The following is a 57,671-nucleotide window of genomic DNA, read 5'->3' on the forward strand; positions in this document are numbered from 1 at the left end:
ATTCATACTAAGAGATAATAAAATAGCAGCTACATAGATAAAAAAAATATTTAAGATCATTTTGATACTTCCTTTTTTGATTTTTTAATTAAAAAGTATGAACCAATTGCAAATGTAAAAGAACAAAATATAAAAAATAAATCAAAATAGTTATAGATTGAATCTCTTAATAAAATACTACGTTTATACATTAATATATTTATAATAGGAATTGAAATATACAAAATTGAGATTACAATAAATTGTTCAACCCATGCTTTTTTACTATTTGTTATAAAAGCATGGATATAAGATAACAGCCATACAATAAAAAATACTTTTATTTCTATATGTTCACGATTTAAAGTATCAATGCTAATTATTCTATTTGCAATAAAATAAGCACTAATTGCCATAAATAATCCTGCAATAGTACCAATATTTAATTTATCAACTAAATAAAAACCATAACTTTTTTTCTTTGAATACTTTTTCTTTCTTTTTTCAATCCACAAAATTAAACCTGTCGCTGCTAGAACTATTCCACTTACTCCTGCTATAAAGAAAATAAATCTAATAATAGAATCAGCAAATCTTGCTCTGTGAAGTGCTTCTAAACTTGCATGTGTATTTGATACAATACTAGTTGATTTAAGTGCATTGTTTTTTTCAATTAATTTTGTTGTTTTTGCATCAAAAACTAAAGAGTCTTTATCAAATCTAAGGTTAAATATTGAGTTTACTTTTTTTGGTCTTATTTCTACTATTGTTTCTTTTTCATTATTTATAAAAAAGCTTCCTATATTATTTGGATATATTTTATTTGCTTTATTTAAAATTGAATCAAGATTTTGTTTCGCTATTGTTATTTGTTTTTCTTTTTTATTTGGCATATGCATTTCAACTTGTTTTAGTTTTGCATAATCACTAAAAAATGCTCTAAAATCATTTTGATATATACTATTTAATCCCCAAGGCATTAAAAGTCGCATAAGTAAAACTAATCCAGAATATGTAATCATTATATGAAAAGGAAGTGCTGCAACTGCTGGTAAAATATGTGCATCCATCCATCCTCTTGGATTTGCTTTGTTTCTAAAAGTAAAAATATCTTTGAATATTCTTGTATGAATAATAATTCCAGTTATAATTGCAACAAGCATTGACATTGTAGCAATTCCTACAATCCATCTTCCTACAAATTTTGGCATACTATATAATTCAAAATGAAATCTATATAAAAAATTACCACCTGCTGTTTGTCTAGGATTTAATTCTTTTCCTGTTGTTGCATCGAAGTACTTAACAAATCTTTTATCTCTTTTTGCTTTTTTTTGTTTTTCAGACCATCTTACAGTAATAGTATTTGATCTGCTATTTGGTAGAGTAATTGACAAGTTATCTTTATTTTTTGATAATTCTATTGCCTTTTTTTTGGCTATATCAAAACTTTTATTAGATTCTTTAGAGTATTGAAGTTCAGGTTGCATCCATGTTGTAATTTCATTTCTATAAAATGAAGTTGTTCCCGTTACAAAAATTGCAAATAAAAGCCAACCTACAATTAATCCACTATATGTGTGTAGCCATCTCATTGATTCTTTAAAGCTTTTTTCCATTATTAACCTTTTATTTTTAATACAAAATTATTAATAAAAGCCAAAACTATACAAATACTAATCAATAATAAGGTTGATTTTTTTGCACTTTTACTTCCATATGAATATAAAATTATCGTAAGCCATATAAAAAAAGACAACATTGTTGCAAATAATACAGACTCTGCTTTATTATAAAAAGGAAGAGTCAAACTAATTGTTATTGTAAAAAGTGATGTGATTAAGTACCCAATAAATGTGGCATTAATAAATCTAATGATTTTCATAAAAATTTTCCAAGAATTGAATTTTACTAATTATAATAGTAAAAAATGATTTTAAAATGATATTTTGATAATTAGTATTAAAATTATAATTGAGCGAATTTTAGCACAATAAAATTATAAAAATCTAAAAAAATACATTTTAAATTACTTTTTATACAATATTGAGTATGATTATCATAAATAATTTAATCAAGAGGTATTAATTGTCAAATAACTTAATAACAAATAAAGACTTTAATATTATGATAGTTGAAGATGAGCCAATACTAGCTATGGCAATGGAATTAAATTTGAAAAAAATGGGAATAAATGTAAGTGGAATTATAAATACTCCTGATAATGCAATTATTCATGCACAAAATAATTATCCAGATATTGCAATAATTGATATAAATTTAAATTCAAAAAAAACTGGTATTGATGTAGCTAATTATCTATGGAAGAGTTTTAATATGCCAATTATTTTTTTAACTTCTTATTACAATGATAATATTTTAAATCAAGCAATGGATTGTGAACCATATGCATATTTGATAAAGCCTTGCAGAAATGAAGAATTAAAAGTAGCTATAAACACAGCACTTCATAAACATCAATATTTTTTTAAAAATAAAGAACATCTAATATCTAAAGATAATAATTTTATATATTTAGAAAATAATATGAAATATAATAAAGTTTTGAGTGAGCTTTTTATTGATGATAAATCTTTTAAACTAACAAAAAATGAAAAAAAACTATTTGATGTTCTTACTAAAGATGCAGGAAAAATTGTAAGTTTTAATACAATATTCAATTATATTTGGAGAGAAGATGTATATGATTTGTCAAAGCTTAGATCTTTAATCTATAGACTTAAAAATAAACTTAAATGTAATCCTTTTGAAAGTTTTTATGAAGAGGGATATAAAGTTAAGGTTTTAAAAGAAGATGAGTAATGTATTTAAGTTAAAAACATACTCTTTTGCTACAAAGGTTATTTTCTCTTTTTTATTTATTATTATGATTTTTCTAGCAGCAAGAGCTGTTCTTACAATACCAAAAATACAAGAACAAAATGAAAAAGAGATATTAAATAATATCTCAAAAACTCTAGGTTTGATAAAAAAGCAGTTTAATGTAATAGGTCAATCTTTAAAAATGCAATCAAACTTAGAGATTAATTTATATAAAGAAAAGATAATAAATGAGATAAAAAACATTGAGTTAACTAGTAGTTTAAATAAAAAAGATTTAGTATCTAAAATAGATAAAAGCAAAATTTTCAGTATGTGTTCTTATATAATAACTTTAAAAAATTTAAAGTCTGAAAAAATCAAAAATCAAAACTATTTTTCCTATAACAATATAGAAAATTTTGATTTTTGGATAAATAAAAAAATTGATGAAAATACTTTTTTTTATGCTAAAAAAATAGTATATTTTTATAATCATAAATTTAAAAATACTAACATCATTTTGTCTTTGTCTTGTACTAAAAGAGATTTAAATATAAATCATGGAAATTTTGAGAAAAGTCTAAAAAATAATATATATGCAAATTTATTAGATGATGAAAATTTAGAAAGTGAAAGAACAGCTCTATTTTGGTTAAATCCCAAAGCTTTAGATAAAAAAGATGAGGTTCTTTATGATGTAAAAAAAGATAAATATACTATAAGTAATTTATCAAATGTAAAAAATATACCAACTGGAAAGTTAACACTAAATGATCTTTTAGAAGCAAATGAAAAGACTCCAATTTTACATAAGTTAGATAATAAAGAGGTTTTTACATGGGTTATAAAATTAAGTGAGCGAAAAAATAGATATTTTTTCCTTGTACATACAGTAAACAAAGATGAAATAGACAATAAAAAAGATGCAGGGTTGTCTTTTTTATTAAAAGAGACATTGCTTGCTATTGTTATAAGTCTTTTTATGATTTTATTTTTTTTTAGAAAAGCGTTATTAAATATAAATACAATAACAAAAACAGCTATAAAAGTAAATCAAGGTTATAAAAATATAAGAAGTGGCGTTAAAGGTGAAGATGATATTGGGAATTTAGGTCAAGCTTTTGATTCAATGCTAAACTTTTTTGAAAATAGTATTAAAACTTTAGATATAAAAGTAAAAGAGAAAACAAAAGAGATAAGTAAATCACTAGAAGAAAAAGATTTACTTTTAAAAGAGATACATCATCGAGTAAAAAATAATTTAGCATTAACTATTGGATTAATAGAACTTCAAGAAGAAGAAGTTCAAGATGACAAGACAAAAAAAGCTTTAGTTGATATAAAAGAGAGAATTTTTACTATGGAGTTATTACATAGAAAATTGTATGAATCTCAAAATATTAATTTTGTATCTTTAAAAAATTATGTTGAAGATTTGGTTAATATAATTTCACGCTCTTATAGTAATAACTCTAATAGTGTAGATATAAGTTTACAAGTAGAAGAACTTGAACTAAATATAGAAAAAGCAATGCCTTATGCAATAATATTAAATGAGTTAATTACAAACTCTTTTAAGTATGCATTTAAAGATAATAAAAATCCAAAGTTAAATATAAAAATATCAAAAAACAAAACAAATCTTACAATGATTGTAAAAGATAATGGAGTAGGATTAAATGATGATTTTGAAAATATATCTGATAAAACATTGGGATTAAAACTTATTAATACAATTGTTAGATTTCAACTTTTTGGAGAAGTAAAATATAAGTATGAAGATGGTGCAAAATTTTTAATTACATCAACTTTAGAAGATACATAAGTAAAATAGCTTTTAACCTATATATCTTCTTCTTTGATTCTCTTTTATTTTATCAATTTTTACTAATATAAAACCATCAACACAATCACTAAAATCTGGGTCTATATTAAATCCTAAAAATTCAACACCTCCATCTTCACAAATTTCTGCATATTGTTTGAATAAAGTAGGTACTGCAACACCCATTGTATTAAGAGAAGATTTTAATATCTTAAAATCTTTTTTTCTATCATTCATAAAAAATATCTCTTTTAAGTCTTGAACGTTTGAAGAGTACTGATATGGAATTCTAGATTCAATCATATTCTTTCCTAAAAAATAATGTGAATAATAAAAAATTAACATATCTTTTGCAACTTTTGGAAAAGAACCTGATATTGTAACTGGTCCAAACATATATTTTATATGCGGATTTTTTCTTAAGTATGCACCAATTCCATACCATAAGTAATCCAAGGCTCTTGTTCCCCAATATTTTGGTTGAACAAAACTTCTACCAAGTTCAATGGAGTTTTTTAAATAAAAAGAAAAATCGTTATGATATTTAAATAAACTATTTGAATAAAAGCCTTTTATTCCAATATTTTTATTAATAAAATCACCATCTCCAATTCTATATGCACCAACTATTTCTAAATCATTATCATCCCAAAGAATTATATGTCTATAATAAATATCATATTTATCCGTATCTCTTTTTTTATTTATTCCTTCACCTACTTTTCTAAAGCTAAGTTCTCTTAACCGTCCTAACTCTTTTAAAACAGTTGAATCATCATGATAATCATAAAGATATATCTTTTTACCATCCTTTGTTTCTCCAATTTGTTCTGAGTTTTTTAATTCAGAAATTAATTCTTTTCTATTTTGCGGATGTGCAATTGCTTTTTGTGTAATAAAAAATGATTTTTTGCCTTTTTTTAAAGCATATAAATGTTTTTTATATAAATTTATAAGATATTTTTTATTTATACCTTTTGGTTTTATATGTTCATTTGAAATTATTTCACCAATTTTTATATTTATATTTTTAGATTTATTTTTAAACATTTCATGTGATAAAAGTAGAGTTGAAAATGTTTTATTTATTACTGACATTGTATAAAAAGTTTTTGAGTTTTTTCCATCTATTAATATGGGTAAAATAGGAGCATTTGAGTTTATTGCAAAGTTTAAAAAACCTTTATTCCATATTGGATCTATTATACCTTTTGCACTTGCACGACTTACTTCACCAGCTGGAAATATAATAATTGCCTCTTCATTATTTAGTGCTTTATATACAGCTTTTATGTCATTTTTTGATTGTCTCATTTTATAATTATCTATTGGAATCATAAGTGGTTTTAGTGCATCAATTCCAACTAAAAAATCATTTGCAACTATTTTTACATCATGTCTTATACTGCCAATTAATCTTAATAAACAAAGTGCATCTAGCCCACCTAAAGGATGGTTTGCAATGATTACAACTTTTCCTGTTGTAGGAATGTTTTGCATATTATTACTTGAAACCGTATAATCAAAATCAAAATAGTCTAACACAGCATCAACAAATTCAAAACCTGTTAAGTGAGCATTTTTTTCTAAAAAGTCATTTATGTGTTCTTCATGTACAATTTTTTTTGCAATTGCTAAAATTGATTTATTTAAAAAGTTACCGTTTTTAGTGATTTTGGGAAACTTTTTTATAATTTCTTCTTCTACATTTACCATTACAATCCTTTGAAGAAAGTTTAATTAATCACAGTTACATTTAAGTTACAAAAGGTTACTTTTCTTTTTTTTGATGAAAAATATGCTAAAATCTCGCAAAATATAAGAAAGGTCATAAATGAATAAATCAATAATTTCAAATTTTTTAACTTTTATATTAATTATTATTGGTTATTTGATTGATAATAATGTTGTATTAATGGTTGGACTATTTGCATTTAGTGGAGCAATAACGAATGCTATTGCTGTGCATATGTTATTTGAGAAGGTACCTTTTTTATATGGAAGTGGTGTTGTTGAAAGTAGATTTGAAGATTTTAAATCTGCAATACATTCACTTATGATGAATGAGTTTTTTACAAAAGATAATTTAAATAAATTCTTTGAAGAGGAAGTTAGTAGTGATAAATCAAATTTTGATTTATCACTAATATTGCAAAAGACTGATTTTACACCTGCATTTGATTCTTTAAAAGAAGCAGTTATGAACTCTTCTTTTGGTGGAATGTTAGGAATGTTTGGTGGAGAGCAGGCTTTAGAACCTCTAAAAGAACCTTTTGTTGAAAAACTTCAAGGTGCAATTATAAATATCTCAAAAAATGAGACTTTTCAAAATGCATTACATCAAAGTTTAAAAAACAAAGATGTAACTGATGATATTTATGAGAAAGTAAGTAATATAGTTAATAAACGATTAGATGAACTAACTCCTAAGATGGTTAAACAAATAGTTCAAAAAATGATAAAAGAACATTTAGGCTGGTTAGTAGTCTGGGGTGCTGTCTTTGGTGGTGCTATAGGATTTATTACAACTATAATAGTAGGATAAAATATAATGGAAGAACAAGAAGAATTAGAAGTATTAGTGGTATTAGAACTTGAAGGACTAAAAGACCAAGAAGTTTTTGAAAAACATGTTATAAAAGAGGGATTCAAAATCGTTGAAGGTGAAAAATATGCATACTCAGGAAAAAGTACAACTGGTACATTTGGTACAAAAGCATTTATTTTAGAAATCTTCAGAAAAGGATTGTTAAAATCTGGTTTTGATGATTGTGGTATGATTTTCCAAATAGGTGATTTACCATGGCAAGCTTATAAGTTTGATAAAAATACAAATGACTTTGAAAAAGTACAATAATTAATGAAAAACATCTTCGATTTTTTTTCAAAAAAGAATGACTGCCAATTACTAATCGTAAATGATGATAAACAAGCACAAGTAGCTTCAGACATAGTTTCATACTATGGGTATGAAGCTTTTGTGTTAGCAGATTTTAGAGCAAATTTTGGTGATGATTTATTATCCTTTAGTGAAGAGTTACAAGATATAACAAAATCATTAAATAATTTTTATAACTATAAAAAACAAAATAAGATATTAATCTCACCAATTAGAACAATCTCATACTCTATGCCAAAAGCAAAGTGCTTTGATACATTTACTGTAAACTTTGCAGATAGATTAAATATAGAAGAATTTAAATCAAAACTTTACAATTGGGGATATTACTTTGTAGATATTGTAACATCTCAATCAGAAGTATCCTTTAGAGGGGATATTATTGATATTTGCCCATTAGGAAGTGATTTTGGATATAGAATTTCACTTTTTGATGATGAAGTTGAAAGTATTCGAAAATTTGATATTGAAGATCAAAAATCTTTTAAAGAAGAGATTGAAAGTTTTGATATAAGTCCTGCTTTTTTAGCACTTGATGAAGCAACTTTTGAAGAGTTAAATGAAGAGGTTCAACATGTAGAATCTGATGCTTTTATAAAAGATATTCACTCTTTAGGATTTTGGTATTTAAATGATTTAGGTGAGTATCTTCCTTCAAATATGAATAGTTATATAACATATGAAGCTTTAGATGAATTAAATGAAGTTTATGTTTTTGAAGAGAAAAGATTAGAAAAACAGAAGTTTTTACAAACACCAATTATTCCTAAATCAAAAAATTACAAAGAGGTTGATGTTGCAAATGTTCGTGATTTTTTAACATTTCATGAAGATAAAAAAATAACAATAATTTCTACAAGCGAAGCTAAAATAAAAGGTTTTGATTTAGATTTAAATAATGAAAAAATCAACTATATAATAAAACCATATATTATAAATTTAGTTAGCGATAAAGAGGTTATAATCTCTTTAAATAAAGAGGTTAAAAAAAGAAGAAAAAAAAGAGTAAAACTAGTTCTTGATGAATTACAAGAGGGTGATTTTGTAGTTCATGAAAAACATGGTATTGGTAAATATAATGGAATAGAACCAGTAACTGTAATGGGCGCAAAAAGAGATTTTGTTGTTGTTTTATATGCTGGTGATGATAAATTACTAATTCCTGTTGAAAACCTTGACTTAATTGATAGGTATGTTGCAGATGGGAGCTCTTATGCTGTTGTTGATAAGTTAGGAAAAGGAAGTTTTGCCAAATTAAAGCAAAAAGTAAAAGATAAGCTTTTTGCAATTGCAAATGATATTATAAAAATTGCAGCAGCAAGAGAGTTAATCAATGGTATAAAAATTAATACTGATAAACAACTTTTAATAGATTTCCAGAAAAAATCAGGGTTTGAATATACAAAAGATCAAACTAGAAGTATTAGAGAAATCTTTAATGATTTAAGTAGCGGAAAAGTAATGGATAGACTACTTTCTGGTGATGTTGGTTTTGGTAAAACTGAAGTTGCTATGAATGCTTTATTAGCAACACTTTTAGATGGATATCAAGCTATTTTTGTATGTCCTACTACACTTCTTTCAACACAACATTATCACAGTATGGAAAAACGATTTAAAGATTACGGTATAAAAATGGCTAGGCTTGATGGAAAATCTACTACAAAAGAGAAAAACCATACTAAAAAAGGCCTAGAAAGTGGAGAGATTCAATTAGTGGTTGGAACACACTCTTTACTTGGAGTAAAAACAAATAATCTTGCATTAGTTGTAATTGATGAAGAACATAAATTTGGTGTAAAACAAAAAGAAAAATTAAAAGCATTAAGAGAAGATGTACATATATTCTCAATGAGTGCAACACCAATTCCAAGAACTTTAAATCTTGCACTTAGTAAATTAAAAGGAATGAGTAGTTTACTTACTCCTCCCCATGAAAGACTTGGAGTTAGAACTTATGTAAAAGAGTTTAGTGAAAAACTTATTAAAGAGATTATTTTAAGAGAAAAAAGAAGGGGTGGACAACTTTTTTATGTTCATAACAATATTGCTTCAATTGAAGCTAAAAAGAGTGATATTGAGCAAATTGTTCCAAATATAAAAGTAGAAGTAATTCACTCAAAAATAAAACCTGCTGATGCAGAAAAAATAATTGATGCTTTTGAAAATAAAGAGTTTGATGTTCTTTTAGCTACTTCAATTGTAGAATCTGGTCTTCACTTACCAAATGCAAACTCAATAATTATTGATGGTGCAGATAGATTTGGTATTGCAGATTTACATCAATTAAGAGGAAGAGTAGGGCGAAGTGACAAAGAAGGTTTTTGTTATTATGTTGTGGAAGATAAAAAGACAATTACAAGTGATGCTATAAAAAGATTAGTTGCTTTAGAATCAAACTCATATTTAGGAAGTGGAACAGCATTAGCTCATCAAGACTTAGAAATAAGAGGTGGTGGAAATATTGTTGGTGAAGCTCAAAGTGGTCATATTAAACAAATAGGTTATGGACTATACTTAAAAATGCTAGAAGATGCATTAGCAACTTTAAGTGGTGAAACAAAAGAAGAGAATAAAAATGTAGATATTAAACTTGCTATTAGTGCATTTATTTCAAGTGATTATATAAGTGAAGATAGAGTAAGACTTGAATTATATAGAAGATTGAGTAAATCAACTAGCAAAGAAGAAGTTTATACTATTGAAGAAGAGATGGAAGATAGATTTGGTAAACCAGATATTCCAACAAAACAGTTCTTAGAGTTAATTCTTATCAAAATTTATGCAATAAGTAAAAATATTAGACAAATAAGTTCTTATGAAATGAATATAACATTTATTAAAAATGATGATTCAAAACAGAGTATAAAATCACCAAGCAAAGATGATGATGATATTATTGCAGCAACATTGAAATATTTGAGAAAATAAAATAAATAATAAAAGAGAAAGAGGGAGAACTTTCTCTTTTAAAGGAAGAAAACATTGAGTCCTAATATGTTTTTCAGCCGTAATTATAAATAACACAAGTGTATAAAAAGTGGGTTTAATTACTTTTTTTATTTAAATTTCCAAAATTTCATTAATCATTCCAAAATACCATGCTTTTGCAGCATCTGCAACATCTTTTGAAATATCAGAAATCTCATAATTTGCAATAAAAGTATTAGTATATTCGTAGCTATGAGTAATACTTACAGCTTCATTTTTATTTACCATTGAATAACAAACATTTCCAGGCATATTATTTTTGTAATCAAATTTTTGTTTTTTTAATCTACTTATTATCTCTTCTGCAACTATATATCCACAAGAGTTTGCCATTTGTGCAGATTTGGCAAAAGCATATTCGCCTTGTGCATCACCTAGTATATAAACTCTATCATCACTTATTGATCTAAAAGTTGGTTTCTTAAGTCTTGCCCAACCTGATTCATTGACAGCAAAACCTGAGTTTTTAATAAGGCTGTTAGCTTCATTTGGAGGAATTATATTAGCTTGTTCAAATGATATTTTTTTATCAAGGTATTCTAACTCTTTTTCATCAAAATTTTTATATATAATCTCTTTTTTTTCAAAATCTATATCTTTAAAACTACTGTATGGTTTATAAATAATAGTATTTTTATAAAACTGTTTAAATGCTTTTAAAAATTTATAAGGTTTTGCTGCTGGTTTATCCCTTGGATCAAGAATAATTACTTTTGCATCAATTTTATGAGTTTGAAAATAGTTTGCAATCATACAAGCTCTTTCATAAGGTCCAGGTGGGCATCTATAAGCTCCATTTGGAATTGAAATGATAAAGTTACCACTATTGAAATTTTTAACTATTCTTTTTAAAGCTAAGTGTTCATTTCCTGGAATTAGTGCTGCTGGAGTTTGAACTTTACACTTTTTAATTTTATTTTCATCTTTTAAAATTTTTTTGTAATTGTATTGTATTCCCAATGCTAAAATTAAGTAATCATATTTAATTATATTTTCTGTAGTGTATACTAATTTTTTATCTTTATCTATTTTAATAATTGTTTCATTTATAAAGTTGAATCTGTTTTTTTCTACTGTTTTATAATAATCATAATTTAAATCTTCATAACTTATGTTTTTTACATCACCTATCCACAAATTTGAAAAAGGGCAAGAAGAAAAGTTTTCATTTTTCTCAATTAATGTAACATCTAAATTTTTGTCTAATTGCTTTAGCCTTTTAGCACAAGTAAGCCCAGAAAAACCACCTCCACAGATAACTATTTTACTTTTTTTAATATTTTCATTAATTAAATAAGCATTTATTTTTGTAGTTGTTAATATTGAAGCTGCAAATAGTGAGTATTTAAAAAAGTCTCTTCTTATCATAATCTCTCCAATTGTTTTTTTTATTTTAACTAAAATTTATATTTATAATAATAAAAATTAATAAATCTTTTTAATATTATTTTAAACTCATTAATATTTGTTAATAATGAGTTTATATGTTGTTAAAGACTCTACTTTATAATTTTCATATATAAAAATTAGGAGTTAAAATGAAAACAAAATTATTATCAGGGGTATTAGCAACTGCACTTTTAACAACAGGTTTATTTGCATATCAAAATAATGGTGATAGAAATTGTCAATTTTCAAATGATAAAAAGATGTATAAAAAGCATATGATGAGAAAATCAAATTACAAAAAATTTGGAATTATGAGTGTTGTTAAACAGTTAAATTTAACAGCAGATCAAAAAATGAAAATTGCAAAAGTAGTAAGAACAAATAAGGGTAAAATGCAAACGATTAATGATGCTTTTACAAAAAAAGAGTTTGATAAAAATAAATTTATAGAAATTCTTTCTTCTAAAAGAGAGAATATGATAAAATTGAAAGCACAAATGGTTGCAGATATTTATGATGTATTAACTAATGAGCAAAAAGAACAATTTAAAGTATTGTTGGATTTAAAAACTAGTAAATTTAAAGGATAATCTTTGATAAAAATTGCGATGGTTGAAGATGATATTCAACTAGCTGAATTATTAATTCAATATCTTAAAAAGTTCAATATAGAAGTTGTAAATTTTGAAGAGCCTTTTTTGGCTCTTTCAAGTTTAAGAATTCATAAATTTGACTTATTGATATTAGACTTAACACTTCCTGGTATGGATGGACTTGATGTATGTAAAGAAGTTGTTGAAAAATATAATATTCCAATTATAATTTCTAGTGCAAGAAGTGATATTACTGATAAAGTAACAGCATTGCAAATTGGAGCAGATGATTATCTGCCAAAACCTTATGACCCAAGAGAATTAGAAGTAAGAATAAAAACTATTTTAAGAAGATATAATAAAAATACAGAAGATACAGAAGATACTAAAAAGAAAATATTTAATTTAGACAAAGAAAAAAGAGAGATTACAAAAAAAGGTCAATATATTAAATTAACAGCAGCTGAGTATGAAGTTTTATCTTTATTAATAAAAAGAGAAGGATTTATTGTTACAAGAGAGGAGATTTTTGATAATTCTGATTTATTAAATCATGATTATGAGAATTCAGGCTCATTGGCAGTTATCATAAATAGAATAAGACAAAAAATTGAAGATAATTCAAAAGATCCAAAGTATCTTCAAACAATTAGAGGGATGGGATATAAATTTATACAATGAATAGACAATCAATATTTTTTACAATAACAGTAAGCTTTATAATTTCAATTATTTTAGTAATTGCAAGTTTTACAATTTTAATGACACATAATTATAAAAATATAGAAGAACAACTAATAGAAAAGTATGTTCCTATTATTAAAATGGTAATAAGACAACACCATAGAGGTGGAATAAATGAGGACTTTTTAAAAACATTAGAAGAGATTAATTATAGTCTTGTATCTAAAAAAAGAATGAATGCAATTACATATAATCCTAAAACTAAAGTTTTAGTTGAAAGAAAAAATCCTTCTGGTCAAAATATTTTAAGAATATTAAAACTAAAAGATAAAAATTACATATATATGAAAAAAAAGCATGAAATGCTACTTATTAAAGATAAAGCTACACATAATAATTTCACGCATATATATATAATCTTAGTTTTTTTAATCGTTATTATTACAACAATATTAATGTATTTAATTACACTTAGAAAACTTATGCCTCTTAAAATATTAAAAGATAAAGTTAAAACATTAGGTGATGAAAATTTTGATTTTGAGTGTTGTAATACAAATAGAAAAGATGAAGTTTCTCTTCTTGCTTTGGAATTCAAAAACACTGCAAAAAAATTGAAAAATATAAAAGAAGCAAGAAATGTTTTTATTAGAAATATTATGCATGAATTAAAAACACCAATTACAAAAGGTAAGTTTTTAGTAGAAATTGAAAATAATGAACAAAATGATGAAAAACTAAGAGAAGTATTTAATAGATTAGAGTCTTTAATAAATGAATTTGCATCAATCGAAGAATTGATATCTTCAAGTAAAAATATTGAAAAAAACTACTATTATATCGATGACATTGTAGATAATGCAAAAGATATTCTTATGATTGAAGATGAAAAAGTAGAACATAAATATGAAAATAAAAAAGTGCATATTAATTATAAACTTTTTTCAATTGCAGTTAAAAATTTAATTGATAATGCAATTAAATATTCATCAGATAAAAAAGTAATAATAAAATCTGATCAAGAAGATATTATTTTTGAAAACAAAGGTGAAAAACTCAAATATGATTTAACTTCATATTATGAGCCATTTTTTGCATCAGAAGATACACCAACTGATTCTTTTGGTTTAGGTTTATATATTATTCATAATATTCTAAAAGCAAATAATTATATCTTACAGTATTCTTATAGCAATGGAATAAATACATTTAGATGTAAAAAGGAAATAACATCTACGAAATAGCAATTATTGGTGCTGGAGCTAGTGGTCTTATGCTTGCAAGCCAACTAAAAAATAAAGATGTTTGTTTAATTGAGACAAATAGTAAAATAGGACAAAAAATAAAAGTTAGTGGTGGAGCTAAATGTAATATTACGAATAATTTAGTAACTTGTGATAATTATTTAGGGAATAAAGAATTTGTTAAAAAAGTTTTAAAAAACTTTACAAATGAACAGTTACTTGCTTTTTTAAATAAAAATGGTGTTTATCCTAAAATAAACCCGAAATTAGTAAAAGGAACATATTTTTGTAATAGCTCTTCTGATGTTATTGAAATGTTTACAAAACTTACAACTCATATAAAAAAATATTTGAATACAAAAGTAATTGATGTTGATTATGATGAGGTATTTACTATAAAAACTGATACAAAAAGTATAAAAGCGAAAAAACTTGTTGTTGCAAGTGGCGCTTTATCTTATGCTAGTTTAGGTGCTAGTTCTATTGCTTTTGATATTGCTTCAAAATTTGGACATACTGTTACAATCTTAAATCCAGCACTTGTAGGTTTTACTGTTCAAAAAGATCAATTTTGGTTCAAAAAACTTAGCGGTTTATCAATTATGGCAAAAGCGAAGGTTGAAGGAAAATCTTTTTACGGATCTTTGTTATTTGCACATAAAGGATGCTCTGGACCTATTATTTTAAATAGTTCTTTATATTGGAAAAAAGGAAAAATGAGTTTTGATTTTTTACCAGGTAAAAAAGTAAAAAAGCTTTTGAGTGGAAATGCATTAATTAGTTCAAGATTACCTTTACCAAAAAGATTTGTTCAAGAGTTTTTAACTTCAATAGAACTTGAAGATAAACCTTGTAACAAGCTAAATAAAGATGAAATTGAAAAGTTAGAAACTATACATAACTATGAATTTGCACCAGCTGGTAATTTTGGTTTTACAAAAGCTGAAGTTACAAAAGGTGGAATTAGTACAGATGAAATAGATGTTGATTCTATGCAGAGTTTAAAAGTTAAGAATCTATATTTTTTAGGTGAATGCTTAGATGTTACAGGTGAACTTGGAGGATATAATTTTCAGTTTGCTTTTTCTAGTGCTATGAGTTGTGCTAAAAAAATATAATATTAAGTTAGTAACTTTTGTTACTAACTTAATAAATGAATAAAATGCATATGTTTTTGGTAGTGATCAACAATATCATTTCTGATGCCATCTTTTGACCATCCCATAATATCATAGTCTTGACCACCTTCAATTAAGTGAATTACGGCACAATAATATAATTCATCTTCTGTTCTTTCGTCATCGGCTTTTTCTTCAACTGCAAAACTAGGTTTTACTCTAGCTACTATTTTTATTTTATAAATAAAGTTTTTATTTTCGCCAAAGTTACCTTCTTCTCCTAAATTAACTGTAAGAGATACGCCTTCTTGTGTTTCTGTAACAGCAACATCAAGTTCATGTTTTTTTAACTCATCTGCAACATCAGTTAATGCAGGTTTAGCAACTTTTTGAATAAACCTTTTAACATTACTTTTTGATGGATAATCAATAATATTACTAAGTCTTGTATCCCAATCTGCATTATTATTTGTTGTTGTCATTTGAGTTCCAGTATATTGAAGACTCTCTTTTTTTGCTATATCAACTCTTAATGCTTTAATTAATCCATAACAAGCTACTAATAATACAATAGAAAATGGTAAGGCACTAGCAATTGTCATGGTTTGTAATGCACTAAGACCACCTGCTAAAATTAGAATTGAAGCAATAACACCTTCACCCACAGCCCAATAAACTCTTTGCCATATTGGTGTATCATCATTACCATTTGAACAAAGCATATCAATAACCATTGAACCAGAGTCTGAAGATGTAACAAAAAATACAATAACCATTACAGTTGCAACAATTGAAGTTAATCCACTAAAACTAAAGTGTTCTAAAAAGGCGAATATTGCAATAGGAACATTATTTTTTACTACTTCTCCAAATGCAGTAAATCCATCATTTAAAATTAAACTAATTGCAGAGTTACCAAAGAAAGTCATCCACATTAAAGTAAAACCTGTTGGAACTAATAATACTCCAAGTGTAAATTCTCTAATTGTTCTACCTCTACTAATTCTTGCAATGAATAGTCCAACAAATGGTGACCAAGAAATCCACCAAGCCCAATATAAAATAGTCCATCCCCCAAGCCAATCGGTCTTTTGATAGGCAAATAGATTAAATGTACTTTTTAATAAATTTGAAGCATAATCTCCAACATTTTGAACATAAGCTTGAAGTAAGAAAATAGTATTCCCTGCAACTAGAACAAAGAGTAAAAGAAGTACTGCTAAAACAAGATTTATTTCTGATAATATCTTGATACCTTTATCAAGTCCTGTTGTAACAGAAAGAGTTGCAAGTCCTGTTACTGCTATAATTAATATAACTTGAGATGTTGTATTAACAGGGACATCCCATAAGTAATTTAATCCTGTGTTTACTTGTAAAACACCATATCCAAGTGAAGTTGCAACACCAAATAAAGTACCAATAACTGCAAAAATATCAACTGCATGACCAATTGGACCATAAATTTTGTCTCCAATTAAAGGATACAGTGCTGATCTTAAAGTTAATGGTAAATTGTGTCTATAACTAAAAAAAGCAAGGATAATTGCAACAATTGCATAAATTGCCCATGCGTGTAAACCCCAGTGAAAGAATGTAATTCTTAAAGCTTCTTTTGCTGATTCAATAGTACTTCCATCTCCAATAGGTGGATTTAAAAAGTGCATTACTGGTTCTGCTACACCAAAAAACATTAAACCAATACCCATACCAGCAGAAAATAACATAGCAAACCAAGATAAATAAGAATAATCAGCTGTAGAGTGATCAGGTCCTAATTTAATATCTCCATATTTTGATAAAGCTAGATAGAAAACAGTAATTAAAATAATTGCCACCGTTAATACATAAAACCAGCTACCATTTTGTACAATTACATCTTGTAATTTTTTAAAAAAATCATCAGCAACTTTTGGTAATATCGCTGCAAAAAGAGATAATACGATAATGATTGCTGATGAGATAAAAAAAACATGTTTGTTAAGTTTTGAACTCATCTTTATCCTTTAATTAATTTTACATAATGTAAATTAAACTGCAGTAATTTTACACTTTTTTTCTTAATCTTAAATTCAATCAATTTTTTTAGAACTAATATAGGATAAATAATAATTACAATACAATTTTACAAAAACAAAAGTGAAATAATATGAGAATAGCTTTTATTGGTGATATTGTAGGAAGACCTGGTCGAAAGATAATTAAAGAGAATCTAAAAAGAATAATTGAAGATTACAGTATAGATTATGTTATTGCAAATGCAGAGAATGCATCCCATGGATTTGGACTTACAATTAAAAATTGTGATGAATTATTAAAAAGTGGCATAAATATAATTACAGGTGGTAATCACTCTTTTGATAAGAAAAAAGAGATGATAGCTTTACTTGAAACAAAACCTGTGTTAAGACCTGATAATTATCCTGAAGGTTTAGTTGGAAGTGGAGTTAAAATTGTTGATGTAAAAGGTGAAAAACTTGCAGTTATAAATTTAATGGGACAATTTTCTATGCCAACAGTTGAAAATCCTTTTAATTGGGCAAAAAAGCTTGTTTCTTCTTTGCATGAGCAGGGTATAAAAAATATTTTTATAGATTTTCACGGTGAAGCAACTAGTGAAAAAAGAGTTATTTTTATGATGTTAAAAAATCAAGTAAGTGCTATTTGTGGAACTCATACTCATGTAGGTACAGACGATTTACAAATTATGGATAATACAGCATATTTAACTGATATTGGATTAACAGGTTGCAGAGATAATGTAATTGGAATGGATAGTAAAGTTCCTATTGAAAAAGCAACTACTGGATTAGGTGGACATTTTCAAATACCAAATAGTTGTAAAAGTGTATTTCAATTAATGGTAATAGATATTGATGATGGAAAAGCTATTAATGCTTTTAAAATAAAGAAATTTTGTGATAAAAAAGAGTTGATAATAACAGATGCAATCATTAACTAATTCATATGAACTATTAAAATTCTTAAAAAATCAAGAGTTAATTTCAAAAGAACCAGAACTTTGGTGGCCAAGCGATGATGATTTTGAGATTTTAGTTGGAGCTATATTAACTCAAAATACAAAATGGATAAATGTTGAAAAATCACTTGAAAATTTAAAAAAACTAAATTATCTAACTTTAGAAAATTTAGCAATGAGTGATATTGTGTTATTAACAAATGCAATTGCACCAAGTGGTTTTAAAAATCAAAAATCAAAAAGATTAAAACAAATATGTAAAAATATAATAGAAGAGTTTTTTTCTTTTGATAATTTTAAACAAAATGTTACTTCTAATTGGTTATTGAGTCAAAAAGGAATAGGAGAAGAGACAAGAGATGCAATTTTGTGTTATTCTTGTCATAAAGAGTATATGGTTGTTGATAAATATACAGCAAGACTATTAAAAAGGTTTAATTATGAATTTGACTCATATGATGATATACAAACATGGCTAGTATATGGAATTAATGAAAATTACGATAAAATAAAAAAACTTTATGGTTATGAAATAACATTAAATGAAATTTATTGTAGGTTTCATGGCAAAATTGTCGAATTTATGAAACGAAATCCAAAGGATTAACTGATGATTATAATTCCACAAACAAAAGGTGGAGTAGGAAAATCTACTGTTGCAATGCAAGTTATTGCACCTTATCTTTATAAAAAACACGGTAAAAAAATAAGATATATTGAAATTGATGATGAAAATAATGATAGTAGGTCTTTTACTAGAACAGAAATAGTTGATAAACAAATGTTAGGTACTAATAAATTATCTAACTTAGACGAACTAATGTTAATGGATGATAACCATGAAATAATAGTTGATGTGGGTGGAAATAAAACATCATCTTTAGTTTTAGAAGAGATTAAAAAAGTAGGTTCATTTGGAAATGTAAAATGGATTATTCCTTTAGGTGATGGTGAGCTTGATGGGAAAAATGCTATTGCTACAATGAAAAAGATTAGAAAAATTGAAGAAAATCCAGAAAAAAACATGTTATTTGCTTTAAATAGAGCTATTTCTATGGAACCAGATTATATAGAAGAGCAGTTTATTAATTTTTTTGGACATAAATATTTAGAGAGCAATTCTGCACTACATGATTTTATAAAAAATCCAAAATATTTTCCTGTAAAAAATGATAAAATTATTACTATGAGTAGATATTTGGGAAGTACTGTTTGGGAAATGGCATATAATAATACTGATTTTGCAGCAAAAGCAATCCATGCAAAAGAGCTTGGGGATGTTGAAAGTGCAAGAAAGTATCTATTCTTTAGAAGAATTCAAACTGAAGCAAAAGATTATGTTTTAGGAACATTAAATAGAATTTTTCATGATCTAGATAGATGGATTGAAATTAAAAAATGAGTGAAATGAGCTTTAAACAAGCCAAAGAAATAGTTGAAAGGCTTGAATTTTCAGAACTTGCACTTCGAAAATCTTTTAAAGATATAAATACATCAACAAAAACATTAAAAGACTCTTCAGCTGTATTTGAAAAGTCTTTAGAAAAACAAAAACAAATTATATCTCAAATACCAAAAATGAATAAGAAAATAAGTTTCTTAAGATCATTAATTATGATTAATATTGGTTTTATTTTAGGATTATTTGTAGGAAAATTTTTATTATAATTTAGGAAAATTAATGGGTAAACAAGAAAAAATCGTATCAATGTTTAATGATATATCAGGAAAATATGATATTGCAAATAGAGTACTTAGTATGGGAATTGATAAAAGTTGGAGAAATAAAGCTTGTAAATTAGCATTTGATTTTTATGATCATAAAAGTGTAGAAAAAATTGTAGATGTTGCTTGTGGAACAGGTGATATGATTACTTTTTGGAAAAAGATTGCAAAAGATAATAATATAGAATTAAAAAATATTATTGGAGTTGATCCAAGTGTTGGAATGATGGATGTTGCAAAGAAAAAATTGCCAGAAGTAGAGTTTATTGAAGCAGGTGCAGCTAGTATGCCTTTAGATGATTCAAGTGCAGACATTATCTCTATTTCATATGGTATTAGAAATGTTGTTCAAAGACAAGAAGCTTTTCATGAGTTTGCAAGAGTTTTAAAACAAAATGGTTTAGTAGTTATTAGTGAGTTTACTAAAAATGAAAAAAATTCTCCAATTGATTATTTAACTGATTTTTATATTAATAAAATTTTACCAACTTTAGGTGGAATGATTACAAAAAATAAAGAAGCATATACATATCTTCCAAACTCAATTGATGAGTTTTTAACTACTGATAATTTATGTAAAGAGTTAAAAGAAGCTGGATTAGAGCCAATTTATACAAAAGCTTTTTCTATGAATATCTCAACTTTAATAATCGCAAGAAAAATCTAAATAAAAAAGGAGTTTTCTCCTTTTTAAAGAGGTCTTATGAACGCACCAATTACAGTTACAGCACTTAGTACACAGATAAAATCATTACTTGAAACAACTTTTATGAATATTTATGTAGAAGGTGAAATCTCAAATTTAACATACCATAGTTCTGGTCATATATATTTTTCTATTAAAGATAAAAATTCTACTATTTCTTGCGTTATGTTTAGAGGAAATACAAAATATTTAAAGTTTCAATTAGAAGTTGGGCTAAAAATAAATATTAGAGGAAGTCTTACTGTATATACTCCAAGAGGAAGTTATCAATTAATATGCAATAGAATTGAACCTTCGGGGCAAGGTGCTTTAGCTTTGGCATATGAACAATTAAAAGAGAAACTAAAAGCAAAAGGATATTTTGAACAATCTATAAAAAAAACTTTACCTAAATATCCTAAAAAAATAGCATTAGTTACTTCTCCTACAGGTGCAGCAATACAAGATATGCTAAAAGTTGCACATCATAGATGGAATTTAGTTGAGTTTATTTTAGTTCCAACTTTAGTTCAAGGTGAAACTGCAAAAGAAGATATTGTATCTTCTATTAATTATGCTGATAATTTAAATTGCGATATTATGATTGTAGGTAGAGGAGGGGGAAGTCTTGAAGATTTATGGGCTTTCAATGAAGAAATAGTTGCAGATGCAATTTATAATGCTAAGACACCTATAATATCTTCAGTTGGACATGAAGTTGATTTTTTGATTTCAGATTTTGTTGCAGATGTAAGGGCTGCAACACCCTCAAATGCAATAGAAATAGCACTACCTGATATGAATGAACATAGAATATATTTAGATACTTTACAACAAGATTTTGAAAATAGATTGAAAAATATTTTATATACAAAAGAACAAAATATTATACATTTGAAAAGAATGTATGAACAAAACTCAATAGAAACAAAGTTCAATCTAATTGCTTCTGAAATTAAGATGTTAAAACTTAGCTTTGAAAATAGATTTTCAAATATTTTAAATAATTGCCAAAACAGTGTCAATTTACTTAAGAATTCTTTTGAAATTAGTAATCCAAAAAATAGAGATAAAAAGGGATTTGTTCAAATCAGTAAAGATGATAAATTAATAGAGTTAAATAGTGTAAAAAGTGGTGATGCAATATCATTACAAACCCCAGAATATATTGCAACAGCCAAAATTGAGAGTATAGAAAAACAATAAAATATTAAGTTTATTATAGATAAAATATAAAAACTTCTTAAAAGGTGCTTTATGTTTTGTTCCTTAACAAAAAAAGACTCTGTTTTTAATTTTAGATTTTATGATATAATTATCTATAATGAAACATTTGTTTTTAATATAAAGCAAGCAATTCCTAAATTTAAACAATCAGTTTTAAAGATAAATTTTGTAGAATAATGTAAGTGTAAATAAAAGGAGAACCACCTTATGGAAAAGAAATTAAACAATGAAGACGATATAATTGATTATGTTAATACTAGTGAGTATATGACATTTGAACTTGGGGCAATGAAATATGCAATTGAATTACCAAAAATTAGGGAAATCTTGACTTATCCTGATATTATTACTCATTTGCCAAATACTGAAAATTGGGTAAAAGGTCTTATTAATTTAAGAGGTGAAGTTGTTCCAATCTTAGATGTAAGAATTAAATTTAATACTGGTGAACCAATTTATGATTCAAATACTGCAGTAATTGCAGTAATTACTCAAGATAAAAGAATGATTGGAATTGTTGTTGATAAAGTTGATGATGTTCAAAGATTAGATACATCTTCTTTGGCTCCAGTTTCTGATATGGGTTCTGCAATTCCTTCAAAATATCTAAAAGGTTTCGTAAGATTAGAAAATAATCAAATGCTTGTAGTTATGGATATTGAATCAGTTGTACATAAAGATGAATTAAAAGACTCTTAATGAATGCAAAAATTGAGGAACTTAAAAAGATTAAACTTCTTTTTGTTGAAGATGAGTATGACTTAATAAAGATAATAAGTGATACTTTAACTAAATTAGAAGCAAACTTTTTGACTGCTCAAAATGGTAAAGAAGCATTAGATTTAATAGATAAAAATGATGATATTGATATTGTCATAACAGATATTAATATGCCAATTATAAATGGCTTAGAAATGATAGAAAAAATAAGAGAGACTAATCCTACTTTGCCTATTATAATAATGACAGCACATACTGAAAGTGAATATAGACAAAAAGCAAAAATGTATGGAGTTGAAAATTATTTATTAAAACCTTTTGATTTTATTAAGTTTATTGATTTAATATATTCAATGAAATTAGGTAAAAATGACGATAAATAAAGAGAATTTAAAAAAACTTAATGCTTTATATGTAGAAGACGATGATAGTATAAGAAAAGAGTTATCAGGTATGTTATCTAATTTTTTTGGAAAAACATACACAGCTTGTGATGGTAAAGATGGATTAGAACAATATCTCAAAAATCAAAATGAAATAAATGTAATTATATCTGATATAAATATGCCATATTTAAATGGTACAGAAATGGTTAAAAAAATCAGAGAAGTAAATAAAACTGTGCCTGTAATTTTTACAACTGCATATTCAGATACACAATTTTTATCAGATGCAATAAAACTCAAAGTTTATGAATATATTATAAAACCAATTGATATTAGAGCTTTACTTGTAGTTTTAGATGAATTGGCAACTATTTTGTATCAAAATGAGTTAATTAATAATCAAAATTCTGAATTAGAAAAATATAAAGATGTAATTGATACAAATAATATAGTAATTAAAACAGATGAAAATTTAAAAATTGTATATGTAAATGAACTGTTTTGTCATACAACTGAATTTTCTAAAGATGAATTAATTGGCAAAGACTTAAAATATTTAAGACACAAAGATACTGATTCAAAAATTTATGATGATATATATGAATCAATAAATTTAAATAAGCCTTGGAAAGGTAGAATTAAAAATATTACAAAAGAGGGTGGTTCATATATATCTGACACTTATATAATTACAACTTTAAATGATAATCAAGAAGTAACAGGTACATTATGTGTACAAAATGATATAACAGAAGAGTTGAATAAAAAAAGAGAGATACAAAAAGCACTTATAAAAGATAAAGGTGATATTTTTATTAAAAGTAAAGAGGGAAGTGCAGAGCAAACAGTCACTATTAATAATCTTAAACATGATATAAAAGATTTAAAAAGTAAAATAAAAAGTTTGCAAACACAAAGAGATAAATCCTTATATAAAATTGAGAATTTATACAAAGAAAATAAACAATTAAAAAGTGAATTAAATTATCAAAAGAGTATTCAACAAAAAAATAAACTTGATAGTACTTACTCCCTAAAAGCAAGTAAAGAGAATGCAGATCTAAAAATAAAAGTAAAAAAATTAAATGTAAAACTTGAAGATACAATAGAACATTATGAAAAAAAATGTAGACAACTTGAAGTTAATTCTCAAATGGAAATTGAAGATTTAGAACAAGAGCTTCATGATATAAAAACAAAACTTGGAAAAATTGATAATGCTGAAATGATGAGTCAAAAAATTGAGTATTGGAAAGAAAAAGCAAAAGCAGAAGCAAAAAAAGTAGAAAGTTTAGAAAAAGAGATTATGCGAAGTGCAGATAGATCTCTTATTAATAAAATATTTTCACTAACTAAAAAATAGAGTAAATTAACTCTATTTTTTTATTTTAATACTAATTATTTTTTGATCAATTAAAGGTTTATTTCCTTTATATTGTCCAGAAGTAGGAACATCTTCAAGTTTTCTTACAACATCCATTCCTTTTTTTACATAACCAAAAATAGTATGTTTTCCATTAAGCCAATATGTTGGTGCAGTTGTTATAAAAAATTGACTTCCATTTGTATTTGGTCCTCTATTTGCCATTGCTAGAATACCTGGTTTGTCAAATACTGCATTTGGTGCAAATTCATCTTTAAATGGCTTTTTCCAAATTGATTCTCCACCTCTACCTGTACCAGTTGGATCTCCACCTTGAATCATAAAGTTTTTAATAATTCTATGGAAAATAGTTCCATTATAATATCCATTTTCTGCATGAGTAACAAAGTTTTCTACTGCCTTTGGAGCCAAATCTTTTCTTAGTTGAATTTGTATATCACCTTTTGATGTTTTTAAAATAGCAATTGGATTTGCTGCTTGTAACATCAGTACCATAGATGAAATAAGTATAAAAATTTTAAACATTAAAGCCCTTTATTTTTTTTTGAAAATAGTATAATATGAATGATTTTAATATAACATTAAAAAAGTAAATTTATAAAATTTTAATAATTGTTTGTTAAAATTAAATACTAAGTTATAAGGATAATTTATGGAAAATGCCTCTATGCCACAACCTACATTCTTTATGTTTAAATGTGAACAAAGTGCACCTCCTGGAATGCCAAAACCTGCATGTGTAAATGAACAGACTCAAGATTTATTTAATTATTTAGCGCAAAATTTGATGCAAAAAGGTATTATGGGACCAGTTCAAGCAGTAAGAACAGCCTGTCTTGGAAGGTGTCAATTTGGACCAGTAATGTTAGTTGAACCAGGGCATTATATGTATTGTCAGTTATCTAAGGAAAAAATAGATAAAATAATCGATAATCATATACTAGGCAAAGAGCCTGTAACTGAGTATTTAATGCCTGAGCAATATTGGTCTGAACCAATAAGTTTAGTAAAATAAAGGGTTAAAAAAATGACATTTGATATGTTATATAGCAAAATTCATAGAGCGACAGTTAGTGATGCTAACTTGAACTATGTAGGTTCAATTACAATTGATGAAGAACTTATGAGTGCAGCAAAATTAAGAGTTGGACAAAAAGTTGATATTGTAAACATCAACAATGGTGAAAGATTTGCTACTTATGTAATAAAAGGTAAAGCTGGCAGTAAAGATATGTGCTTAAATGGAGCTGCAGCTAGAAAAGTTGAAATTGGAGATAAAATTATTGTAATCTCTTATGCTTCATATAATGAAAAAGAATTGGAAAATTATAAACCAACAGTTGTTCTTGTAGATGAGAATAACAATGTTGAAACTATAACTAATGAATTAGTAGGAAGTGACTATGTTTGATGGAATGGATTTAAGTAAGTTAAACTTAAATGAGATGATGAACCAAGTTCAAGAACTGGCAGAAAAAGCAAAAGAAGAAAACTCTTCTAAAATGTTTACTGCAAAAGCAGGTGGAGGAATGGTTGAAATTTCTATTAATGGTAATAGTGAAGTAGTAGATTTAAAAATTGATGATTCTTTAATGGACGACAAAGATTCATTACAAATACTGTTAATCTCTTGTATGAACGATGTCTTAAAACAATCAGATGAAAATAAAAAGATGATGGCCATGAATATGATGGGTGGAATGGGCTCTTTTGGACAAAAATCATAATGATGGAACAATTAAGTAAGTTTGAAGACTATTTACTTAATAATCTTCCCTCTTCAAAAACTTTTCACCCACATTTTCAATCAGCACTTGAAGATATGTTAAAAGCAGGTGGCAAAAGATTTAGGCCAATGCTTTTACTATCTGTTGTTAATTCTAAAAATCCACTTTTAGTTGAGAATTCACTGCCTGTTGCATTAGGATTAGAGTATTTACATACTTATTCTTTGGTTCATGATGACTTACCTGCAATGGATGATGCTGATTTAAGAAGAGGTTTTCAAACATTACACAAAAAATATGATGAAGTTACAGCTATTTTAGTTGGAGATGCTTTAAATACACATAGTTTTAATCTTCTTGCTAATGCTGCTTTAAGTAATGATATTAAAATTGAATTAATTAAAGTTTTATCAAATGATGGTGGAATTGATGGAATGATTATTGGGCAAGCAATTGATTGTTATTTTGAGAATCAAAAATTAAAATTAGAACAATTGGAGTTTTTACATATTCATAAAACTGCAAAATTAATTGCTGCATCACTTAAAATGGGAGCAATTATTGCACAATATGATTTACAGCTTCAAGAAAAACTATATAATTTTGGTATTGATATAGGTTTACTATTTCAAATTCAAGATGATATTATTGATGAAACACAAAGTGAAGAAGAAGCTGGAAAAACTACTCATAATGATAATTTTAAAAATTCATTTATAAATCTACTTGGTTTAGAAGAATCAATAAATGCAGCAGATATGTTAGCAAACAAATGTGAAGATGAATTGAATACATTTAATACTCAATTAAAAGAGTCTTTATCTAAATTATTATTTAAATATTTACACAGACACAAGAAATAAATAAACTTTTAGTCAAATTAACTCAAACCACTTGACAAAAAAAGAAAAATTTTATAAAATTTAGCACTCAAAAAAATAGAGTGCTAATTTAATTTTTAAACTTGATAGGAGATACTATAATGAATTTTAAACCACTAGGTGAAAGAGTTCTTGTAAAAAGAACAGAAGTTGAAAACAAAACTGCAAGTGGAATTTATATTCCTGATAATGCAAAAGAGAAACCACAAACAGCTAAAGTATTAGCAATTGGTTCAAAAGTTGAAGATGTTAAAGTGGGTGATACTGTAGTATTCGAACAATTTAGAGGTACAGAGTTAAATTTAGAAGGTGAAGAATACTTAGTTTTAAATGTTGAAAATATTATTGGAGTTATGTAATATTGGCTAGTCCAATTACATTAACACACTTTTTAAATACAAAAAATAAAAGGAAAAATTGATGGCAAAAGAAGTAAGATTTAGTGATAATGCAAGAAATAAATTATTTTCTGGTGTAGAAAAATTAGCAGATGCTGTTAAAGTAACAATGGGACCAAGAGGAAGAAACGTTTTATTACAAAAATCTTTCGGTGCACCAAATATTACTAAAGATGGTGTATCTGTTGCAAGAGAAATTGAATTAGAAGACACATTAGAAAACATGGGTGCACAACTTGTAAAAGAAGTTGCTTCAAAAACTGCTGATGAAGCAGGTGATGGAACAACAACTGCTACTGTATTAGCATATTCAATTTTCAAAGAAGGTTTAAGAAATGTAACTGCTGGAGCTAATCCTATTACTTTAAAAAGAGGTATGGATAAAGCATCAGAAGCTGTATTGTCTGAATTAAAAAAATTATCAAAAGATGTTGCAAATAAAACTGAAATTGAACAAGTTGCAACAATTTCTGCAAACTCTGATAGTGCAATTGGTTCTATGATTGCTGAAGCTATGGATAAAGTAGGAAAAGATGGTGTTATTACTGTTGAAGAAGCAAAAGGTATATCTGATGAATTAGATGTTGTTGAAGGTATGCAATTTGATAGAGGATATTTATCTCCTTATTTCGTAACAAATTCTGAAAAAATGTTGGCAGAATTAGAAAATCCATATATTTTATTATATGATAAAAAAATCTCTAATTTAAAAGAGATGTTACCAATTTTAGAATCAGTAAATCAATCAGGAAGACCACTTTTAATTGTTGCAGAAGATGTAGATGGTGAAGCATTAGCTACATTAGTTGTTAATAGATTAAGAGGTTCTTTAAATATTGCTGCAGTTAAAGCTCCAGGATTTGGAGATAGAAGAAAAGCAATGTTAGAAGATATTGCTGTATTAACTGGTGGTACAGTTATTTCAGAAGAGATGGGAATGACTTTAGATGGTGCAACAATTGACTCTTTAGGTACTGCTGCTAGAGTTGTAATTGATAAAGATAATACTACAATTGTAAATGGTTCTGGAAGTGCAGAAGCTGTTGAAGCAAGAGTAGGTCAAATAAGAAATGAAATCAGTAACACTACAAGTGATTATGATAGAGAAAAATTACAAGAGAGACTTGCAAAACTTTCTGGTGGAGTTGCAGTAATTAAAGTTGGTGCTGCTACTGAAACAGAAATGAAAGAGAAAAAAGATAGAGTTGATGATGCATTAAGTGCAACAAGAGCTGCTGTTGAAGAAGGAATTGTAATTGGTGGTGGTGCTGCATTAATTAAAGCTGCTACTAAAGTTGCTTTAGAACTTGAAGGTGACGAGCAAATTGGTGCAGATATTGTACTAAGAGCTATTTCAGCACCATTAAAACAAATTGCTGCAAATGCAGGATTTGATGCAGGTGTTGTTGTAAATGAAGTTAAAAAAGCTGATGATAATCATGGATTTGATGCTTCAACTGGAAACTATGTTGATATGTTTGAAGCTGGAATTGTAGATCCATCAAAAGTTGAAAGAGTTGCAATGCAAAATGCAGTATCTGTAGCATCTTTACTTTTAACAACTGAAGCTACTGTGACAGACATAAAAGAAGATAGACCATCTGCACCAGCTATGCCAGACATGGGTGGAATGGGTGGAATGCCAGGTATGATGTAATCTAAAGATTACTTATAAAACAAAGGCACTTGCCTTTGTTTTACTTTTTTTATTTTAATTCTTCTCACTACTTTCTCTCTTAAATATTTTTGTGTAAATTTAACTAAATTAAAAAAAATGATAATAATTAAGTTTATTAAATATAAAAAAATCATTTTTTTTTGCTAAACTATAATAGATTTATTAAAAGGGAGAGTTTATTATGAGTATTAAAAATAAAATAATTGGTTCATTTACAATATTAATTGTTATTTTAGTTTTATCAAATATTTATGTTGCACATAATATTAATAAAATTAAAACTAATGTAACAAATTTAGTTCACAAAGATTTTAAAGGAATTGATTCATTACTTGAAGGTGATAGGGATTCTTACCAATCAAATATTGCTTTATCTCAGATAATAAACTATGGGCTTACTTTTTTACTTGAAGCTGATAGAGATTCATCTCAGTCAAAAGTGTATGTTTCAATGATGATTAATACGAATGAAAAAGAAAAAATCGAAAATTTTAAAAAAAGTGTAAAAAGCAATTTGAATCAAGTTAAAGAAAGATTTGATAAGTTTAGAGCTCTTCTTTTACCAGAAATGCAACATAAAAAAGATAGATTTGATAAGTTTTATAAGTTATATTCAAAGGTGAAGTCTGATACTTATAAATTATTATCTTATATTGATAAAAATGACTTTAGAGAATCTAAAATTTATTATTTTAATAATTACTTAAAAGATTATAATTCAATGCGTAATATCTTGGATGAATTAACTGAAAATACATATAAAATAATAGCAAAAAATCAAAAAAATAGTGATGAAGCTATTAACTCTTCTTTTAATACTTTTATTGTTGTATCACTATTTAGTATTCTAGTTGCAATATTTTTCTCTTTTTACTTAAGTAGAATAATTAAAACAAGAATAAATGATTTTAATTTAGGCTTACTAAACTTCTTCTCATACTTAAATAATGAGACTTCAAATGTTAAACTATTAAGTACAAAAGAAAAAGATGAGATTGCTAATTTATCAGATATTGTAAATCAAAATATTGAAAAAACTAAATCAATACTTGAAAAAGATGATGCATTAATAGAAGATGTTAAGCGTGTGGTTGAAGAGGTTAAAAATGGTAATTTAAATGAAAAAGTTAAATTATCGACTAATAATAAAGGTTTAGAAGAATTAAAAACAATCTTTAATGAAATGCTAACAGTTATATCAAAAACTATATCAAATGATTTAAATAAAATTAAATTTGCATTAGAAGAGTTCCAAAAATTAAATTTTACGCACAGAATAGAAAATGCAAGTGGTGGAACAGTTGAAGGTTTAAACGGACTTGCAAATATTATTAATGACATGTTGGTAAACAATAAAACAAATGGTATAACTTTACAAAATAGTGCAACAACATTACTTGAAAATGTAGATATATTAAGTAGATCATCAAATGAAGCAGCAGCAAGTTTAGAAGAAACAGCAGCAGCAATTGAAGAAATTACTTCAAATATTAAACATAATACTGAAAATGTTGTAAAAATGGCAAATAATGCAAATGAACTTAAATCTTCTGCAAATGAAGGAGAAGAACTAGCAACAAAAACTACAAAAGCAATGGATACTATAAATGAACAAACACAATCAATCGCAGAAGCAATTACTGTAATTGATAAAATTGCATTCCAAACAAATATTTTATCATTAAATGCAGCTGTAGAAGCAGCAACTGCAGGTGAAGCTGGTAAAGGATTTGCAGTTGTTGCACAAGAAGTAAGAAATCTTGCAAGTAGAAGTGCAGAAGCAGCTAAAGAGATTAAAGAGTTAGTTGAAACTGCAACATTAAAAGCTAATGATGGCAAAACAATATCTGATAAAATGATAGTAGGATACTCTAGTTTAAATAAAAATATATCTTTAACTTTAGATTTAATTAGTGATGTTGAAACAGCTAGTAAAGAGCAACAAACAGGAATTAGTCAAATAAATGATACTGTTAATATGTTGGATAGACAAACTCAACAAAATGCGTCAGTTGCAAATGAAACAAAAACTATTGCAAATGAAACATCTACTATTGCAAATGATATTGTAAAAGATGCAAATGAGAAAAACTTTATTGGAAAAGATGAAGTAGATAAAAATCTAAAAAAAAGTAACTCTTCTAATAATTTAACTAACAACTCTTTTGAAAGTACAAAAAAAGCTGATAGTGTAAAATCACAAAAAGTAGATATGAAACCTAAAACAGTAAAAGATACTACAAGTGATGATGAATGGGAGAGCTTTTAAAGCATAAAAAAAGGTGAAGATTTCAAACCTTCACCTTTTCTAATGGTAGAAATAAATAATTTTATTCCCCAAGTCTTTACTATTGACTTATGTTATTTTTAGTTTGTAACAGTGCTAAGATATTCTTTTAAATTATCTATTTAAAACTCCTATTTCTTCATACCTCCGTTACATTGGATAAAGTAAGTATAGCACTTTATTACCTTAAATGTAAATTAAATTATAAATATAAATTTAAAAAAAATATAATAAAAATAACTAAATTATGTAATAATTATTTATATTTTTTAAAGATTTATGATGAAGGTCGATATAGTAGTCATTTGAATTAGTTTTAATGGAATAAAAATCAACTGCATTTAGAGTAATTATTTTTTCTAAATTATCTAAATTTTTATATTTATCAAAATGAAAATGAGTTTTTATATATTTATCTTGATAATTATCAAAGTCATAAGTGTTCAAATTTTTATTTATATTAAAGTTTTTAACAATAGTTTCACCTCTTTGTTTAGTTGCTGGGCAAGTTTTATCTATATAAATTGAATTATCTAAATGAGGACTTAAAGGATAATTTTTACAAATTGATGGCCTTTGATCATATATTGTACATTTGAAATCTTTATTATATTGGCAAAGTGATTTTCCATTTGTTAAAAGTATTACAGGTTTTAAAAAACCTAATTCTCCTAATATAAATACTATTGGAAAGTTTTTATATACTTCTTCAAAATCTTCTAAAATTATTTGTGCAAATAAAGAACCTTCTCTTCCATCACAACATAAAGCTTCACAAGAATCGCAAGAACTAAAATAGTATGTTTTATTTTCAACTTTTTCAAATGTTTTCATACAAAGTTTTTATCATAATTTATTTTATTTTTTTATAAATTAACTGTGCTAAAATAAACAAAAATCAGGAAATACAATGAAAAAGAAATTAATTAAGATTATAAAAGATGCCTCAAAGATATTAGTAGAAGGCTATCATGATAATAAACAAATTAAATTTAAAGCAAAAAAAGATTTAGTAACAAATTATGATGTTGCTGTAGAAAATTATCTAAAAGAACAGTTTTTAAAACATTTTAAAAATTTTAATGTAATTGCAGAAGAGTCAGACAATAAAAATTTGGAATTTAATAACTCAATTATTGTTGATCCAATTGATGGAACTACTAATTTTGTAAATAAAGTTCCTCATACTGCAATTTCAGTTGGTGTATATAAAAATAAAAAACCATATATTGGTATAGTTTATAATCCTATTTTAGATGAATTATATTATGCAAAAGTTAAAAAAGGAGCTTTTTTAAATGGTAAAAAAATTTCAATATCCAAAGAGAATAATTTTCAAAAGTCATTGATTTCAACTGGATTTCCTTATTCAAATGGAAGTTGTGAAGATGACTTAAATATGGTTTTAAAACAGATGAAAAATGTCTTACCTAATTGTCAAGATATAAGAAGACTAGGTTCTGCAGCACTTGATTTATGTTATGTGGCAAGAGGAACTTATGAAGGATATTATGAAATGAATTTGAAAGCTTGGGATGTAAGCGCAGGAATAATAATTTTAAAAGAAGCAGGTGGAAAAGTATCAAATGAAAAAGGCAAAAAATATACTCTTTTCAAAGATAAATATATTGTTGCTACAAATAAAAAAATACATAAGAAATTATTGCAGCATTTAAAATAAGCCCTAAAAGCAGTTTTTTAACAAAATTACAATATAATATCAGCTTCAATTTAAAAAATAAGGTCAATAATTAATGTGTGGAATAGTAGGTTATCTTGGAAATAAAAACACAACAAAGATTTTGCTTGAAGGTTTAAAAGAACTTGAATATAGAGGTTATGATTCTGCTGGTTTAGCATTATTAAATGGTGAAGATATTGAAGTATATAAAGCCTTAGGAAAATTAGAAAACTTAAGAGAAAAAACTAAAAATATTTTAAATAATAGTTTTGAATTAGGTATTGGGCATACAAGATGGGCAACACATGGTAAACCTACAGAACTTAATGCACATCCACATTCTGGGCAATACTCATATATTGTTCATAATGGAATTATTGAAAATTATAAAGAGATAAAAGATTCTTTATTATTACAAGGTCATAAATTTATCTCTCAAACAGATACAGAAGTAATCGTTCACTTATTTGAAAATATTAATAATAAAATTAATGATCCAAAACAAGCTTTTAAAGATACAATATCAAAACTAAAAGGTGCTTTTTCAATCCTTTTAGTTACAAAAGCAGATCCAAATAAAATATACTTTTTTAAAAATGGAAGTCCTTTAATTGTAGCAAAAGGTAATGAAAAACAGGAGTTTTTATTTGCTTCTTCTGATGCACCTTTAATTGGATTAGCACAAAATGCAATTTACTTGGAAGATGGAGTAGGTGGTGTTGTTAGTAAAGAAGAACTAGAAATATTTAGTGACAATTATATTTGGAGTATATTACCAACTTCAAAACAGTTTGCTCAAAAAAATGGACATAGATTTTTTATGGAAAAAGAGATTTATGAGCAAGGTGATGTTGTTAGTGATTGTATGCTTGGAAGAGTTAAAGATAATGAAATTAATTTTGATGAAATAGATAGTTCTATTTTAGATGGAATTAATGAAATTAAAATTTGTGCATGTGGTACAAGTTATCATGCAAGTATGGCATCTGCTTATTTATTTGAAAGATTAAGCAAAATAAGATGTAATGTAGAAATAGCAAGTGAATTTAGATATAAAGAACCACTTTTAACTAATGATACTTTATTTATTGTTGTATCTCAAAGTGGAGAAACAGCTGATACACTTGAAGCTTTAAAAATGGCAAAAAATGCAGGACTTAAAACTTTAGTTGTATGTAATGTAAATAACTCTTCAATGACAAGAGTTGCTAATAATACAATTTTGACAAGAGCTGGAATAGAAAAAGGTGTTGCATCAACAAAAGCTTTTTCTACACAAACAGTTGTATTGTGGATGCTTTCTTTATATTTTGCAAAAATAAAAAGTAGTTTATCAAAAGAGCTACTACAAAAAGAAATACAAGCATTAAGCCAAGTTCCAAAAGTATTAGTTGTAAATAATAAGTTACATGAAAAAACAAGAAGGTTATCAAAAAGATATCTTCATGGACATGGTTTTTTCTTTATAGGAAGAGATGTATTTTATCCACTTGCACTAGAAGGTGCTTTAAAACTTAAAGAGATTTCATATTTACATGCAGAAGGTTATCCTTCTGGTGAGATGAAACATGGACCAATTGCTTTAGCAGACCCTGAATTGTTTACTATTGCATTGATGCCAAAAAATTCTCTTTATGAAAAAGTTAAATCGAATGTTGAAGAATTAAGTGCTAGAGATAGTACTATTTGCTCAATTTCACCACTTCACTTTGAGTTAAGTGATGATTTTATAAAAACTAATGATAGAGATCATTATATGTTAGAATTTTTTGAGATGTTAGTTGTTTTACAACTTTTATCTATGGAGATTTCTATTAGATTAGGAAATGATGTTGATATGCCAAGAAATTTGGCTAAATCTGTAACAGTAGAGTAAAATTCAACAATTTGCTGTGATATTTGTTATTTTTTATACAGCAATAACATAATTAAAAATAATGGAAAACAAAAATGGAAAACCTAAAAGGAAAACAAAGATGGAAAACAAAAAAGAGTATTTATTTACTTCAGAAGTAGTAAGCCCTGGACATCCAGATAAATGTGCAGATATAATTGCTGATACTATTGTTGATAAATTAATAATGGAAGATAAAAATAGTAGAGTTGCTTCTGAGGTATTTGTTGCTGGAAAAAATGTTGTAATTGGTGGAGAAGTGAAATCTACTTACAACTTATCAAATGATGAATATGAAGAGTTAGTAAAAATTGCCCTTGCAAAAATTGGTTATGATGGTAAATCATCATTTACAAAAGAGCAATGCTTACACCCTGATGATGTAAATGTACAAGTTTTATTAAATCAACAAAGTCCTGATATTTCTCAAGGTGTTGATCAAGAAACTGGCGATATTGGAGCGGGAGATCAAGGAATTATGTTTGGTTTTGCTTCAACTGAAACAACTGATTTAATGCCAGCAGCAATTACTTATGCAAGAATGTTATGTGATAAAGTGTATAATTATGCGTTAAACCATAAACAAAAACTTGGTGTAGATATAAAAACTCAAGTTACTGTTGATTATGGAACAAAAGAAAATTTTGAAAATTGTAAACCACAAAAAATTCATACAATAGTTGTAAGTGCTCCTTCTGTAGAGGGAATGTCAATAGAAGAAGTAAGAACACTTATTCAAGGTCTAATTGATGATACAGGTTTACCAACAAGTGTATATGATAAAGACAATACAATTATTCATATAAATCCAACTGGAAGATATGTATCACACTCTTCACTTCATGATAGTGGATTAACTGGAAGAAAGTTAATTGTTGATTCTTTTGGTGGATATGCGCCTATTGGTGGTGGAGCACAAAGTTCAAAAGATTATACAAAAGTTGATAGAAGTGGACTTTATGCAGGAAGATGGATTGCAAAACAAATTGTTGGAGCAGGACTTGCTAAAAAAGCTGTTGTTCAACTTTCTTATGCAATTGGTGTAGCTAGACCAACTTCTATATCAGTTGATACAATGGGAACATATACAAGTGTTAATGATGACGAATTATCTCAATTTGTAATGGATAATTATCCATTAACTCCAAGATGGATTACTGAAAAATTTGGACTTGATAAACCTTCTGCTGAAACATTTCTTTATGCAGATGTTGCAAGTAGAGGACAAGTTGGACAAAGTGATTACCCTTGGGAAAAACTTGATGAAATAGAAAAATTTAAAAGAATAAAACAATAAATTTTAAGTATAGATATAAAGGATTATAAATGGATTTGAAAAACTTATTTAGCAAAATATCATTCGACAGAAAAAAAGAGCAACCTACAAAAAAAGATGCTCCTTCGCACTGGATAAAATGTCCAGAGTGCCATGCATTAATGTTTTTTAAAGAGGTAGAAAATCAAGAAAATATTTGCCCAAAATGTAATTTTCATATGAGAATTGGAGCAAAAAGAAGATTAGAAATTTTAGCGGACGAAGACTCTTTTGTTGAATATGATGCTGATTTAAGACCAGTAGATCCATTAAATTTTGTTGATAAAAAATCTTATAAAAAAAGATTAGAAGAAGCAAAAACTAAAACTGGTAGAACTTCATCTATTGTTAGTGGTGAATGTACTATTAACTCACAACCTGTTCAAATAGTAGTATTTGATTTTGCATTTATGGGTGGAAGTTTAGGTTCTGTTGAAGGTGAAAAAATAGTAAGAGCTGTAAATAGAGCAATTGATAAAAAACAAGGTCTTATTATTATTTCTGCTTCAGGTGGAGCTAGAATGCAAGAATCAACTTTTGCATTGATGCAAATGGCAAAAACATCTGCTGCATTAAAAAAACTTGATGCATTTAAATTACCATATATCTCAATATTAACTGATCCTACAATGGGTGGTGTATCTGCATCATTTGCATTTTTAGGTGATATAATTATGGCAGAACCAGGTGCATTAATTGGATTTGCAGGACAAAGAGTTATTAAACAAACAATTGGTGCAGATTTACCTGAAGGTTTCCAAAGAGCTGAATTTTTACTTGAAAAAGGTTTAATTGATATGGTTGTTAATAGAGCAAATATGAAAAAAACATTAAGTGATCTATTAATAATGTTTTACAAAGATTCAGACCAAGCTTGCTAATGAATAAAACTAGATTAGAGGGTCTTTTAAATATAAATTTAAAAGACTCTTTTAATAATTTATATGTATTATGCGATTATGAAACTCTTCTTAAAAAATCAATCTCTTTAGAAAAATTTGTCTATTTATGTAAAAAAAAAGATGTAAAGCTTATTCAATATAGAGATAAAATAAATTCCAATTCTATTCAAATAGAAAATTTAAAATATTTAAAACAAAATTTAAATATTCCAATTATTATAAATGATAGAATTGAACTTATTTCATATGTAGATGGATTGCATCTAGGACAAGAGGATTTTTATAATATTCATAAAGATTTAAATATTGCAGTAAAATTAATTAGAACAAAAATTAAAAATAAACTTTTGGGACTTTCTACTCATAATGAAGTAGAAATTTTGCAAGCAAATGAATTAGATTTAGATATGATTGGATTAGGAGCATATAAAGCTACAAAAACTAAAGTTGTTCCAAATTTATTAGGTGAAAAAATTTCTTATTTAGCAAAAATTTCAAAACATCCTGTTTGTGCAATTGGTGGAGTTAAAATTGATGATAAAATTAAAAATGTACAATTTAATGTAGTAGGAAGTGCTTTTTATGAAAATTAATGTTTATGCAATTATGAAACCTTCAAATGACGAATTTGATAAATTGACAAAAGAGTTTGTTAAAATGAGCTCAAAATATGCTAAAGTTGAAGTTCATTATATTTTTAATAAAAAAATATCAAAAGCACAAACAATAAATGAAAATGATGCAAAAAAATCATATAGTGAAGTTTATGAACCATTAGTTAAAAATTCTAGTTTAAATATAGCTCTTGATGTATTAGGAAAAAAAGTCGATAGTTACAAGTTTGCAAATTTTTTCAGTGAAAATTCTGAAATTAACTTTTTTATTGGCGGTGCGTTTGGTTTTGAAAGGCAGTTTTTAACTAAATGTGATAAAATAATAAGTCTAAGTGAATTAACAATGGCTCATAAGGTTGCACATTTAGTTTTGATGGAACAAATTTTTAGAGGGTTATGTATTAAAAATAATCATCCTTATCATAAGTAATTTATAAAAATTTCTGTATAATACGCAAATTTTTATAAAGGGATGAGAGTGGCAAATACAAAACAAATAGAGGAGCTAAGGCAAACTCTAGAGGCTAGAAAAGAACTTATTGTAAAAAACATTGAAGGTAGTAGAGATAGTATAAATTCAATGAAAGATGTAGAGTGTAATGATGATTACGATTATGCGGAGATTTCAAGTGATAGTTTTAAAGAGGGAATTATCGCAAATCAACAACTAAATGAGTTAAAAGAGATAGAAGATGCCTTAAAGAGAATAGAAAAAGGCACTTACGGTATTTGCGAAATGTGTGATGAGGCAATTGCAATTGGAAGGCTAAGAGCAAAACCTTTTGCAAAATTTTGTACACCTTGTAGAGAAATATATGAGGTAGAGCGACAATAAAGGAAAAGTTGTGGGACTTAAGAAATATATAGTATTTTCAATTTTATTAATAGTTTTAGTTTTTGGATATGTTTTTAGCATAGAGCCAGGTGAGTATAAAGTAACTATTTTAGATGTTTCTTTATCATTGCCAATTGCAATTTGGATTATAATGCCATTGCTAATACTTTTTATTGGAAGTGTTGCTCATATGATGTTCTATGGTTTTAAAAGTTATTTGAAATATAGAGCTATAGCAAGAGATGAAGAAACTATAAGTGAAAGTATCAAAGCTTATTTATTACAAAAAGCTGATAAATCAACTTATAAAACAAAATCATTTAAAAATATTACTAATATTCTTTCTCAAATTAATTTTGAAGTTAAAGATGCACCTTTTACAACTTCAAATGAAGAGATAAATAAAACTGTATCTTTAATTAAAGAGATTAATGCAGGGAAGTATATTCAAGATAAGTCACTTAAACTTGAGCCTAGTTCTAAATTAGCTCATCAAAACTTATTAAATAAAGTAAATGCTGAGGTTGATTTTTGTGTTGAAATCCTTAAAAAGCCTATGAACTATAGTTCAGATGTTGTAAAACAAGCTTTTTTAAATGTAGTTGAAGAAAAAAGTATGACTACAGTTAGAAAACTTTATGAGAATGTAACATTAGACAAAGAGATGGGAGAGAAACTTTTTATTAAATGTTCTAAAAATCCAGAGTTTACTCTTCCTAATGAAGAGATCATAAAAATTACAAAAAATCTTGAATATGATAAAAATGACTTTTTACAACTTGCTAAAATATTAAAAGAGTCTTATCAACCAGATGAAATTATATCTTTATTTGAAGAGTTATCTAAACAGATTGATTGTAGTACAGAAGCGTATGTGTATATATTATTTGAATATGAAATGATAGATACAATTAGAGAGGTTCTTTCTTCACATCCAGATGCAGATTTAATGGCTTTTAGAGCATTAATTGATCTTAAAGATGCAGGGAAACAATACTCTTTAGAAAGTCTTTGTTATAGAAGTTAAATGAAAAAAAAATTAGATTTTAGCCAACCCTTAATGGTGTTGGCTCCATTAGCAGGATACACAGACTTACCTTTTAGAACTGTGGTTAAGAAGTTTGGTGCAGATTTAACAATTTCAGAGATGATATCTTCAAATGCACTAGTATATAAATCAGAAAAAACTTTGAAAATGATTGAAAAATCTCCTAGTGAAGATCCATATTTTGTACAAATTGCAGGTAATAAACCAGAATTAGTAAGAGATGCTGTTTTGTTACTAAATGATATTGAGGGAATTGATGGTATTGACTTAAATTGTGGATGTCCTGCTCCTAAGGTATTTAATCATGGTTCTGGTTCTAATCTTTTAGGTGATTTAAATAAACTAGAAGAGATATTATCAACTGTAAAAAAATATTCTAAAAAACAATATACAAGTGCAAAAGTAAGACTTGGCGTAAATGAAAAAATACCAGTAGAAATTGGTAAAGTTGTTGAATCTTGTGGGGTTGATTTTGTATCTGTACATGGTAGAACAAGAGCTGGAAAATATAAAGCTCCTGTTGATTATGATGCAATTAAAGCCATGAAAGAAGCAGTTTCAATTCCAGTAATTGCAAATGGAGATATAAAAGATTTTGCAAAAGCAAAAGAAGTCCTTGAATACACAAAAGCAAATGGTGTTATGATTGGTAGAGGTGCAATTGGAAAACCTTGGGTATTTTATCAATTAAAACATGGTATTGAAGATATTTCAGAAGAAAAGAAAAAAGAGATTATACTTGAACATTATGATGCAGTAATTAAATTTCATGGTGAACATGGCGCTATAATGTTTAGAAAACTACTACACTCTTACTCAAAAGGTTATCAAGGTGCAAATGAGTTTAGAGATGTAATTAATCGTATTTCAGATATTAAAATTATGAGAGATATGATAGAAAACTTTTTTTAATGAATTTTAAACAGTTATTTAGATAAAATATTATACTTTTCAATCAAAAGGAAATATTTGTCTGAATATTATTATGAATTAACTATAAAACCTCAAAATAATTACGAACAATTCTTAGAACTATTAACACTTCTAACTAATAATGCAATAGAAGAATCTAATGGATTATTAATTGCAAGAAGCGAAGAAAACTTAAGTGATATTGAGTTTGGTGTAAATGAATTTGCTAAAAAATTAGGAATTGAGTGCGAGACTACTTGTGAAAAAAAAGATAATCAAGATTGGATAAAAAACTATCAACAAAGTGTAAAAGCAGTTGAAGTTGGTAAGTTTTATATTCGTCCTTCTTGGGAAGAGAAAAAAGAAGGAAGTATTGATATTATAATTGATCCTGCACTATCTTTTGGTTCTGGTCATCATGAAACAACATCATCTTGTATTTTAGCAATAGAACAATTTGTAAAACAGGATTCTACAGTTTTAGATGTAGGATGTGGAAGTGGTATTTTATCAATTGCAGCAGCTAAACTTAATACAAAAGTTGATATTTGTGATACAGATGAAGTATGTATAAACGATACTAAAGAGAATTTTAAATTAAATAATGTAAACTTTAATAATAGTTGGATAGGTTCAGCTAATAATGCAAAAGAACAATATGATGTGGTTATTGCAAATATTGTTGCTGATGTATTAGTTATGATTCATAAAGATTTAAAAAAGTGCTTAAAAGACAATGGTATATTAATAGTATCAGGTATCTTAGATAAACATCTAGATAGGGTTTTAAGGAAATTTGAAGATTTAAATAAATTAGAAGTTATTCATAAAAATGAATGGGTAACAATAGTATTTTCTAAATAAATAAAGGAGTTTTATTTTATGGCTAACAAACAGCAAAATAACAATGATAATGGAAAAGGTAATAACTTTTTTAATAATAATCCATTATTAGTATTTGTTATATTTTCTATCGTAACAATATTTGCTTTTAAAGCACTATTTCCTGAAGGGGAATTAGAAGGTTCTGGTAATTCAAATATTGCAGCTTATGGAAAAACAAAGCATAAAACTGTTCCATATTCAGAATTAAAGAAGTTAATATCTAATGGAAAAATTGAATATGTAGGAATTGGTAATACTCAAATAAAAGCAGTATCAAAAAAATCTGCATCTAATACTGCAACTACTTATACATCAAGAAGAGTTGCTCCTGATAGTACATTGATTCCAATGTTAGAAAAAAATAATATTGAATATGGTGGAATAAATGAAGACAATGTATTAGCAGATATACTTTTTGGATGGGTTCTTCCTATATTTATATTCTTTGCAATTTGGATGTTTTTAGCAAGAAGAATGTCAAAATCTATGGGTGGAGGTTCAGGAGGAATTCTTGGAATTGGAAGCTCTAAAAAAATGATTAATTCTGAAAAACCAAAAGTAAAATTTGAAGATATGGCTGGTAATAAAGAAGCAAAAGAAGAAGTTCAAGAAGTTGTTGATTTCTTAAGTAATCCAGACCGATATGTAAAACTTGGAGCTCAAATACCAAAAGGTGTTTTATTAGTAGGACCTCCAGGTACAGGTAAAACACTATTAGCAAAAGCAGTTGCGGGAGAAGCAGATGTTCAATTCTTATCTGTTTCTGGTTCTGCATTTATAGAGATGTTTGTGGGTGTTGGTGCAAGTAGAGTAAGAGACCTTTTTGAACAAGCAAAAAAAGTGGCTCCTGCAATTATTTTTATTGATGAAATTGATGCAATTGGTAAAAGTAGAGCAAGTGGCGGTCCAATGGGTGGAAATGATGAAAGAGAACAAACATTAAATCAGTTATTAGCTGAAATGGATGGATTCTCAACTGAGTCTGCTCCAGTAATTGTATTAGCAGCAACAAATAGACCAGAAGTTCTAGATCCTGCATTACTTAGACCAGGAAGATTTGATAGACAAGTACTTGTTGACAAACCTGACTTTGAAGGTAGAGTTGAAATTCTAAAAGTACATATTAAAGGTGTAACTTTAGGAAAAGGTGTAGATTTAGAAGAAATTGCAAGAATGACAGCAGGATTAGCTGGGGCTGATTTAGCAAATATTATTAATGAAGCAGCATTACTTGCAGGTAGAGCAAGCAAAGATGAAGTTAATTCTGAAGACTTTAAAGAAGCAGTTGAAAGACAAATTGCAGGTTTAGAGAAAAAATCAAGAAGAATATCTCCTAAAGAAAGAAGAATTGTTGCTTATCATGAATCAGGTCATGCCTTGATTGCAGAAATTACAAAAGGTGCAAAAAAAGTTAATAAAGTTTCTATTGTGCCAAGAGGACTTGCTGCATTAGGATATACACTTAATACTCCTGAAGAGAATAAATACTTAATGCAAAAACATGAACTTATTGCAGAAGTTGATACACTTTTAGGTGGTAGAGCTGCAGAAGAAGTATTTATTGAAGAGATAAGTACAGGTGCAGGAAATGACCTTGAAAGAGCAACTGATATTATTAAATCTATGGCATCTGTTTATGGAATGAGTGATATTGCAGGACTTATGGTTTTAGAAAAAAGACAAAATCAATTCTTAGGTGGACAAACACAAAAAGATTTCTCTGATGATATGTCAAAAAGTCTTGATGATTATGTTAAAAATCTACTAAATGAAAGATATGAAATTGTAAAACAAGAATTAAGAGATAATAGTGCAGCAATTGAACAAATGACAGCTGAATTATTAGATATAGAAGTTATATCTGGACAAAGAGTAAGAGATATTATTACTGAAAATGGTGGAGTTGTATTTGAAGAAGAAGATTTACATACTGATGCATTAAATAGTGATGATGACAAAGAACAAAAAGATGTAAGTTCATCTGAATCTTCAGAAACTAAAGAAGAGCCAAAAGAAGATACAGAAAATAATAGCGAAGACGAAAATAAAAAAGAGTAGCGATGTTCTTAGATAAATATATTCTAAATGAGGGGCAAAAAGTGATTATTTCACTTTTTGCTATAGCTTTAATACTTGAATTTTTGAATTTAGAATTTTTATCTGCACTTGCATTTTTTACTTTTTTTGCAACTATTTTTATATATAGAAATAAAAAAGTAAATATTGATCAAAGTTCAATTTTAATATCTCCTATTAGTGGAGAAGTTCAAGCAATTGACTTTGATGATAAACATAAAATTATATACATAAATACTTCTCTTTTTGACAATTCAATTTTATTAGCTCCTCAAACTGGTAAAATTAAATTAGTGTGTTTAAAACGAGGAATAAATTTACCTTTAAATGATAAAAAATCAAAACTTTTAAATGAAAAATTAATATTTGAGCAAAAAGATATAAAAGTTGAACTTTTAAGTTCTACTGCAACAAATAGACTTTTTATAAATAATTTTAATAATAGTGTTAATATTGGTGAAAAAATTGGCATTTTTACTCAAGGTGAAGTAATACTATTTATAAAAAAAGAAAAAGAAATCTTTTTAAAAATTGGACAAAAAATAGAAGTTGGACAAAAACTTTTATAAATAGATACCTTTTTAATACTTTCTTGTGTTATAATCTTAATACTATATAATAAAATTAATTATAAATGAGAGAAATAGCTTATGAAAAATATTGATGATATTTTAAAATATTTAAAACAAATTACACTTTTATATGTGGAAGATGATCAAAGCACAATGGAAGAAGTAAGTTATTTTTTACAATCAAAAGTAAAAAATTTAATTACTGCAAAAAATGGTAAAGAAGCATTAGATATTTTTAAATCAAGTGATGACATTGATGTAATTATAAGTGATGTTAAAATGCCAGTTATGTCAGGATTAGAACTAGCAAAAGAGATAAAAAAAATATCAGTAGATACGCCAATATTAATTACAACTGCATTTAATGATTCAAAATTTTTATTTGAGGCAATAAATATTGGAATTGCAAATTATATTACAAAGCCAATAAATTTAAGAATTTTAGTCGAGAGTTTTTATGATGTTTCTAAATCTATAGTTTTAGAAAAAGAGAATAAAGAGATTTATAATACTTTATCTCAATATAAAGATATAGTTGATGAACGTTCAATAATAATAAAAACAGATTCAAATGGAATAATTACTTATGTAAATGAACCATTTGTAAAAATTTCAGGTTATTCAAAAGAGGAAATAATTGGTCATAATTTTAATATTATAAGACATGAAGATGTAAATAGTGAATATTTTTCAAATTTATGGCACACAATAAAAGATGAAAAAAAATTATGGCAAGGTGAGATTAAAAATCAATCAAAAGATAAAGTAACTTTTTATTTAGATACTATCATAAAGCCAATTTTAGACTTAGACGGAAATATTGTAGAGTATATATCTTTATCAACTGATATAACTGATTTAGTACAAACAAGAGAGTATTTTAAAAATCAAACACAGAAAACTGCATTAGATTTGAAAGATTCAATAAATATTTTAAGTCAATATAAAGATGCCGTTAACAAAAGTAATATAATTATTAGAGTGGATAAGAATAGAAAAATTTCACATGTAAATGATGCTTTTGTTGAAATTTTTGGTTTTTCTAAAGATGAAATTATTGGACAAGATTACTCTTTTTTGAAAAATCCCAATTTAAATGAGCAAGAGTATAAAGAATTTGTAGAAGAAGTGTTTTCTGAAAATGGAAGAAAAGGTATAATTGTAAATAAATCAAAAGATCATAGAGATATTTATTGTGATGTTTATACTTATCCTTTAAAAGATTTAGATGGTAATATTTTTGAATATATTGGAATAAGACATGATATTACTGAAATAGTTGAATTACATAAAGAATTAGAAGATACACAAAGAGAAATAATTTATAAACTTGGGGAAATCTCTGAAAGTAGAAGTCAAGAGACAGGACAACATGTAAAAAGGGTTGCAGAGTACTCAAAGCTTTTAGCAACAAAATTAGATTTAAATGAAGAAGATATAAATACTGTTTTTACAGCTTCTCCAATGCATGATATTGGAAAAATCTCTATTCCTGATGCCATACTTCATAAGCCTGGTAAACTAGATGAACAAGAGTGGGAAATCATGAAGACACATTCACAAATAGGTTATGACATATTGAAAAATTCTTCAAGAACAATTTTAAAAGCAGCAGCAGAGATTTCACATACACATCATGAAAAATGGGATGGTTCAGGCTACCCATTAGGATTAAAAGGTGAAGATATTCCTATATTTGGAAGAATTACTGCAATTGCTGATGTATTTGATGCCTTGGGAAGTGATAGAAGCTATAAAAAATCATGGCCAATTGAAAGTATATTAGAACTTTTTCATAAAGAAAGAGCAAAACATTTTGATCCAATATTAGTAGATATCTTTTTTGAAAATATTGATGAATTCTTAGAAATAAGAGAAAAATTTAAAGATTAAAAAAGTATATTTAAAAATTTGAATAAAAATGTATTATTTTTGTAATAAAGTTGTTTAATGAAAATAAGGTTTTAGTATGTTTAATAATTTAAAAAGTATAAATGATTTAATTATTTTGATTTTTCTTTCGATAATAATTTGGTTAGTTTTGGGACATTATGATGCTTTTGAAAAGTTGATGAATTTTTTAAATACACATGAGAATTATGAATTAGATGAGTTATTATTATTACTTATGATTTTTGGAGTTATTTCAATTTTTTATATCTATAGGCGTGTAAGAGAAGAAAAGATAATTAATAATCAGTTAAAAGAGCTGAATAATACTTTAAAAAAGAAAGTAAAAGAAGAGATAGATAAACAAAGAAAACAAGAGCAAATGTTAATTCAACAAAGTAAATTAGCAGCAATGGGAGAGATGATAGGTAATATTGCCCATCAATGGAGACAACCATTGAATGCCTTGGGATTAGTTATTCAAAATATTCAATTTACATATAGTATTGGTGAGTTAAATGAACAGAACTTATCTAAAAGTATAAATAAAGCAAAAATGTTGACAAATAACATGTCAAATACAATTGATGATTTTAGAAATTTTTTTAAGCCAGATAAAGAAAAAGAGATTTTTAAAGTGGATGAAACAATAAAAAAAGCAATTTATCTAATAGAAGCTACATTAGAAAAAAATAAAATTAAATTAGAGACTTCTTTTGAAAATGATTTAGAAGTATATGGTTTTGAAAATGAATTTTCACAAGGCATATTAAATATTATATCAAATGCAAAAGATGCAATAGTTGATAATAATATAATGCAAGGAAAAATAATAATCCAAAGTTTCCAAACAAAAGATAATGTAACAATACAAATAAAAGATAATGCAGGCGGAATAAAAAATGAAATAAAAGATAAGATATTTGAACCGTATTTTACCACAAAAGAAGAGGGTAAAGGTATGGGTATTGGTCTTTATATGACAAAAACTATAATAGAAAAAAACATGGAAGGCAAAATAGATATAAAAGATATTCCAAATGGCTCATGTTTTATTATAAAATTATCAAAAGTTAGTACAGATAAATAAATTCTTTTTAATCCAGTATGGATAATTTTTTTCCTATAATAAATTTTATTAAATATATTTTAAGATTAAATATGTAAAATTTCAATATGAACTGTTAAACTTTAAATACAGAAAAAAATTAAAAAAGGATAAGTTATGTCAAAAGTAGTAGAGAGTTTAAAACAAATTCAAGCTGATGCACATGCATTATATATAAAAATGCATAATTATCATTGGAATGTAAAAGGAATGGATTTCTTTCCTGTTCATAGTCATACAGAAGAGATTTATAATAGTATGTCTGTACTTTATGATGATACAGCGGAGAGAATATTACAATTAGGAGAAAAACCATATTTAACTACAAAACAGTTAGATAGTGCAACAAAAGTAGAGACTGAAACTAAAGATTCATTTAATTCAAAAGAGATTGTAGTATCTATTATTAAAGAGTATAATTATTTATTAAATGAGTTTAAACATTTAAGTAAAGTTGCTTCTGAAAATTCAGATAAAACAACTGAAACTTTTGCAGATGATAAAATTGCTAAATTTGAAAAAGATGTGTGGTTGATGTCAAATATGATTTCTTAAATTATTATTTGGTTCAAGAAAATAAAATACAATAAGATTTTAATCTTATTGTATAAAATAAAAAGGTAGAAGTCATGGCAAGATGTCCAATTACAGGTTTAGGTAGTGATGAAGCAGTTGTAAATCCAACAGTAAGTAATAAAGGTACATATAATAAAGATTGGTGGCCTAATCAGCTTAATTTAAAAATTCTTTCTTTACACAATAACAAAGTTAATCCAATGGGTGAAAATTTTGATTATGCTAAAGAGTTTGCAAAGCTTGATTATGAAGCTTTAAAAAATGATTTAACTGTTTTAATGACAGATTCACAAGAGTGGTGGCCTGCTGATTATGGTCATTATGGACCATTATTTATAAGAATGGCTTGGCATAGTGCTGGTACATATAGAATTGGTGATGGAAGAGGTGGTTCAAGTACAGGCAATCAAAGATTCGCACCTTTAAACTCTTGGCCAGATAATGCAAATTTGGATAAAGCAAGACGTCTTCTTTGGCCAATTAAACAAAAATATGGAAATAAAATTTCTTGGGCAGATTTAATGATACTTGCAGGAACTGTTGCCTTAGAATCTATGGGATTAAAAACATTTGGTTTTGCTGGTGGTAGAGTTGATATTTGGGAACCAGAAGAGGATATTTATTGGGGAAAAGAAGATGAATGGCTAGGTGATGATAGATATGATAAGAATAAACATGTCAGTGAAGATTTAGAAAATCCTCTTGCAGCTGTACAAATGGGTCTTATATATGTAAATCCAGAAGGTCCAAATGGTGAACCAAATGTTTTAGAATCTGGTAAAGATATAAGAGAAACATTTGCAAGAATGGCAATGGGTGATAAAGAAACTGTTGCTTTAGTTGCCGGTGGGCATACTTTTGGTAAATGTCATGGTGCTGGTGATGCACAAAATGTTGGGGCAGAACCAGAAGCTGAAGGATTAATTGCACAAGGTTTAGGGTGGCTGAGTAAATTTTTATCAGGTAAAGGTAATGATACTATAACAAGTGGAATTGAAGGTTCTTGGACAGCAAATCCAACACAATGGGATAATGGATATTTTGATGTTTTATTCGGATATGATTGGAATCTAGAAAAATCTCCTGCTGGAGCTTGGCAGTGGGTTCCTGTTAATCCCAAAGAAGAGCATTTAGCTCCAAGTGCCCATGATTCTTCTAAAAAAGTAAAAACTATCATGACGACAGCTGATATGGCTATGAGAATGGATCCTATTTATGGAGCAATTTCAAATAGATTTCATGAAAACCCAGAAGAGTTTGCAGATGCATTTGCAAGAGCATGGTTCAAATTAACACATAGAGATTTAGGACCAAAGAGTAGATATCTTGGACCAGAAGTACCAAAAGAAGACCTAATATGGCAAGATGTAGTACCTACTGCAGAGAATATTATAGATGAATCAGATATAAAAGTTTTAAAAGAAAAAATATTAAATTCTAATTTATCAATATCTCAACTTGTAAATACTGCATGGGCTTCTGCTTCTACATATCGAGACTCTGATAAAAGAGGTGGTGCTAATGGTGCTAGAATTAGATTGGCTCCACAAAAAGATTGGGAAGTTAATCAAGGAACACAAGAAGTTATTTCAAAACTTGAAGAGATTCAAAAAGATTTTAATTCTTCATCAACAAAACAAGTTTCAATTGCAGATTTAATTGTATTGGGTGGAAGTGCTGCTATAGAAAAAGCTGCAATAGATGCTGGAGTTAATGCAAAAGTTGATTTTATAGCAGGTAGAACAGATGCAACACAAGAACAAACACATGTGGAATCTTTTGCACATCTTGAACCTTTTGCTGATGGTTTTAGAAATTATCAAAAGCAAAAATATGCAGTTACAAGTGAAGAGCTTTTAGTAGATAAAGCTCAATTATTAGGATTAAGTGCACCACAAATGACCGTATTAGTAGGTGGTATGAGAGTATTAGGTGCTAATTATAATAATAGTTCAAAAGGTGTATTTACTAATAAACCTGGTGTATTAACAAATGATTTCTTTGTAAATCTTCTTGATATAAATAATATCTGGAGTGAAATTGACGAAGATGCACAAGAGTTCAGTTGTACAACAAATGAATCTACAGATATTAAATATACAGCAAGTAGAATAGATCTTGTGTTTGGTTCAAATTCTCAATTAAGAGCAATTGCAGAAGTTTATGCACAAGAAGGTAATCAAGAAAAATTTGTCAATGATTTTATTCATGCATGGAATAAAGTTATGAATGCTGATAGATTTGATATAAAATAAAATCTAACTATTTACAAAGAGTTTTAAACTCTTTGTAAAATATAGTATTGACTTTTTTTATAAGTTTATGATAAAATTTTTCAATCAATGTTAAATAATATAAAAATGTTGATTCAACTAATAAAAATCTCATAAAAATGGGAATGGAGAGGAAAATGAAAATATTCGATTTTTACAATAATCATTTTATAAAAAGTGTTAACACTCTTCTTCTGCTTTCTAAATCACTCTAATATATACAAATATACATAAAAAAATCACAAAATCAAACAATAGTTTTTTTCTTTATTGAAAAATAGATATAATAATTATACTTTTTAAGAGGTAAAATCATGGATAAAAATAGAATATACGTATTTGATACTACGTTAAGAGATGGGGAACAAAGTCCTGGTTGTTCAATGAACACAGAAGAGAAGATTAAGGTCGCTAGACAGTTAGAAAAATTAGGTGTTGATGTAATTGAAGCAGGATTCGCTGCAGCAAGCCCTGGAGATTTTGATGCAGTTAGTAGAATTGCTCAAGAGGTTAAAAATTCATCAATCTGTTCATTAAGTAGAGCTATTGAAAATGATATTAAACAAGCAGGTTTAGCAGTTCAAAGTGCAAATTTAAAAAGAATTCATACATTTATTGCCACTTCACCAATTCATATGAAATACAAATTAAAAATGAGTGAAGATGAAGTAATTAAAAGAGCAATTAGGGCAGTTGAATATGCAAAAACATTTGTTGATGATGTTGAATTCTCATTAGAAGATGCAGGAAGAAGTGAAATTCCTTTTATGAAAGAAGTAATGGATGCAGTAATTGGTGCTGGTGCAACAACTATTAATTTACCAGATACGGTTGGATATAGATTGCCAACTGAATTAGCTGCAATGATTAAAGAGTTAAGTGATTATGCAAATGATAGAGCAATTATTTCAGTTCATAATCATAATGATTTAGGATTAGCAACAGCAAATACTTTAGCAGCAGTTGCTAGTGGTGCTAGACAAATTGAAGTAACAATTAATGGTTTAGGTGAAAGAGCTGGAAACTCTGCATTGGAAGAAGCTGTTATGGCTATTAAAACAAGAAAAGATGCTTTTGGAGAATTATATACAAATATTAATACTCCTGAGTTATATCCAACTTCAAGATTAGTTGCAACAATTACAGGTGTTGAGCCTCAACAAAATAAAGCAATTGTTGGTAAAAATGCATTTTCTCATGAAAGTGGAATTCACCAAGATGGTGTATTAAAATATCAAGAAACATATGAAATTATGAAACCACAAGATGTTGGTGTTATAAAAGATTCAACATTAATTTTAGGTAAACATAGTGGAAGAGCAGCATTTAAGGATAAAATTTCACAATTAGGTTTTGATGAAGTTTCTCAAGAAGAATTAAATTCAGCATTTGAAAAATTTAAAGTATTAGCAGATAAGAAAAAAGATGTAACTGATGATGATGTTAGAATGTTAATCACAGATGAGTCTTTAAATCAATGTAAAACTTTTGAATTACAAGCTTTACAAATTAGTGATTGTTCAAATGGTGTTCCAACAGCAGCAGTTTCAATCAAACATAATGATGAAGTATTAACTGATGCAAATATTGGTAATGGAACAATGGATGCAATTTTTAAAACTATTGATAGATTGACTGGATATAGTGGTGAATTACAAAGTTATAATGTAACATCAGTAACTAAAGGTAAAGATGCTTTAGCAAAAGTTACAACAAGAGTTGTTTTTGATAAAACTTCTCCATCATTTGTAGGACATGGATTAAGTGTAGATACAATGTTAGCTACTGCAAAAGCTTATGTTGGTGCATTAAATTCTTATCTTTCTCAAAAAGAGAGATTGGCAACAAAACATGATCATGAAGTTTAATTTACAAGGGATAAATTCCCTTGTTGTGATAAAAATATGAAAAATAGTTTTGTTAGATTTTTTTACTTTTTAGATAATTCTTCTTTTTATATAAAATTAAAAACTTTTACAAGAAATATATTAGAAAATAGTAGGTATAGATATAAAAGATATTTTGATTTTTTTATGATATTTCTTGTGCTTAGTACAATAGGAATACTTATCTATGAAGTAAATCACTCACATTTAAAGATCTTTGATAATTATGAATATGCTGCAATAATTATTTTTATAATTGAGTGGCTTGGTAGGCTTTGGGTGTATAATGATACTAGAAAAATAGTTATTCAAGATTATGAAGAGTCTTTATTTTTAGCGACAGATTATAAAATATTGAGTTCTATAAAAAAAGCTTTTAATAAAAAACTTAAATTTATTTTTTCTCCTATGTCTATTATTGATTTACTTGCAATTCTTCCAGCTTATAGACCATTAAGAGTCCTTCGAATTTTTTTACTTTTTAGATTATTTAAAATTTTAAGATATACAAATTCATTAAAAGAGTTTTTACATATTTTTAAAGAAAGAAAATTTGAATTGTATACTTTGCTTATTTTAAGTGGAGTTGTAATTTTCTTTGGCTCTACAATTATGTTTATTTATGAAGGACCAGTTGGACAAAATCCAAATGTAAATAATTTTTTTGATGCTGTTTATTGGTCTTTAATTACTATTTCAACTGTTGGATATGGTGATATTGTTCCTATTACTCCTGAAGGAAAATTTGTTACTTTAATTTTAGTAATAAATGGTTTTTTAGTAATTGCTTTTAGTACATCAATATTAACAACTGCTCTTGCAGAAAGAATGGAGAGTATAAAACAAAATAGAATAGAAAGTGAAGTTGAAAAACTAAAAGAATTTATTGTTATTTGTGGATATAGAACTATTTCAAAAAGTTTAATTAAAAATTTAAAAAAAACAAATAAAAAAATTTTAGTAATAGATGAAAATCCAGAAAAAATCAATCAAGCAAAAGAAGATAATTATTTAGCTGTTTGTGGTGATTGTACTGATATGGATTTTCTTGAAAAAGTGGGTGTTTCAAAAAGTGCAGATACTATAATTTGTCTTTTTGAAGATGATGCTATAAATCTTTCAACTGTGCTTGGAGCAAGAACTCTTGATTCAAAAATTAAAATAATTACATTAGTTAATAACTCTGAAGTTGAAAATAAATTAACTTTAGCAGGTGCAAATTTTATTATAAATCCAAATCAAGTAAGTGCACTAGTTGCAAGTGAATATATTGGACAACCAGTTGCCTTTGATGCATTATATGGAATTTTATTAAATGAAGATATATCAGCAGAAGTAGATGAAATAGAAATAGTTGATGGCATGAAAATTATAGGTATTAATATTAATGAGATTGATTTTGACGATTATAATATTGCTTTAATTGGTGTTATGGATAGTAAGCATAATCATAAATTCATTTTTAATCCTACAAATAATAAATATATTTTGAAACAAAATGATATTTTGATTGTAATTGGTTATAAAAGTTCAATTAAAGAGTTAAAAACAAAGTTTTTTTCAAAAAAACTTCTTTTGAGGAGAGATCTTGAAAAATAGTGTAATTATATATGGATATACATCTTTGGGTTCAAAAATTGCTAAAACATTAAGACAAAAAGAGTACAAAATTATTATAGTTGATTATGAAGAGGCAAATACAAGACAAGCTATAAAAGATGGCTATGAAGCATATAATTATACACTATTAAATGATGAAGAGTTATTATCTTTGGATATACAAACACAAATTGATTCACTTTTTTGTGTTTGTAAAAGTAATAAAAATAATCTATTTGTTACTTTATCTGCAAGAAATTTAAATAAAAATTTAAAAATAATCTCTGTTGCAAAAACAAAAGCAGAATCAAAAAAACTACTAGTTGCAGGAGCAACAAAAGTCTTAAACCCAAATGATTTAGGTGCACTTAAAATATATAGAAATCTTACAAAGCCACTAATGACAAAAGTATTAGATGACATATTATTTACAAAATCTGATTTAAATATATCTCAAATATATATAAACAAAAATTCTATATTTAATCAAAAATTTTTAAAAAATATTAAAGTTCATAAGCAGTTTAATATACTTTTACTTGGTATAATGGATAAAGAGTTAGGCGACAAGTTTATTTTCAAAACAAAGGGAATAAATCATAAAATTGATGAAGGAGATATATTGGTTGTTGTAGGGAAGAACAATGATTTACAAAGGTTTAGACAATATGTAGAAGGAACTGTAAATGGCACAGTTTAACTTCTTTTTAAAACTGTTAAAAGATTCATTTAGGGATTTACTACCAATTATTGTAGTAATACTATTTTTTCAATTAGCAATTATTCAATCTGTTCCTCAAAATTGGGTATCAACAGCAATTGGATTGACAATTGTAGGAATTGGTCTTGCAATATTTTTGCAGGGTTTAGAAATAGGAATATTTCCTGTAGGAGAGGGCTTAGCAAGGGATTTCGCTAAAAGTGGCAAAGTAGCTTGGATACTATTTTTTGGGTTTTTAATAGGTTTTGGTACTACAATTGCAGAACCAGCATTAGTTGTAATTGCAGATAAAGCAGCTGCAATTTCAAGTGGAAGAATTGATTCTACAGTATTAAGGTTAGTTGTTGCAGGCTCAGTTGGTTTTGCAATTTTGCTAGGTGTATTTAGAATCATAAAAGGCCATGCAATTCACTATTATATTATAGTTGGATACCTTTTAGTTGTAGGTGTTACTTTTTTTGCACCAAAAGAGATAATTGGTCTTGCCTATGATTTAGGTGGTGTTACAACTTCAACAGTTACAGTTCCTTTAGTTGCAGCACTTGGAATAGGTTTAGCAACTTCAATAAAAGGAAGAAATCCAGTAATTGATGGATTTGGACTTATTGCTTTTGCTTCTTTAACACCTATGATTTTTGTGCAGATATATGGAATTGCTGTATATAATTTAGTTGATGCAAAAGATGTAGCAACTATTGCAGTTGATGCTACTGTATCAAATGTTGCAGAGATTAATTTGATGAGAATAGTAAATGGAATTGCATCTGTGACAAAAGATGTTATTCCAATTTTAGCAATTATTTTATTTTTCCAATATATTGTATTAAGAAAGAGTATTTCTAATATAAAAACAGTATTTTTAGGTTTTATTTTAGTAATTATTGGACTTTATGCTTTTATTTTAGGTCTAGAGATGGGTCTTTTTTCTCTTGGAGAATCGATGGCTTATCAATTAACAAAAAAAGAGTCTATTTTTGTTGTTTATGCATTTGCATTTGCAATTGGATTTTCTACAACAATGGCAGAACCAGCACTTATGGCCATTGCAAAAAAAGCTAAAGAGATTAGTGATGGAAAAATAAATGATTTTGCTTTAAGATTATTTGTTGCACTTGGAGTTGCAATTGGTATTGCACTTGGAGCATTTAGAATAGTTGATGGTGGGCATATTCACTATTATATTATTGTGGGGTATATTGTTGTAATAATATTAACTTTTATTGCACCAAAATATATAATTCCAGTTGCATATGATAGTGGTGGAGTTACAACTTCAACAGTTACAGTTCCTTTAGTTGCAGCACTTGGTATTGGACTTGCTACAAATATAGAAGGAAGAAGTCCTTTAATTGATGGATTTGGACTTATTGCATTTGCTTCGCTTTTTCCTATGATTACAGTTATGCTATATGGTATTATAATTGAAAAACTTGGAGTTAAATCTGATACTGAAATTGAAGCTGCAAATATCTTAAAAGATGCTCTTATAGATGCTGAAAATATGGATTTAGCAACTGTAAATATTGATGGAAGTGATAGAAGACACTCTTTATCAATGGATTTTAGTGCTGTTGTAATTATTGTACCTTTAGATAAAAAATTTGATGCAATAGAAGCTGCTAGTAAAGCAGGAGCAACAGGAGTAACTGTTTTAAAAGCTGAAGGTATTGGAATTAGTGAAATGACAAATTTATATAGAACATCAAAAGAAGCAAATGATGTATTGTTACTGTTTTTATTACCAACAGGAATGATAAATCAAGTAATAAAATCTATAATTCACTCTTTACATATTACAACATTTGGTAAAGGTGTTGCATTTGCATTTCCTTTAACACATATGAAGGGTATTAGTCTTACAAGACATGATATATATACTTATAGAAAAAAACAAGATGAAAATAAGAAAAAGCAAGAAAATGAAAAATATGATGAAAATAGTTTCAATGAAAGATTGGAAAAAGAGTTAAATGCAAGAAGTAAAGACACTTGATTTATTAATCTCTAAAATCAATACAGGTGATCCTGTATTGATCTATTTTAGTTCTCAAACTTGTTCAGTTTGTAATATATTAAAACCAAAGATTGAAAGCATTGTTCACAAAGAGTTTCCAAAAATGGAAATATTAGAAGTTAAAGCTGATTTATATAAACAAATAGCAAGCCATTTTACGGTATTTTCTATACCTAGTATATTGGTTTTCTTTGACAAAAAAGAGTTTAAACGATATGGACGAAATATAAGTATTGATTTATTTGTTGAAGAGATAAAAAGAGTATATAAGTTATTTTATATGGATTAAAAAATGAAAAAAGCAATAATGATTATATTTGCATTGTTTATTGTTGTTCAATTTATAAGACCAACAAGACAAAATGCAAAAGTGGTAGAAAATTTACAATTAAAAGCAAAACCTGAAGTTATGAAAGTTCTAAAAACTTCTTGTTATGATTGTCATTCTGATCAAACTGTGTGGCCTTGGTACTCTCAAATTGCACCATTTTCTTGGACAATTGCAAGTCATGTTGAAGATGGAAGAGCTTCACTTAATTTTAGTAAATGGGAATCTTATGATGAAAATAAAAAGAAAAAAGAGTTAAAATCAATTTATAAAAAAGTATATGCAGCTATGCCTCTTAGTAGTTATACTTGGATTCATAAAGATGCAAAATTAACTAAAGAACAAATAAAGATGATTAGAGATTGGACAGGAGTGAGAAGATAAATTGAGAGAAGAAGTTCAAGAGTTATTAAATGATAAAAAAACATTATTAACAAAAACATATTTTAAACTTCAAAAAATTTTTGAAGAGAAGTATGGTAAAAATACTATAATTCTTATGGAAATAGGTACTTTTTTTGAAGTTTATGAAGTAAATAATGAAGAAGAACAAATAGGTAAAGCAAAAGAGATTGCTGAACTATTAAATATTCAATTAACAAGAAAAAATAAATCAATTTTAGAAAACTCACAAGAAAACCCTATAATGGCAGGTGTTCCTGCTATTTCATTTGATAAGCATTTATCTAGAATAATCAATGAACAAAAATATACAGTAGTTGTAATAAGACAAAAAGGTCTTCCTCCAAAAGTATCAAGATATTTAGATACAGTAATAAGTCCAGGAACTAACTTTGATTTTGTAGTTGATCAAGATGAAAATAATATTACTTCACTTGTGGTTGATCAAGTAAAAGGAATATATTTAGTAGGATATAGTGCAATTGATGTTACAACAGGTAAGTGTTACTATAATGAA

General features: G+C 26.8%; 56 protein-coding genes (1 of these 56 running past the window's edge). 49 read left to right on the forward strand and 7 right to left on the reverse strand.

All coding sequences use genetic code 11. The features are described 5' to 3' along the window. Positions 1–56: 56 nt before the first annotated feature. Positions 57–1,598 (reverse strand): PepSY domain-containing protein, encoded by a 1,542-nt coding sequence (locus CRU93_RS06790; protein ID WP_129103435.1) that lies wholly within the window; start codon positions 1,596–1,598, stop codon positions 57–59. A 2-nt stretch (positions 1,599–1,600) separates the two neighbouring features. After that, the gene (locus tag CRU93_RS06795; protein WP_129103436.1) at positions 1,601–1,864 is read right to left on the reverse strand and encodes a hypothetical protein; all 264 of its coding nucleotides are present in this window, start codon (positions 1,862–1,864) and stop codon (positions 1,601–1,603) included. A 203-nt stretch (positions 1,865–2,067) separates the two neighbouring features. On the opposite strand from CRU93_RS06795, the gene CRU93_RS06800 reads away from it, so the two are divergent. After that, the gene (locus tag CRU93_RS06800) at positions 2,068–2,802 is read left to right on the forward strand and encodes a response regulator (protein WP_129103437.1); all 735 of its coding nucleotides are present in this window, start codon (positions 2,068–2,070) and stop codon (positions 2,800–2,802) included. Then, positions 2,795–4,627 (forward strand): histidine kinase dimerization/phosphoacceptor domain -containing protein, encoded by a 1,833-nt coding sequence (locus CRU93_RS06805; protein ID WP_129103438.1) that lies wholly within the window; start codon positions 2,795–2,797, stop codon positions 4,625–4,627. The genes CRU93_RS06800 and CRU93_RS06805 overlap by 8 nt, the downstream gene beginning before the upstream one ends. A gap of 12 nt (positions 4,628–4,639) precedes the next feature. Here CRU93_RS06805 and CRU93_RS06810 read toward each other — a convergent pair whose 3' ends face one another. Next, positions 4,640–6,343 (reverse strand): lysophospholipid acyltransferase family protein, encoded by a 1,704-nt coding sequence (locus tag CRU93_RS06810; RefSeq protein WP_129103439.1) that lies wholly within the window; start codon positions 6,341–6,343, stop codon positions 4,640–4,642. A 118-nt stretch (positions 6,344–6,461) separates the two neighbouring features. On the opposite strand from CRU93_RS06810, the gene CRU93_RS06815 reads away from it, so the two are divergent. From CRU93_RS06815 to mfd, 3 genes are read left to right on the forward strand one after another with little or no spacing between them, the layout of a single operon-like run. Further along, positions 6,462–7,172 (forward strand): DUF445 domain-containing protein, encoded by a 711-nt coding sequence (locus tag CRU93_RS06815; RefSeq protein WP_129103440.1) that lies wholly within the window; start codon positions 6,462–6,464, stop codon positions 7,170–7,172. Between the two features lie 6 nt (positions 7,173–7,178). Beyond that, the gene (locus CRU93_RS06820) at positions 7,179–7,484 is read left to right on the forward strand and encodes a hypothetical protein (RefSeq protein ID WP_129103441.1); all 306 of its coding nucleotides are present in this window, start codon (positions 7,179–7,181) and stop codon (positions 7,482–7,484) included. A 3-nt stretch (positions 7,485–7,487) separates the two neighbouring features. Next, complete coding sequence (gene mfd / locus CRU93_RS06825; RefSeq protein ID WP_129103442.1) at positions 7,488–10,457, forward strand: transcription-repair coupling factor; 2,970 nt, start codon at positions 7,488–7,490, stop codon at positions 10,455–10,457. A gap of 132 nt (positions 10,458–10,589) precedes the next feature. On the opposite strand, the gene CRU93_RS06830 is transcribed toward mfd, so the two are convergent. Beyond that, positions 10,590–11,885 carry an FAD-dependent oxidoreductase gene (locus CRU93_RS06830; RefSeq protein WP_129103443.1) on the reverse strand — a complete coding sequence of 432 codons (1,296 nt, stop codon included), beginning with the start codon at positions 11,883–11,885 and terminating at the stop codon, positions 10,590–10,592. A 170-nt stretch (positions 11,886–12,055) separates the two neighbouring features. On the opposite strand from CRU93_RS06830, the gene CRU93_RS06835 reads away from it, so the two are divergent. From CRU93_RS06835 to CRU93_RS06850, 4 genes are read left to right on the forward strand one after another with little or no spacing between them, the layout of a single operon-like run. Continuing rightward, positions 12,056–12,496 (forward strand): Spy/CpxP family protein refolding chaperone, encoded by a 441-nt coding sequence (locus CRU93_RS06835; RefSeq protein ID WP_129103444.1) that lies wholly within the window; start codon positions 12,056–12,058, stop codon positions 12,494–12,496. A 3-nt stretch (positions 12,497–12,499) separates the two neighbouring features. Beyond that, a complete protein-coding gene (locus tag CRU93_RS06840) occupies positions 12,500–13,180 on the forward strand; it encodes a response regulator transcription factor (protein ID WP_129103445.1) in 681 nt (226 codons plus the stop codon). Beyond that, positions 13,177–14,427 carry an ArsS family sensor histidine kinase gene (locus CRU93_RS06845; protein ID WP_129103446.1) on the forward strand — a complete coding sequence of 417 codons (1,251 nt, stop codon included), beginning with the start codon at positions 13,177–13,179 and terminating at the stop codon, positions 14,425–14,427. The genes CRU93_RS06840 and CRU93_RS06845 overlap by 4 nt, the downstream gene beginning before the upstream one ends. A gap of 29 nt (positions 14,428–14,456) precedes the next feature. Next, positions 14,457–15,545, forward strand: a complete 1,089-nt coding sequence (locus CRU93_RS06850) for an aminoacetone oxidase family FAD-binding enzyme (RefSeq protein WP_258238855.1) — start codon at positions 14,457–14,459, stop codon at positions 15,543–15,545. Positions 15,546–15,568: 23 nt separating this feature from the next. On the opposite strand, the gene CRU93_RS06855 is transcribed toward CRU93_RS06850, so the two are convergent. After that, complete coding sequence (locus CRU93_RS06855) at positions 15,569–17,542, reverse strand: choline BCCT transporter BetT (RefSeq protein ID WP_129103448.1); 1,974 nt, start codon at positions 17,540–17,542, stop codon at positions 15,569–15,571. Between the two features lie 152 nt (positions 17,543–17,694). Between CRU93_RS06855 and CRU93_RS06860 the strand changes: the two genes are divergently transcribed. From CRU93_RS06860 to CRU93_RS06900, 10 genes are read left to right on the forward strand one after another with little or no spacing between them, the layout of a single operon-like run. Then, positions 17,695–18,507 carry a TIGR00282 family metallophosphoesterase gene (locus tag CRU93_RS06860; RefSeq protein ID WP_129103449.1) on the forward strand — a complete coding sequence of 271 codons (813 nt, stop codon included), beginning with the start codon at positions 17,695–17,697 and terminating at the stop codon, positions 18,505–18,507. Next, positions 18,491–19,132, forward strand: coding sequence for a 3-methyladenine DNA glycosylase (locus CRU93_RS06865; RefSeq protein ID WP_129103450.1), 642 nt, complete (start codon positions 18,491–18,493; stop codon positions 19,130–19,132). Before CRU93_RS06860 ends, CRU93_RS06865 begins: the two co-directional genes overlap by 17 nt. A gap of 3 nt (positions 19,133–19,135) precedes the next feature. Then, on the forward strand, positions 19,136–19,927 hold the full coding sequence (locus CRU93_RS06870; protein ID WP_129103451.1) for a hypothetical protein: 792 nt from the start codon (positions 19,136–19,138) through the stop codon (positions 19,925–19,927). Further along, positions 19,924–20,193, forward strand: a complete 270-nt coding sequence (locus CRU93_RS06875; RefSeq protein WP_129103452.1) for a hypothetical protein — start codon at positions 19,924–19,926, stop codon at positions 20,191–20,193. The genes CRU93_RS06870 and CRU93_RS06875 overlap by 4 nt, the downstream gene beginning before the upstream one ends. A 13-nt stretch (positions 20,194–20,206) precedes the next feature. Beyond that, entirely contained in the window at positions 20,207–20,917 is a 711-nt protein-coding gene (gene ubiE, locus CRU93_RS06880; protein ID WP_129103453.1) for a bifunctional demethylmenaquinone methyltransferase/2-methoxy-6-polyprenyl-1,4-benzoquinol methylase UbiE, read from the forward strand. 36 nt (positions 20,918–20,953) lie between these two features. Then, positions 20,954–22,141, forward strand: a complete 1,188-nt coding sequence (gene xseA / locus CRU93_RS06885) for an exodeoxyribonuclease VII large subunit (RefSeq protein ID WP_129103454.1) — start codon at positions 20,954–20,956, stop codon at positions 22,139–22,141. A gap of 51 nt (positions 22,142–22,192) precedes the next feature. Next, complete coding sequence (locus CRU93_RS14145; RefSeq protein ID WP_164967642.1) at positions 22,193–22,339, forward strand: hypothetical protein; 147 nt, start codon at positions 22,193–22,195, stop codon at positions 22,337–22,339. Positions 22,340–22,369: 30 nt separating this feature from the next. Continuing rightward, the gene (locus CRU93_RS06890; RefSeq protein WP_129103455.1) at positions 22,370–22,861 is read left to right on the forward strand and encodes a chemotaxis protein CheW; all 492 of its coding nucleotides are present in this window, start codon (positions 22,370–22,372) and stop codon (positions 22,859–22,861) included. Further along, entirely contained in the window at positions 22,861–23,265 is a 405-nt protein-coding gene (locus CRU93_RS06895; protein ID WP_129103456.1) for a response regulator, read from the forward strand. Before CRU93_RS06890 ends, CRU93_RS06895 begins: the two co-directional genes overlap by 1 nt. Continuing rightward, entirely contained in the window at positions 23,252–24,631 is a 1,380-nt protein-coding gene (locus CRU93_RS06900) for a response regulator (protein ID WP_129103457.1), read from the forward strand. The genes CRU93_RS06895 and CRU93_RS06900 overlap by 14 nt, the downstream gene beginning before the upstream one ends. Positions 24,632–24,643: 12 nt before the next feature. Here the strand turns inward: CRU93_RS06900 and CRU93_RS06905 are convergent, their stop codons facing one another. Next, complete coding sequence (locus tag CRU93_RS06905; protein ID WP_129103458.1) at positions 24,644–25,177, reverse strand: peptidylprolyl isomerase; 534 nt, start codon at positions 25,175–25,177, stop codon at positions 24,644–24,646. A 127-nt stretch (positions 25,178–25,304) separates the two neighbouring features. Between CRU93_RS06905 and CRU93_RS06910 the strand changes: the two genes are divergently transcribed. The 7 genes from CRU93_RS06910 (at position 25,305) to CRU93_RS06940 (ending at position 31,605) form a co-directional block, all read left to right on the forward strand. Next, positions 25,305–25,667, forward strand: a complete 363-nt coding sequence (locus tag CRU93_RS06910; RefSeq protein ID WP_129103459.1) for a ferredoxin — start codon at positions 25,305–25,307, stop codon at positions 25,665–25,667. Positions 25,668–25,679: 12 nt separating this feature from the next. Then, positions 25,680–26,063 carry an aspartate 1-decarboxylase gene (gene panD / locus CRU93_RS06915; RefSeq protein ID WP_129103460.1) on the forward strand — a complete coding sequence of 128 codons (384 nt, stop codon included), beginning with the start codon at positions 25,680–25,682 and terminating at the stop codon, positions 26,061–26,063. Continuing rightward, positions 26,056–26,379, forward strand: coding sequence for a YbaB/EbfC family nucleoid-associated protein (locus CRU93_RS06920; RefSeq protein ID WP_129103461.1), 324 nt, complete (start codon positions 26,056–26,058; stop codon positions 26,377–26,379). Before panD ends, CRU93_RS06920 begins: the two co-directional genes overlap by 8 nt. Continuing rightward, positions 26,379–27,242, forward strand: coding sequence for a polyprenyl synthetase family protein (locus CRU93_RS06925; protein WP_129103462.1), 864 nt, complete (start codon positions 26,379–26,381; stop codon positions 27,240–27,242). Before CRU93_RS06920 ends, CRU93_RS06925 begins: the two co-directional genes overlap by 1 nt. 119 nt (positions 27,243–27,361) lie before the next feature. Further along, a complete protein-coding gene (groES, locus tag CRU93_RS06930; protein WP_129103463.1) occupies positions 27,362–27,619 on the forward strand; it encodes a co-chaperone GroES in 258 nt (85 codons plus the stop codon). Between the two features lie 61 nt (positions 27,620–27,680). Continuing rightward, complete coding sequence (gene groL, locus CRU93_RS06935) at positions 27,681–29,315, forward strand: chaperonin GroEL (protein WP_129103464.1); 1,635 nt, start codon at positions 27,681–27,683, stop codon at positions 29,313–29,315. Between the two features lie 202 nt (positions 29,316–29,517). Next, positions 29,518–31,605, forward strand: a complete 2,088-nt coding sequence (locus tag CRU93_RS06940) for a methyl-accepting chemotaxis protein (protein ID WP_129103465.1) — start codon at positions 29,518–29,520, stop codon at positions 31,603–31,605. Positions 31,606–31,863: 258 nt separating this feature from the next. On the opposite strand, the gene CRU93_RS06945 is transcribed toward CRU93_RS06940, so the two are convergent. Beyond that, positions 31,864–32,457, reverse strand: a complete 594-nt coding sequence (locus tag CRU93_RS06945) for a YkgJ family cysteine cluster protein (protein ID WP_129103466.1) — start codon at positions 32,455–32,457, stop codon at positions 31,864–31,866. Between the two features lie 76 nt (positions 32,458–32,533). Between CRU93_RS06945 and CRU93_RS06950 the strand changes: the two genes are divergently transcribed. The 23 genes from CRU93_RS06950 to CRU93_RS07060 form a co-directional block, all read left to right on the forward strand. Then, positions 32,534–33,304: an inositol monophosphatase family protein gene (locus CRU93_RS06950; RefSeq protein WP_129103467.1), complete on the forward strand. Its 771-nt coding sequence runs from the start codon at positions 32,534–32,536 to the stop codon at positions 33,302–33,304. A gap of 73 nt (positions 33,305–33,377) precedes the next feature. Beyond that, positions 33,378–35,180: a glutamine--fructose-6-phosphate transaminase (isomerizing) gene (glmS, locus tag CRU93_RS06955; protein ID WP_129103468.1), complete on the forward strand. Its 1,803-nt coding sequence runs from the start codon at positions 33,378–33,380 to the stop codon at positions 35,178–35,180. A 100-nt stretch (positions 35,181–35,280) separates the two neighbouring features. Next, entirely contained in the window at positions 35,281–36,495 is a 1,215-nt protein-coding gene (gene metK, locus CRU93_RS06960; RefSeq protein ID WP_258238856.1) for a methionine adenosyltransferase, read from the forward strand. A 29-nt stretch (positions 36,496–36,524) separates the two neighbouring features. After that, positions 36,525–37,394, forward strand: a complete 870-nt coding sequence (accD, locus tag CRU93_RS06965; RefSeq protein WP_129103470.1) for an acetyl-CoA carboxylase, carboxyltransferase subunit beta — start codon at positions 36,525–36,527, stop codon at positions 37,392–37,394. Then, the gene (locus CRU93_RS06970) at positions 37,394–38,008 is read left to right on the forward strand and encodes a thiamine phosphate synthase (RefSeq protein WP_129103471.1); all 615 of its coding nucleotides are present in this window, start codon (positions 37,394–37,396) and stop codon (positions 38,006–38,008) included. The genes accD and CRU93_RS06970 overlap by 1 nt, the downstream gene beginning before the upstream one ends. After that, a complete protein-coding gene (locus CRU93_RS06975) occupies positions 37,998–38,459 on the forward strand; it encodes a 23S rRNA (pseudouridine(1915)-N(3))-methyltransferase RlmH (protein WP_129103472.1) in 462 nt (153 codons plus the stop codon). The genes CRU93_RS06970 and CRU93_RS06975 overlap by 11 nt, the downstream gene beginning before the upstream one ends. Before the next feature lie 42 nt (positions 38,460–38,501). Then, entirely contained in the window at positions 38,502–38,864 is a 363-nt protein-coding gene (dksA, locus tag CRU93_RS06980; protein ID WP_258238857.1) for an RNA polymerase-binding protein DksA, read from the forward strand. Positions 38,865–38,874: 10 nt separating this feature from the next. Then, complete coding sequence (locus CRU93_RS06985) at positions 38,875–39,891, forward strand: hypothetical protein (protein WP_129103473.1); 1,017 nt, start codon at positions 38,875–38,877, stop codon at positions 39,889–39,891. Further along, complete coding sequence (locus tag CRU93_RS06990; protein ID WP_129103474.1) at positions 39,892–40,824, forward strand: tRNA-dihydrouridine synthase; 933 nt, start codon at positions 39,892–39,894, stop codon at positions 40,822–40,824. It begins immediately after the preceding gene. Positions 40,825–40,881: 57 nt separating this feature from the next. Beyond that, on the forward strand, positions 40,882–41,688 hold the full coding sequence (locus CRU93_RS06995; protein WP_129103475.1) for a 50S ribosomal protein L11 methyltransferase: 807 nt from the start codon (positions 40,882–40,884) through the stop codon (positions 41,686–41,688). An 18-nt stretch (positions 41,689–41,706) separates the two neighbouring features. Continuing rightward, a complete protein-coding gene (ftsH, locus tag CRU93_RS07000) occupies positions 41,707–43,767 on the forward strand; it encodes an ATP-dependent zinc metalloprotease FtsH (RefSeq protein ID WP_129103476.1) in 2,061 nt (686 codons plus the stop codon). Positions 43,768–43,769: 2 nt separating this feature from the next. Beyond that, positions 43,770–44,354 carry a phosphatidylserine decarboxylase gene (locus CRU93_RS07005; protein WP_129103477.1) on the forward strand — a complete coding sequence of 195 codons (585 nt, stop codon included), beginning with the start codon at positions 43,770–43,772 and terminating at the stop codon, positions 44,352–44,354. A gap of 81 nt (positions 44,355–44,435) precedes the next feature. Further along, positions 44,436–46,250: an HD domain-containing phosphohydrolase gene (locus tag CRU93_RS07010; protein ID WP_129103478.1), complete on the forward strand. Its 1,815-nt coding sequence runs from the start codon at positions 44,436–44,438 to the stop codon at positions 46,248–46,250. Positions 46,251–46,326: 76 nt separating this feature from the next. Further along, positions 46,327–47,337 (forward strand): sensor histidine kinase, encoded by a 1,011-nt coding sequence (locus tag CRU93_RS07015; RefSeq protein WP_129103479.1) that lies wholly within the window; start codon positions 46,327–46,329, stop codon positions 47,335–47,337. A 135-nt stretch (positions 47,338–47,472) separates the two neighbouring features. Beyond that, positions 47,473–47,910 (forward strand): DNA starvation/stationary phase protection protein, encoded by a 438-nt coding sequence (locus CRU93_RS07020; RefSeq protein WP_129103480.1) that lies wholly within the window; start codon positions 47,473–47,475, stop codon positions 47,908–47,910. Between the two features lie 74 nt (positions 47,911–47,984). Next, positions 47,985–50,186 carry a catalase/peroxidase HPI gene (gene katG / locus CRU93_RS07025; protein WP_129103481.1) on the forward strand — a complete coding sequence of 734 codons (2,202 nt, stop codon included), beginning with the start codon at positions 47,985–47,987 and terminating at the stop codon, positions 50,184–50,186. A gap of 332 nt (positions 50,187–50,518) precedes the next feature. Continuing rightward, positions 50,519–52,072, forward strand: a complete 1,554-nt coding sequence (locus CRU93_RS07030) for a 2-isopropylmalate synthase (protein WP_129103482.1) — start codon at positions 50,519–50,521, stop codon at positions 52,070–52,072. Positions 52,073–52,108: 36 nt separating this feature from the next. Continuing rightward, complete coding sequence (locus CRU93_RS07035; protein ID WP_129103483.1) at positions 52,109–53,689, forward strand: potassium channel protein; 1,581 nt, start codon at positions 52,109–52,111, stop codon at positions 53,687–53,689. After that, positions 53,679–54,389, forward strand: a complete 711-nt coding sequence (locus CRU93_RS07040) for a TrkA family potassium uptake protein (protein WP_129103484.1) — start codon at positions 53,679–53,681, stop codon at positions 54,387–54,389. The genes CRU93_RS07035 and CRU93_RS07040 overlap by 11 nt, the downstream gene beginning before the upstream one ends. Further along, positions 54,376–56,403 carry a DUF1538 family protein gene (locus CRU93_RS07045; protein WP_129103485.1) on the forward strand — a complete coding sequence of 676 codons (2,028 nt, stop codon included), beginning with the start codon at positions 54,376–54,378 and terminating at the stop codon, positions 56,401–56,403. Before CRU93_RS07040 ends, CRU93_RS07045 begins: the two co-directional genes overlap by 14 nt. Next, entirely contained in the window at positions 56,381–56,713 is a 333-nt protein-coding gene (locus CRU93_RS07050) for a co-chaperone YbbN (RefSeq protein WP_129103486.1), read from the forward strand. The genes CRU93_RS07045 and CRU93_RS07050 overlap by 23 nt, the downstream gene beginning before the upstream one ends. A gap of 3 nt (positions 56,714–56,716) precedes the next feature. Then, a complete protein-coding gene (locus CRU93_RS07055; RefSeq protein ID WP_129103487.1) occupies positions 56,717–57,136 on the forward strand; it encodes a heme-binding domain-containing protein in 420 nt (139 codons plus the stop codon). A 1-nt stretch (position 57,137) separates the two neighbouring features. Further along, a protein-coding gene (locus CRU93_RS07060; RefSeq protein WP_129103488.1) for a DNA mismatch repair protein crosses the window boundary here: on the forward strand, positions 57,138–57,671 show its beginning. Its footprint extends 2,421 nt past the window's final position; 534 of the gene's 2,955 nt are visible here — the first part of the coding sequence; it begins with the start codon at positions 57,138–57,140; the stop codon falls past the right edge of the window.

It is taken from the genome of Arcobacter sp. CECT 8985, from assembly GCF_004116495.1.
Taxonomy (GTDB): Bacteria; Campylobacterota; Campylobacteria; order Campylobacterales; family Arcobacteraceae; genus Malaciobacter.

Coding starts and splice junctions, on each gene's coding strand:
- CRU93_RS06790 (WP_129103435.1), bottom strand. CDS start 1,598: ATGGAAAAAAGCTTTAAAGAATCAATGAGATGGCTACACACATATAGT.
- CRU93_RS06795 (WP_129103436.1), bottom strand. CDS start 1,864: ATGAAAATCATTAGATTTATTAATGCCACATTTATTGGGTACTTAATC.
- CRU93_RS06805 (WP_129103438.1), top strand. CDS start 2,795: ATGAGTAATGTATTTAAGTTAAAAACATACTCTTTTGCTACAAAGGTT.
- CRU93_RS06810 (WP_129103439.1), bottom strand. CDS start 6,343: ATGGTAAATGTAGAAGAAGAAATTATAAAAAAGTTTCCCAAAATCACT.
- CRU93_RS06815 (WP_129103440.1), top strand. CDS start 6,462: ATGAATAAATCAATAATTTCAAATTTTTTAACTTTTATATTAATTATT.
- CRU93_RS06820 (WP_129103441.1), top strand. CDS start 7,179: ATGGAAGAACAAGAAGAATTAGAAGTATTAGTGGTATTAGAACTTGAA.
- mfd (WP_129103442.1), top strand. CDS start 7,488: ATGAAAAACATCTTCGATTTTTTTTCAAAAAAGAATGACTGCCAATTA.
- CRU93_RS06830 (WP_129103443.1), bottom strand. CDS start 11,885: ATGATAAGAAGAGACTTTTTTAAATACTCACTATTTGCAGCTTCAATA.
- CRU93_RS06835 (WP_129103444.1), top strand. CDS start 12,056: ATGAAAACAAAATTATTATCAGGGGTATTAGCAACTGCACTTTTAACA.
- CRU93_RS06845 (WP_129103446.1), top strand. CDS start 13,177: ATGAATAGACAATCAATATTTTTTACAATAACAGTAAGCTTTATAATT.
- CRU93_RS06850 (WP_258238855.1), top strand. CDS start 14,457: ATGCTTGCAAGCCAACTAAAAAATAAAGATGTTTGTTTAATTGAGACA.
- CRU93_RS06855 (WP_129103448.1), bottom strand. CDS start 17,542: ATGAGTTCAAAACTTAACAAACATGTTTTTTTTATCTCATCAGCAATC.
- CRU93_RS06860 (WP_129103449.1), top strand. CDS start 17,695: ATGAGAATAGCTTTTATTGGTGATATTGTAGGAAGACCTGGTCGAAAG.
- CRU93_RS06865 (WP_129103450.1), top strand. CDS start 18,491: ATGCAATCATTAACTAATTCATATGAACTATTAAAATTCTTAAAAAAT.
- CRU93_RS06870 (WP_129103451.1), top strand. CDS start 19,136: ATGATTATAATTCCACAAACAAAAGGTGGAGTAGGAAAATCTACTGTT.
- CRU93_RS06875 (WP_129103452.1), top strand. CDS start 19,924: ATGAGTGAAATGAGCTTTAAACAAGCCAAAGAAATAGTTGAAAGGCTT.
- ubiE (WP_129103453.1), top strand. CDS start 20,207: ATGGGTAAACAAGAAAAAATCGTATCAATGTTTAATGATATATCAGGA.
- xseA (WP_129103454.1), top strand. CDS start 20,954: ATGAACGCACCAATTACAGTTACAGCACTTAGTACACAGATAAAATCA.
- CRU93_RS14145 (WP_164967642.1), top strand. CDS start 22,193: ATGTTTTGTTCCTTAACAAAAAAAGACTCTGTTTTTAATTTTAGATTT.
- CRU93_RS06890 (WP_129103455.1), top strand. CDS start 22,370: ATGGAAAAGAAATTAAACAATGAAGACGATATAATTGATTATGTTAAT.
- CRU93_RS06895 (WP_129103456.1), top strand. CDS start 22,861: ATGAATGCAAAAATTGAGGAACTTAAAAAGATTAAACTTCTTTTTGTT.
- CRU93_RS06900 (WP_129103457.1), top strand. CDS start 23,252: ATGACGATAAATAAAGAGAATTTAAAAAAACTTAATGCTTTATATGTA.
- CRU93_RS06905 (WP_129103458.1), bottom strand. CDS start 25,177: ATGTTTAAAATTTTTATACTTATTTCATCTATGGTACTGATGTTACAA.
- CRU93_RS06910 (WP_129103459.1), top strand. CDS start 25,305: ATGGAAAATGCCTCTATGCCACAACCTACATTCTTTATGTTTAAATGT.
- panD (WP_129103460.1), top strand. CDS start 25,680: ATGACATTTGATATGTTATATAGCAAAATTCATAGAGCGACAGTTAGT.
- CRU93_RS06920 (WP_129103461.1), top strand. CDS start 26,056: ATGTTTGATGGAATGGATTTAAGTAAGTTAAACTTAAATGAGATGATG.
- CRU93_RS06925 (WP_129103462.1), top strand. CDS start 26,379: ATGATGGAACAATTAAGTAAGTTTGAAGACTATTTACTTAATAATCTT.
- groES (WP_129103463.1), top strand. CDS start 27,362: ATGAATTTTAAACCACTAGGTGAAAGAGTTCTTGTAAAAAGAACAGAA.
- groL (WP_129103464.1), top strand. CDS start 27,681: ATGGCAAAAGAAGTAAGATTTAGTGATAATGCAAGAAATAAATTATTT.
- CRU93_RS06940 (WP_129103465.1), top strand. CDS start 29,518: ATGAGTATTAAAAATAAAATAATTGGTTCATTTACAATATTAATTGTT.
- CRU93_RS06945 (WP_129103466.1), bottom strand. CDS start 32,457: ATGAAAACATTTGAAAAAGTTGAAAATAAAACATACTATTTTAGTTCT.
- CRU93_RS06950 (WP_129103467.1), top strand. CDS start 32,534: ATGAAAAAGAAATTAATTAAGATTATAAAAGATGCCTCAAAGATATTA.
- glmS (WP_129103468.1), top strand. CDS start 33,378: ATGTGTGGAATAGTAGGTTATCTTGGAAATAAAAACACAACAAAGATT.
- metK (WP_258238856.1), top strand. CDS start 35,281: ATGGAAAACAAAAAAGAGTATTTATTTACTTCAGAAGTAGTAAGCCCT.
- accD (WP_129103470.1), top strand. CDS start 36,525: ATGGATTTGAAAAACTTATTTAGCAAAATATCATTCGACAGAAAAAAA.
- CRU93_RS06970 (WP_129103471.1), top strand. CDS start 37,394: ATGAATAAAACTAGATTAGAGGGTCTTTTAAATATAAATTTAAAAGAC.
- CRU93_RS06975 (WP_129103472.1), top strand. CDS start 37,998: ATGAAAATTAATGTTTATGCAATTATGAAACCTTCAAATGACGAATTT.
- dksA (WP_258238857.1), top strand. CDS start 38,502: ATGAGAGTGGCAAATACAAAACAAATAGAGGAGCTAAGGCAAACTCTA.
- CRU93_RS06990 (WP_129103474.1), top strand. CDS start 39,892: ATGAAAAAAAAATTAGATTTTAGCCAACCCTTAATGGTGTTGGCTCCA.
- ftsH (WP_129103476.1), top strand. CDS start 41,707: ATGGCTAACAAACAGCAAAATAACAATGATAATGGAAAAGGTAATAAC.
- CRU93_RS07005 (WP_129103477.1), top strand. CDS start 43,770: ATGTTCTTAGATAAATATATTCTAAATGAGGGGCAAAAAGTGATTATT.
- CRU93_RS07010 (WP_129103478.1), top strand. CDS start 44,436: ATGAAAAATATTGATGATATTTTAAAATATTTAAAACAAATTACACTT.
- CRU93_RS07015 (WP_129103479.1), top strand. CDS start 46,327: ATGTTTAATAATTTAAAAAGTATAAATGATTTAATTATTTTGATTTTT.
- CRU93_RS07020 (WP_129103480.1), top strand. CDS start 47,473: ATGTCAAAAGTAGTAGAGAGTTTAAAACAAATTCAAGCTGATGCACAT.
- katG (WP_129103481.1), top strand. CDS start 47,985: ATGGCAAGATGTCCAATTACAGGTTTAGGTAGTGATGAAGCAGTTGTA.
- CRU93_RS07030 (WP_129103482.1), top strand. CDS start 50,519: ATGGATAAAAATAGAATATACGTATTTGATACTACGTTAAGAGATGGG.
- CRU93_RS07035 (WP_129103483.1), top strand. CDS start 52,109: ATGAAAAATAGTTTTGTTAGATTTTTTTACTTTTTAGATAATTCTTCT.
- CRU93_RS07045 (WP_129103485.1), top strand. CDS start 54,376: ATGGCACAGTTTAACTTCTTTTTAAAACTGTTAAAAGATTCATTTAGG.
- CRU93_RS07050 (WP_129103486.1), top strand. CDS start 56,381: ATGCAAGAAGTAAAGACACTTGATTTATTAATCTCTAAAATCAATACA.
- CRU93_RS07055 (WP_129103487.1), top strand. CDS start 56,717: ATGAAAAAAGCAATAATGATTATATTTGCATTGTTTATTGTTGTTCAA.